Below are 57380 nucleotides of genomic sequence, written 5' to 3' on the forward strand. Positions count from 1 at the left end.
GGCCACGCGCACGATCTCGGCGCCTGCCGCGGCGGCGAGCCCCGCGAGCAGGGTCGAGTTGGACTCGGGGATCTGACCGCGGGCGAGGGGCTCGCCCGACGGCACGAGCTCGCTGCCGGTGGAGAGGACCACGACCCGAGGGCGGCGGTGCACCCGCACCGCACCGCCGATGCCGGCGGCGGCCGCGGCGCCGAGGGCATGGGGAGTGAGCACAACCCCGGCCGGGAGCACCTCGTCGCCCGCGCAGAGGTCCTCGCCCTGTCTCCGGATGTGAGCGCCCCGGCAGTGCGGCGCACGGAGCACCGCGATCTCGCCGAGCGACGCGGCGAGGCCGTCGCGCGTGTCCTCGAACGGCACGATCGCGTCGGCAGCCGTGGGCACGGACGCCCCGGTCATGATGCGGATGGCCTCCCCTGCGCCGAGCGCCGGGTCGGCAGGGTCGCCGGCGGGCAGATCGGCGACGACGCGCAGGGTGACGGCGTGCCCCGGGCTCGCCTCGGCGACGTCGTCGAAGCGGACCGCGAAGCCGTCCATCGCCGAGTTGTCGAACACCGGGATGTCGACGCGCGCCCGCAGCGCCTCGGCGAGCACGCGCCCGCCCGCTGCGGCGAGCGGGACCTCGACCGGGTCGAGGGCGCGGACCTCCGCGAGGATGGCCGCGAGATGCTCCTCCACGGTGCGCAGGCGGCCGCTCACCGCGCGTCCTCCCTCTCGCGCCATGCCGCGTAGCCGCCATCGAGCACCCTCGCTCGCGTGAAGGGGGCGAGGGCCGTCGCCGCCCGCCGCGCTCGGCCCCCGATCTGGCACACGATGAGCACGGGGCGGTCGCCGACCTCGCGGGCGACGCGCTCGGGCGCGTCGAGCAGGTCGGCGAGGGGGATGTGACGCGAGCCGGGCACGATGCCCGCCTCGAGCTCCTCGGCCTCGCGCACGTCGATCACGATCGGGGCGGCGGGGCTCGCGAGCTCGGCAGCCGCGGCGTCGACCGGCACGATCTCGACCGGGTGCGCGGGAGAGCCGGACGCGGTCACCGTGCGCGGTCGGCTGGTCGCCCCGCCCTCGCGCGACTGCGCCGCGCCGCGCAGCGGGATCTCGCGGAAGCGCGTGCCGAGCGCGTCGACGAGCAGCAGGCGGCCGACGAGCGGGTCGCCGACGCCCGCGAGGAGCGCGATCGCCTGCGTCGCCATGAGGGCTCCGAGCTGCAGGCAGAGGGGACCGAGCACGCCCACGGCGGCGCACGTGGGCGGCTCGCCGACGCGATCAGCCGGGTAGAGGTCGTCGAGCACGACGGGTGCGACGCCCGCGGGAGGGCGCGACCAGAAGACCGTGAGCTGCGCGTCGGTCTCCTGGACGGTGCCCCAGACGAGCGGCGTGCCCGATGTCGCGCAGGCCGCCGCGACGGCCGAGCGCGTCGAGAAGAGGTCGGAGCCGTCGAGCACGACGTCGGCGCCCTCGAGGAGGCGCGCCGCGCTGTCGTCCGTGAGGCGCTCCCGGACGGCCCGCACCCGCACCTCCGGTGCGATCTCGCCCGCGACGCGCACGGCGCTGTCGACCTTCGGCGCCCCGACGTCGGAGAGGCGGTGGATGACCTGCCGCTGCAGGTTGGTCAGCTCCACGTCGTCGTCGTCGATCACCGTGAGCGTCCCGACACCGGCGGCGGCGAGGGCGAGCACGGCCGGGGAGCCGAGCCCGCCCGCGCCGACGATCGCGACGTGCCCCGCAGCGAGCCGGCGCTGCCCGTCATCGCCGAGCGCAGCGAGCGAGCGGTGGCGGGCCGTGCGCCGCTGCTCGGCGGCGCTCAGCGCGGGGACGGGCTCGACGAGCGGCGGGAACGGCATGGGATCAGGGTACGGCGTCCGCGTCGCCCGCGATTCTCGGGCGATCCATTCCCTTCCGGGCATCGCCGAGGCAGGATCGGAAAGGGGAGGGGGCTCATGGGGGAATCGGTCCGGATGCGCAGGGGCGCGCACACCGTGCCGGTCGACACCGGCGCTCTGCGGCTGAGCCCGCCCGTGCTCCGCGCGGATGTGCGCGTCGACCGTAGCCGCGCGCTCGCGCTCAACGCGCGGATCGAGCTGCACCACGGCGAGATCGTCGCGGTGATGGGACCCCGCGGCTCGGGCGCCTCGACGCTCCTCGCCGCGCTCGCCGGGACCATCCGCCTGTCCGACGGCTCGATCGAGCTCGATGCGGGCATCCGGATCGACCGCCGTCGGCACCTCCGCCCCGCGCGGCGGGGCATCGCGCTCGTCGCCGGCGCGCCGGACCTGCCCGAGCACCTCCGCCTCCGGGACATCGTCGCCGACGGGCTGCGGCATCGGGGGGTCCCGCGCGGTCTCGCTCGCCAGGAGGCGGACGAGTGGCTGTGGCACGTCGGGCTCCCCGGAGCGGGCGACCATCACCCGCGCGAGCTCTCGCCCGGCGGCCGGGTGCGGGTCGCGGTGGCGCGCGCCCTTGCGGCGGCACCGCGGGTGCTCCTCCTCGATGACCCGCTCGCGCGGCTCGACGCGCGCGAGGCGGACGACGTGCGCCAGATGCTCCGCGAGCAGCTCGCGGCGACCCTGACGACCGCGCTCGTCGTCACGCGCGAACTCGTCGACGCCGTCGCGCTCGCGCAGCGGATGGTCGTCCTCGAGCGGGGGCGCGTGACGCAGTCGGACCGGATCCCCGCCGTGCTCGCGGCGCCCGCGACCGCCTACGTCGCGGAGATCGCGGGGCTCAACCGGCTCGAGGGCGTGTTCGCGGATGGCCACTGGACGCCGCGCGAATCCGGCCCCGGGCCGCGTCTCGCGTCGTCCCACCGCACGCATGTCGCCGAGGGCGCCCCGGCCGCGGCGATCTTCCCGATGCGGTCGGTCCGCGTCGAGCACACGGCAGAGAGCACCTGGACCGGTGCGGTGCGCGTGGCGGGGGACAGCCCGGCGTCGCCCGGCCGCTGGCTCTCGCGCGTCGCGCGCATCGAGCCCCTGCCCGCGGGCGGCCGCGTGCGCACGAGCGCTCCCGAGATCGCGGTCGACCTGACATCCGCTCGCCTCGCGGAGCTGCGCCTGCAGCGCGACGACCCGATCTGGCTCTCGGTCGACCCGTCCGACGTCCACGTCCGGCCGGCCTGACGGCTGCGGCGCGCCCCCGCGCGGCGCAGCGGGCCTACGCTGGACGGATGCGCAGCTCACCGCCTCTCGTCGACACGCACGGCCGTGTCCACCGGGACCTGCGCATCTCGCTGACCGACCGCTGCTCGCTGCGCTGCACGTACTGCATGCCCGAGCAGGGGAACGAGTGGCTCGCGCGCACGAGCATCCTCTCCCTCGACGAGATCGAGCGCGTGGCGGCGGTGGCCGCGGCCGCGGGCATCACCACGTTCCGCCTCACGGGCGGGGAGCCCCTGCTGCGCTCCGACATCGTCGAGGTCGTGCGGCGGCTCGCGCGGCTCGAAGGCCCGGATGGCCCCGTGCAGATCGCGATGACGACGAACGGCATCCGCCTCCTGGAGTTCCTGCCCGGTCTCGTCGCGGCGGGGCTGAGCCGCCTGAACATCTCGATCGACACGCTCGACCGCGAGCGGTTCCGGGAGCTCACGCGCCGGGATCGCCTCGGCGACGTGCTCGAGGGGATCGCGGCGGCCGCGGCGTCGCCGCTGCGTCCGCTCAAGCTCAACGCCGTCGCGATGCGCGACGTCAACGTCGACGAGCTCGTCGACCTCGTCGCGTTCGCGGTCGGCCACGGCGCGCAGATGCGGTTCATCGAGCAGATGCCGCTCGACGCGGGCCACACGTGGTCGCGCGAGCGGATGGTCACGCGCGAGGAGATCCTCGACGCGCTGTCCGCGCGGTGGGAGCTCACGCCCGTGCCCGGGCGCGGGGGCGCTCCGGCGGAGACCTGGCTCCTCGACGGCGGGCCGCACTCGGTCGGCGTCATCGCCTCGGTCACGGCGCCGTTCTGCGGCACCTGCGACCGGCTGCGGCTCACGGCCGACGGCCAGCTGCGCAACTGCCTCTTCTCGACGACCGAGTTCGACCTTCTGCCGATCCTGCGCGCAGGGCACGCGCCGGGCGTCGAGGAGCAGCACCTCGACGCGATGCTGCGCGGCTGCATCATCCGCAAGCTGCCCGGCCACGCGATCGACGATCCGTCGTTCCTGCAGCCCGCACGCGGGATGAACGCGATCGGCGGCTGAGTCCCGGTCGCCGAGCCGGAGCCCGGCGACCGGGAGCGGTCAGCCCGCTGCCGCGACGCGCTCCCACTCCGCGCGCCGCTGCGCCTGCAGGACGGGGTCGGGCACGGGCAGCGACGCGATGAGCCGGCGGGTGTACGCATCCTGCGGCGCGCCCAGCACGTCGGCGGTGCGGCCCTGCTCGGCGATGCGGCCCCTGTGGAGCACGACGACGCGATGCGCGAGCAGGTCGACCACGGCGAGGTCGTGCGTGATGAACAGGGCAGCGAAGCCGAATCGCTCCTGCAGCTCCGTGAAGAGCTCGAGCACGCGCGCCTGGACCGAGACGTCGAGCGCGCTCGTCGGCTCGTCGGCGATCACGAGCTTGGGCTCGAGCACGAGCGCCCGCGCGAGGCTCGCGCGCTGCCGCTGGCCGCCAGAGAGCTCGTGGGGGAACCGCCGTGCGACCTCGGGTGGCAGGTGCACCGCCTCGAGCAGCTCGGCGACGCGGTCGTCGGCCTCGCTCTGCCCGACGCCGTGCACGCGCAGCGGCTCGGCGACGCAGGCGCCGATCGTGAGCAGCGGGTTGAAGCTCGACGCCGGGTCCTGGAAGACGAAGCCGATCTCCCGCCGACGCGCCCGGAAGTCCCGTTCGCGGATGCCGTTGAGCTCCGCCCCGAGCACGCGCAGCGAGCCGCCCGTGACGGGAGCGAGCGCGGCCATCGCCCGGCCGATCGTCGTCTTGCCCGAGCCCGACTCCCCGACGAGCCCGAGGACCTCACCCGGGCGGATGTCGAAGCTCACGCCGTCGACCGCACGGAAGCCGCGCGCCCCGAAGCGTCCGGGGTACTCGATCTCGAGTCCCTCGGCGCGGACGACGGGCTCGGCGTCGGCGTCGCCCGTGTAGGGGCGATCGGCGATGGCGAGCCGCGGCACGGCCGCGAGCAGGCGCTGCGTGTACGCGTGCTGAGGTCGGGCGAACAGGTCGACCGCGCGCGCGGTCTCGACGATGTCGCCGCGGTACATGACGGCGACCCGGTCGGCGAGATCGGCCACGACCCCCATGTTGTGGGTGATGAGGACGATCGCGGTGCCGAACTCGTCGCGGGCCCGGCGCAGGAGGTCGAGGATCTCGGCCTGCACGGTCACGTCGAGAGCCGTCGTCGGCTCGTCGGCGATGATCACCTTCGGGCCCAGGACGAGGGCCTGCGCGATCACGATGCGCTGCTTCTGCCCGCCCGAGAACTGGTGAGGGTAGTCGTCGACGCGGCGCTCGGGGTCGGGGATGCCGACCTTGCGCAGGATCTCGACGGCTCGCTCGCGCGCCTCCTTCCGCCCGATGCGCTCGTGGGCCCTGATGCCCTCCGCGATCTGCCATCCCACCGTGAAGACGGGATTGAGCGCGGTCATCGGCTCCTGGAAGATCATCGCCGCCTCGGTGCCGCGCACCGCGCGCAGGCGATCGGGCGACAGCGCGACGACATCCTGCCCCGACAGCACGACGGCGCCGTCGACGCGCGCGGTCTCGGGCAGGAGCCCGAGGATCGCGCGCGCCGTGACGGTCTTGCCGCTGCCCGACTCGCCGACGACGGCGAGCACCTCGCCGGGGCGGACGTCGAGGTCGATGCCGTGCACCGCGTGGACGTCGCCGCCGTCGGTCGCGAACGTGACGTCGAGACCCTGGATGCGGACGGCGGACTGCTCCTGCGTCATGCGCTCACTCCTCCTTCGGCCGCCACGACGGCCCTCTTCGCGACCGCACGGCGCGTGCGCAGCCGCGGGTCCGCGAGGTCGTTGAGGCTCTCGCCGACGAGCGTGATGCCGAGCACCACGAGCACGATGGCGACGCCGGGGAAGATCGATGTCCACCACACGCCGCTCGTGACGTCCTCGATCGAGCGGTTGAGGTCGTAGCCCCACTCGGCCGCGGCTGTCGGCTCGATGCCGAACCCGAGGAAGCCCAGCCCCGCGAGCGTGAGGATGGCCTCCGACGCGTTGAGCGTGAAGATGAGCGGCAGCGTGCGGGTCGCGTTGCGCAGCACGTGGCGCATCATGATCCGCCAGGGCGACGCGCCGATGACCTTCGCCGACTCGACGAACGCCTCCGACTTGATGCGCACGGTCTCCGCTCGGACGACCCGGAAGTACTGCGGGATGAACACGACCGTGATCGAGATGGCGGCGGCGAAGACGCCGCCGACGAGGCTCGACTGACCGCCCGAGATGACGATCGCCGCGACGATCGCGAGCAGGAGCGTGGGGAACGCGTAGATCGCGTCGCAGATCACGACGAGCACGCGGTCGAGCCAGCCGCCGAGATAGCCGGAGACCACGCCGAGCAGGATGCCGATGAAGATCGACATCGCGACCGAGACGACGATCGCGAACAGTGCGGTCTGCGTGCCCCAGATGACGCGGGACAGCACATCGAAGCCGCCGGCGGTCGTTCCGAGGACGTGCTCCGCGCTCGGCGCCTGTCGCGCGCCGAAGGTGCCGCCGGCATCCGACAGCTGCGAGAAGCCGTACGGGGCGAGAACCGGCGCGAGGATCGCCGTGAGGAGGAACACCGCGCAGATCGCGAGGCCCGCGGTGAGCATGCCCCGCTGGAGACCCACCGACTGCCGGTACGAGCGGACGACGGGGAGACGCGCGAAGAGGGATGCCTTCGCCATGTCAGTACCTCACCCTCGGGTCGATGAACGCCGCGATGATGTCGACGATGAAGTTGGACAGCGCGACGATGACGGCCAGCAGGGCGACGATGCCCTGCACCGCGACGAAGTCGCGTGCCCGGAGGAACTCGGCGAGCTGGAAGCCCAGGCCCGTCCACTCGAACGTCGTCTCGGTGAGCACGGCGCCGCCGAGGAGCATCGCGATCTGGAGGCCGATGACCGTCACGATCGGGATGAGCGCAGGACGATACGCGTGCGTCGCGACGAGGCGCCGCTCGCGGACGCCGCGGGAGCGCGCCGCGTCGATGTACGGCATCGACAGCGTGCCGATGACGTTCGTCCGCACGAGGCGGAGGAACACGCCCGCGGTGAGGAGCCCGAGCGCGAGGCCCGGCAGCACCGCGTGCGAGAGCACGTCCGAGATGTAGGCGGGGTTGCCGCTGCGGATGGCGTCGATCGTGTAGATCCCCGTCGCGCCGTCGAGGCGGTTGAGCCCGATCTCCACGCGCGGGGACGCGCGACCCGAGGTCGGCAGGACGCCGAGCCAGACGGAGAAGACGAGCTTGAGCAGGATCCCCGCGAAGAACACGGGCGTCGCGTAGCAGAGGATCGCGAACACGCGCAGCACGGCGTCGCCCCAGCGGTCGCGGACGGCCGCCGCGATCATGCCGAGCGGGATGCCGACCGCGAACGCCACGATGAGCGCATAGACCGCGAGCTCGAGCGTCGCGCCGCCGTAGCGGAGCAGCATGTCGCCGACGGGCTGGTTGTCGAGCGTCGTGCCGAAGTCGCCTACCGCGATGCGGCCGAGGTACTCGAGGTACTGCACGAGGATGGGCCGGTCGTAGCCGGCCGCCTCGATGCGCTCCTGGAGCTGCGCGGGCGTGAGCTGACCGCCGAGCGCGGCCGTGATGGGATCGCCGGTCGCGCGCATGAGCACGAACACGGTCGTCACGAGGATGAGGACGGTCGGGAAGATGAGCAGGAAGCGGACGAGCACGTAGCGCCAGAGGCCGTGCCCTCCGCTCGCACGCCGGACGAGCGACGCTGTGGTCGCCTCCGGCGGGGTGAGGGTGTCGGTCACAGGAGGTTCTCCATCATGCCGGAGAGGGCGGGCCGGAGGTCGTCCGGCCCGCCCTCTCCTCGGCGGTCAGCGCGTCAGGGGTGCGAAGCGCAGCTTGAACGAGGCGTCGAGGAGCACGCCCTCGATGTCGGACGCGCTGACGAGGGTCTGCGCGCCCTGGAGGTACGGCACGGTCGAGAGATCCTCGGCGACCATCGCCTGGATCTGCTCGATGAGCGCCGTGCGCTCGCCCTCGTCGGGCGTGACGGCCTGCTGGAGGATGAGGTCGTTGACCTCGGGGTTCTCGTAGTGGTTCACGAGGAAGTTCTCCGTGAGGAAGAACGGCGTGAGGTAGTTGTCGGCGTCCGAGTAGTCGGGGAACCATCCCAGCTGGTATGCGGGGTACACGTCGGCGACGCGGTCCTCCGAGTACTGCGTCCACTCGGTCGAGTTCAGCGAGACGTCGAAGAGGCCGTCCGCTTCGAGCTGCTTCTCGATGAGGGCGTACTCGTCGCCCGAGTTCGGCCCGTAGTGATCGGGGCTGTACTGCAGGCTCAGCGCGACGGGCGTCTCCACCCCCGCGTCGGAGAGGATCTGCTCGGCGCTCGCCGCGTCGGGGCCGCCGTCGCCGTCGCCGTAGAGGTCCTTCAGGACCTCGGTCGCGCCGATGAATCCCTCGGGAACGTACGAGTAGAGGGGCGTGTACGTGCCGTTGTAGACCTGCTCGCTCAGCTCGTCGCGGTCGATGAGCGACGCGACCGCCTGCCGCACGGCGAGCGCCTTGGCCTCGTCGGCGTCCTCCGTCTCCGAGCCGTAGGGCTGCGTGTGGAAGTTGAACACGATGTAGCGGATCTCGCCGCCCGGGCCCTCGTGGACCGTGAGCGCGTCGTCGCCCGAGAGATCGGCGACGTCGGCGGGGGACAGGCTGCGATACGCGACATCGACATCGCCCTGCTGCACCGCGAGCTTGAGGTTCGACGACTCGGCGTAGTAGTTCAGGATGACGCCGTCGTTCGCGGGCGCGTCGATGAGGCCCTGGTAGGCCTCGTTCGGCGTGAACTCGATGATCTCGTTGAACGTGTAGGACGTGATCGAGTACGGTCCCGCGAACGCCTCGGCCTCGACGATGTCCTCGTCGGGCGTGAGCGCGTCGGCGGCGAAGACGTCCTCGTCGACGATCGCGCCGGGGAAGCTCGTGAGGATGTACGGGAACACCTGGTCGTTCTCGGTCTTCAGGTTGAAGACCACGGTCGTCTCGTCGGGGGTGTCGATCGAGTCGAGGTTGTAGAGCAGGGACCACGCACTGTTCGGGTCGGCGATCGCGATCTGGCGCTCGAACGAGAACTTCACGTCGCTCGAGGTGAGCGGGTTGCCGTTGGCGAACTCGAGGCCCTCGGGCAGGGTCACCGTGTACTGCGTCGGCGACGTGAACTCGGCGCTCTCGGCGAGGTCGGGCACGACCTCCGTGCTGCCGGGTGCGGTGTTCACGAGGTACGGGAACACCTGCGTCTGGACCGCAAGCGACCCGTTGTCGTAGGAGCCTGCCGGGTCGAGCGTGGTGACCTTGTCGGTCGTGCCGACGAGGATCTGGTTCTCGCCCGCTGCGGGCTCCGCGCCGCCGCCGCCCTGGCCGCCCGCGCAGCCCGCGAGGGCGATCGCCGCGACGGCGGGGACCGCCGTGATCCAGGCCCGACGTCGGACGCCGTTGTGGACAGTCGTCATGGAACTTCCCTCTTTCCTGATGCTTCGCACATCGAAAGGAGCGCCGAACGGGTTCGTCGGCGCTGACCCGAGAATCCTCGCACAGGGTTTTCACAGCGCCGGGACCTGGGAAGTGAGCCGCCGCGGGTGTTTACAAGACCGTCACAAACCGCGGCCCGGCTTAGCATTGCGCTATGGGGATGGCACACGGCGGGCGCGGCGGGATTCAGGGGCTCACGAGAGCGGCGGCCGCCATCGCCCTCACCGCGATCCTGCTCGGCGCGGCGCCCGCGACCGCAGCGCCCTCGGCCGCGCCGACGCCGACGGCGTCGCCGACCGGCACCGCGGCGCCGTCGGAAACCGACGCGCCCGCCGAGGAGGGCGCGACCCCCGCGCCCTCGGAGAGCCCGAGCGAGGCGCCCACCGAGGCGCCGGAGCCGCCCGCGGAGCAGACCGTCCGCGTCGAGGCGGCCGATGCCGACGCGTACACCCAGCGAGCGGCGCAGATCGTCGCGGACATGACCCCCGAGCAGCGCGCCGGCACGGTGGTGATGGGGCACATCCCCTCGCGCGACGCCGACACCGTGCGCGCCTATCTCGCCGACAGCAATCTCGGCGGGTTCCTGCTCATGGGCGCGAACGTCGGCTGGGAGGAGCAGGTGCGCTCGCTCACCGACGCCATGGTCGTCGACCCGGCGCTGCCGCCCCTTGTCGCCGTCGACCAGGAGGGCGGCTCCGTGTCGCGGCTCTACTGGGATCGCGCCGACTCCGCGCGTGCGCTGCGCGACGAGTCGCCGGGAGCGACCGAGGACGCGTTCGCGACGCGAGGCGCCCTCGTGGCGCGTGCCGGCATCGGCGTGAACTTCGGCATCGTCGCCGACACGACGTCCGACACGGGGTCGTTCATCTGGCGCCGTGTGCTCGGCGAGACGCCGAGCGACGCGACCTCGCGTGTGGCCGCCGCGGTAACGGGCGAGGCCCCGTATGCGCTCTCGGCGCTCAAGCACTTCCCGGGTCACGGGGCCGTCCGCGAGGACTCGCACTTCACCATCCCCACGACCGACACGCCGCTGTCGCAGTGGCGCTCGCGCGACGCGCGTCCGTTCTCGGCGGGCATCTCGGCGCAGGTGCCGCTCGTGATGACCGGGCACCTCGCCTACACGGCGGTCGACGCGGCGCCCGCGTCGCTCTCGCCGGAGTGGTACCGCATCCTCCGGGAGGAGCTCGGCTTCGAGGGCGTCGCGGTGACCGATGACCTGGGGATGCTCGTCCAGAGCCGCGTCCCCGCGTACCAGGACCCGGTGCAGAACGCGGTCACCGCGATCTCCGCCGGGGCCGACCTCGTCCTCAGCGTCGCGAGCTCGAACGCGCAGACCGCTCCGGACATGGCCGCGGGCATCGCCGCGGCGGTGGCGGCGGGAACGCTCCCCGAGGAGCGGCTCGCCGAGGCGGCCACGCGCGTCGTCGCGCTGCGCCTGCAGGTCGCCGGCTCCGGGCGGTCGTTCCTGCCGTGCGAGGGGGAGTGCGCGGCGCCTCAGAGCTGATCGGATGACGCAGGCGCGCCCTGCCACGCCTCCAGGATCCGGCGACGCAGCGCGTTCCCGCGCTCCGCGAACGCGCGCTGGCGCCGCACGTACTCCGCCTTGCCCTCGGGCGTCTCGATCGGCACGGGCTCGAAGCCCCAGTCCGCGAGGTCGTACGGTGACGCCTCCATGTCGAGACGTCGGATGTCTCTGGCGAGCTCGAAGGCGTCGAGCAGGAGCTCGCCGGGCACGAGCGGGCCGAGCTTGATCGCCCACTTGTAGACGTCCATCCCCGCGTGCAGGCAGCCGGGCTGCTCGCGCTCGGGCTGCCCGTCGCGCGTGAGGGCCTCGCGGTTGCGCGGAACGGCCTCGGGAGTGAAGAACCGGAACGCGTCGAAGTGCGTGCAGCGCAGCTCGTGCGCGTCGACGACGGCGTCGGTGCCGTCCTGGCCGAGCCGGAGGGGCTGCGGATGTCGGTGCGCACCCTGCCGATAGACCATCGCCCACTCGTGGAGGCCGAAGCAGCCGAACTGCCCGGGGCGCGCCGCGGTGCGGCGCAGGATCGCGTCGATGAGCCCGACGAGCTGGGGCTTGGCCGCCTCGAACCCTGCGCGGTCGACGACGAGCCCGCCCGGATGCGCCCCCGCGGCGTACCAGCGCCACTGCGAGCGCTCGTCGGCGGCCGCGTCGTCGAGCTCGACACCCGCGCCGGGGTGCCAGCGCCTCAGCACAGCGGGCTTGTACGAGTAGTACGTGAAGAGGAAGTCCCACACGGGGTGCTTCTCTCCGCGGACCGCGCGCTCGCGGTGCCCGGCGGTGAGGGCGTCGGCGCGCTCCCGATGCGCCGCCTCTCGCGCGCGCCACTGCGCGCGCGAGAGGCGCGCGGGAGCGGCGGTCGCGACGGCGGGCATGTCAGCGCGCGAGGACGGCGGCCATGCCGCGGGAGAGGTACCAGGGATCGACGACCGCGGTGAGCTCGCGGGCCGAGTGCATCGAGAGGATGGGCACGCCGACGTCGACCGTGCGGATGCCCAGTCGGGTCGCCGAGATGGGCCCGATGGTCGAGCCGCAGGGGATGGCGTTGTTCGAGACGAACTCCTGCGTCGGGATGCCCGCGGTGCGGCACGCGGCCGCCCAGGCCGCGGCGCCGTGCGCGTCGGTCGCGTAGCGCTGGTTCGCGTTGATCTTCAGGATGGGGCCGCCGCCGACCACGGGCTGGTTCGCGGGGTCGTGGCGCTCGGCGTAGTTGGGGTGCACGGCGTGACCCACGTCGCTCGACACGTGCAGCGACGCCGCGCAGGCGCGCGCCCTCTCCTCGGGGCCGGCCCCGAGCGCGGTCGAGATGCGCACGAGGACCTCCTCGTGGAACGGGCCGGCCGCTCCCGAGCGGGAGGCGCTGCCGATCTCCTCGTGGTCGAACGCGGCGAGCATCGCGATCGCGGAGACGGGGCGGGCGTCGCGGATGGCCGTGACGGCGGCGTGCGCCGAGAGCAGGTTGTCGAGACGGCCCGACGCGAACAGCCCGCCGTCGGCGCCGAACACGCGCGGCTCCTGGGTGTCGGCGACGACGAGATCGTACCCGTCGATGCGGTCGGGCGCCGTGCCGGCGAGCGACGCGAGCGCTGCGAGGATGTCGGCGCTCTCGCGGTCGCCGAAGCCCCACACGGGCTGGGTGTGGCGCTGCTTGTCGAGGGCGAGGCCCTCGTTCACCGAGCGGTCGAGGTGCACGGCCAGCTGGGGGATGCGCAGGAGCGCGCCGGTGCGCACGAGGTGCTCGTCGCCATCCGACGTCACGACCCGCCCCGCGAGCTCGAGCTCGCGGTCGAGCCAGGAGTTGAGGAGCGGCCCGCCGTAGACCTCGACGCCGAGCTGCCACCATCCGCCCGGTCCGAAGGTCGTGGGCTTCGGCTTGAGCTTGAAGCCGGGGGAGTCCGTGTGGGCGCCCACGATCGCGAACGGCGTCGTGGCGCCGGCGGCCTCGGGCACCGCGAACGCGATCGCGGAGCCGTCCCGCACGACGACATACCGCCCGCCGGGCGCGATGTCCCACGCATCCGTCTCCGCGAGTCGAGCGAACCCGCTTGCGACGAGGCGGCGGGCGATCTCCTCGGCCGCGTGATACGACGACGGCGAAGCCGTGACGAAGGCGGCGAGATCCTCGATGTGGGCGCGTGCGGCGGCGGGGACGGTCATCCCTCCAGGGTATCGACCGGTTCGACGACGGCGGTCGTCAGTCGACCGGCTCGATGAGCTCGGGCGAGTCGTTGCGCACGTTGCCCACGGCCGCGCTCACGCGGTGGAAGGAGAGCCCCTCTGCGACGCGCGGCGCGTCGTCGAGCGCCGCGTCGAGGATGTCGAGGGGGTAGTCCACGTCGGTGTCGAGCCACGCGTCGGCGTGGTCGGCGTCGAGGAAGACGGGCATCCGCTGGTGGACGGAGCCGAGCTGGCCGATCGCGTCGCGCGTAAGGATCGTGAAGCTCAGCATCCAGCGGGCGGGGTCGTCATCCGCCTTCGACGGATCCTTCCACCACTCGTAGAGGCCGGCGAGCAGCAGGGCCTCATCCTCCGACGGGTGGATGAAGAGCGGGATCTTGCCGTCCTCCGTGACCTGCCACTCGTAGTAGCCGCTCACCGGGACGACCGCGCGCCGCTTCTGGAGCGCGGGAGCGAACATCCGCTTCTCCTCGAGCTCCTCGGCGCGCGCGTTGAAGGCGCGCGAGCCGATCGACGGGTCCTTGGCCCAGGAGGGCACCAGGCCCCAGCGCGCCGGCTCGAGTCTCCGCGTCGGCGGGTCGGTCTTCGCGGAGTCGAGGACGATCGCGGCGCGCGCAGTGGGCGCCACGTTGAAGGAGGGCGCCGGCAGATCGTCGGACACGAGGTCCACGCGCAGCTGGCCGACCAGTTCCGAGCCCACCCGGGCCACCACGAAGCGTCCGCACACGCTGGCAGGCTACGCCTTCAGGATGCCGACGGCCTCGAGCCGCTCGGCGAGCCCCGCACCGTCGTCGGCCGTCACCCACGGCACGCCGGCCGCGCTGTGGTCGTCGACGACCGTGCGGCCGCCCGCGAGCACCGCCTGAGCGGGCGAGAGCCGGCGGATGGCCACGGCCGAGACCGACGAGGGATGCTCGCGCGTGAACTCGGTGTAGATCTCGTCGTCGTGCTGCCCGTCGTCGCCGATGAGCAGCCACGCGATGTCGGGGAACTCGTCGGCGAGCCGGCGCAGGTTCGTGCGCTTGTGGTCGGTGCCGCTGCGGAACCACCGGTCGTGCGTCGGCCCCCAGTCGGTGAGGAGCATCGCGCCGGGCGGGAAGAGATGACGCGACAGGAAGCCCGTCAGGGTCGGGGCGACGTTCCACGCGCCCGTCGAGAGGTAGAGCATGGGGGATCCCGGGTTCTCGCGCACGATGCGCTCGAGCAGCACCGCCATGCCGGGCACGGGCTGGCGCGCGTGCGTGTGCAGGACGAACGAGTTCCACGCCGCGAGCAGGGGGCGCGGCAGCGCCGTGACCATGACGGTGTCGTCGATGTCGGACACGATCCCGAAGCGGACAGCGGGGTCGACGACGAAGACCCTGCCCGGGGTGGGCGTGCCGCCCTCGACCGACATGTGGAAGGTCTGCCATCCCGACGGGAGGTCGGCGGGGATGACCGCGTCGACGACGCCGCCGCGGTCGGCGACCACCTCGTGCGTCTCGCCGCCCACGGTCACCGTCACCTGCGCGAACGCGATGGGGATGCCCGCGAACGAGCGCCACCCGCGCACGCTCGCCGCCTCGCCCTCGGGTGTGTGCTTGGGCGCGGGGACGATGAGCACGCGGCCGACGACCCGGATCCATCCCTCCCCGCCGTAGCCGGAGAAGGGGACAGCGGTCGGCGTGCGGCCCTTCCGGCGCGCGACGCGCTCGCGCCACGCATGGAAGCGGCGCTCGAGGCGGGCGACCCAGTGGATCTTGCCTGGGGCGGGCGTCGTGGAGGGCATCGCCCTCAGTCTTCCATGCGCCCGGGTGCTCCGTCGGCGCCGGGCCCGGCGTGGTCCCCGGATGGGTCGTCGTCGCCCGCGTGGAGGTGGCGGTGCTCGAGGCGCGCGATGATCCGCTTCCCGAGGAGCACGAGCAGGAGGAACACCGCGATCGCGCCGACGAAGAGGTAGCCCGCGTAGTGCGCCTGGTCGGCGATCTCGCGGAAGCCGGTCGCGGCGCCCGCCGCGATGGAGACGTAGAGCGACGACCACAGGACGCAGGCGGGCAGCGTCCACGCGATGAAGCGCCGGTAGCCGTAGCCGCTCATCCCGACCGTGAGGGGGACGAGGGAGTGCAGGACGGGCAGGAATCGCGAGAGGAAGATCGCGATCCCGCCGCGCCGGCGCAGATAGCGCTCCGACCGCTGCCAGTTGCGCTCGCCGATGCGCCGGCCGAGCCAGGAGTGCCGGATGCGCGGCCCGAGCCAGCGCCCGAGAGCGAAGCCGATGCTCTCGCCGACGAGCGCGCCGAGCACGACGGCGGCGCCGAGGACGACCCCCTCGACGGGCGAGGCGACCGCGGTCGCGGCGACGATGACGACGGTGTCGCCGGGGACGACGAGCCCGACGAGGACGCTCGTCTCGAGCATGATCGCGAGCCCCGCGAGCGCGGTTCTCAGGACGGGGTCGACCGACCCCACGACGTCCAGGATCCGCAGGAGGATCTCGTTGATCACGTGCCGAGCATACGAGACGACGGCGCGCGCTAACCTGGAGTCTCCCGATCTCCCGCCGCGCGGCTCCCCGCGCGGCGCGTTTCGATTCCGATTGGCTTCATCGCACCGTGTCGCAGAACCCCGCAGAGCATCCCGAGAACGACATCCACGCCGTCCAGGCGAAGTGGCAGCGCTACTGGAACGACCACGGGACGTTCCTCGCCGGCGGGGACGCCGACACCCGTCCGCGCAAGTACGTGCTCGCGATGTTCCCGTACCCCTCGGGCGACCTGCACATGGGGCACGCCGAGAACTACCTCTACAGTGACATCGTCGCGCGCTTCTGGCGTCACCGCGGCTACAACGTGCTGCAGCCGATCGGCTGGGACTCGTTCGGCCTGCCCGCCGAGAACGCGGCCATCCAGCGCGGGGCCGACCCGAGCCGCTGGACGTACGACAACATCGCGCAGCAGCGCGAGAGCCTGAAGGCGTACGGCGTCTCGTTCGACTGGAGCCGCGTGCTCCACACGAGCGACGAGGACTACTACCGCTGGAACCAGTGGCTGTTCCTGCAGCTGCACGAGCGCGGCCTGGCCTACCGCAAGGAGAGCCCGGTCAACTGGTGCCCCAACGACCAGACGGTGCTCGCGAACGAGCAGGTCGTCGACGGCCACTGCGAGCGCTGCGGCGCCGAGGTCGTGAAGAAGAAGCTCACGCAGTGGTACTTCAAGATCACGGAGTACGCCGATCGCCTGCTGGACGATCTGAACCAGCTCGAGGGATTCTGGCCGCACAAGGTGCTGCAGATGCAGCGCAACTGGATCGGCCGCTCGGTCGGCGCCGACATCGACTTCGAGATCGAGGGCCGTGACGAGAAGGTCACGGTCTTCTCGACGCGCCCCGACACGCTGCACGGCGCCACCTTCATGGTCGTCGCGCCCGACAGCGACCTCGCCGCCGAGCTCGCGGCCGGCTCGTCGCCCGACGTGCGGATGGCCTTCCAGGACTACCTCGACCAGGTGCGCAAGCAGACCGAGATCGAGCGTCAGAACACCGACCGGCCGAAGACGGGCGTGTTCCTCGACCGCTACGCGATCAACCCCGTCAACGGCGAGCGCCTGCCGATCTGGGCCGCCGACTACGTGCTGGCCGACTACGGGCACGGCGCCGTCATGGCCGTGCCCGCGCACGACCAGCGCGACCTCGACTTCGCGATCGCCTTCGACCTGCCCGTGCGCGTGGTCGTCGACACGACCGCCCCCGTGACCGGCGCCATCCCGGTGATCGAGGTCGACGAGGACGGCGTGCCGATCGACCCGATGCCGCTCGACGACCCGAAGGAGACGGGCGTCGCGCTCACGGGCGAGGGCCGGCTCATCAACTCGGGCGCGCTCGACGGACTGTCCAAGCGCAATGCGATCACGCGCGTCATCGAGCAGCTCGAGGCGGCCGGCACCGGCCGTGCGGCCAAGCAGTACCGCCTGCGCGACTGGCTGATCTCGCGTCAGCGCTACTGGGGCACGCCCATCCCGATGCTCCACACGGAGGACGGTCGCGTCGTGCCGGTCCCGGAGGACCAGCTGCCGGTGCGCCTGCCGAGCGCCGAGGGCCTCGACCTCAAGCCGAAGGGCAAGTCGCCGCTCGGCGCCGCGACCGAGTGGGTGACGACCACCGAGCCTGAGACCGGCGCGCCCGCGCTGCGCGACCCCGACACGATGGACACGTTCGTCGACAGCTCGTGGTACTTCCTGCGCTTCCTGTCGCCGGGGCTGAAGGACGCGCCGTTCGCGTCGAAGGACGCCGACCGCTGGGCGCCCGTCGACGCCTACATCGGCGGCGTCGAGCACGCGATCCTGCACCTGCTGTACGCGCGCTTCATCACGAAGGTGCTGTTCGACATGGGCAAGGTCGACTTCACCGAGCCGTTCTCGACGCTCATCAACCAGGGCATGGTCATCCTCGACGGCGCCAAGATGTCGAAGTCGAAGGGCAACCTCGTGCTCTTCAGCGACGAGCTCGCGGCGCACGGCGCCGACGTGCTGCGCGTCGCGCTGGCGTTCGCGGGCCCGGTCGAGGACGACAAGGACTGGAAGGACGTCTCGACGACGGGTGCGCACAAGTTCCTCCAGCGCGCGCTGCGCATCGCGCACGAGGTGTCGAGCCCGACCGATGTCGTGTGGGCCGAGGGCGACACGGCGCTGCGCCGCGTCACGCACCGCCTGCTGGCCGAGGCGCCGACCCTCGTCGAGCAGACGAAGTTCAACGTCGTCGTCGCGCGCCTCATGGAGCTCGTGAACGCCATCCGCAAGACGATCGACTCGGGGGCCGGCGCGGCCGACCCGGCCGTCCGCGAGGCGGCCGAGGTCACGGCGATGGTCCTGGACCTCTTCGCTCCGCACACGGCGGAGGAGATGTGGGAGATCCTCGGGTACGAGCCCTCGGTGGGACTCGTCACGTGGCGGAACGCCGACCCGACGCTCCTCGTCGAGGACAAGGTCACCGCGGTCGTGCAGATCGACGGCAAGGTGCGCGCGACGCTCGAGGTGCCGGCCAAGATCGACGGGCCGTCGCTCGAGCACCTCGCACGCTCGGACGAGCGCATCACGCGCGCCCTCGGCGACCGCGCCATCACGCGCGCGATCGTCCGTCCGCCGAAGGTCGTGAGCTTCTCGACGAAGTAGGTCGCACACGGCGAGGCCGGCATCCCAGGCGGGGTGCCGGCCTCGCCGTGTGCACAGGGTCGTGCGTGCGGCGCGTCGCGGCAGGAGGCGGCCGTCGCCCCGCGAACGCCGAATCGGCCGCCGTAGCGTGGCGGAGTGACGGCAGAGACGGGCTTCCGCTCGCCGCGCGCCCGTCTCGGCGCCGGCGCGGTCGTCCTGCTGGTGCTGGGCGCTCTCGGGGTGACGGTCGCGCTCGGCGTGTGGCGCGGCGCGGCCTCGCCCGTCGAGGAGGTCGTCGTCACCCCCGCTCCGAGCGCGAGCGTGGGCGCGGTCGAGCCCGGGCAGCTGTACGTGCATGTGCACGGCGCGGTCGCCGAACCCGGCCTGTACGTGCTCGAGGCGGGGGCGCGCGTCGTCGATGCGATCTCCGCCGCGGGCGGCTTCGCCGACGATGCGGACTCGGGGGCGGTGAACCTCGCGCGTCCGCTCGCCGACGGCGAGCAGCTCGCGGTGCCCGTCGTGGGCGAGGCCCCTCCCGCGCCGCCGCCCGGAGGCACGGCCGCCCCAGGCGGCACAGGCGCGCTCGTGTCGCTCAACAGCGCGGACCAGGCCGCGCTCGAGACGCTGCCGCGCATCGGCCCGGCACTCGCCGAGCGCATCATCGCGTGGCGCGACGAGAACGGCCCGTTCACGGCGATCGAGGACCTGCTCGCGGTGCCGGGGATCGGCGACAAGATGCTCGAGACGCTGCGGCCGCTGGTGACGCTGTGACCGGCGTGCGCGGCGTGCGGCTCCTCGCGATCGCCGGGGCCGTGTGGGGTGCGGCGTTCGCGAGCGCGCTGTGGCCCCACGCCGCGACCGCGATCGCGGTCGGGCTCTGGTGCGCGTCGGCCACGGCATGCGGATGGCTGTGCGCGGCTCGCGGACGAAGGGCGCGTCGCGCGGCGGTGCCCCTGCTCGCGATCGCTCTCGCCCTGGGAGCCGCCGTCTCGACGCACGTCGGGTTCGCGGCCCCCGCACGCGGCGAGCTGACCGCTCTCGTCGCGCGAGCGGGCCGCGTCGTGGAGATCGACGGTGTCGTGTCGAGCAAGGTCCGGCCCCTGCCGGACGCGCTCTGGTTCGAGGTCGAGACCACCGCCATCCGCGTGGGCAGGGAGCAGCGCGCGGCGGCCGCCACCGTGACGGTCTCGGTCGAGCGCGACGCGCTCGCGGGTGCTGCGCTCGACCTGGGGTCGACCGTCGCGCTGCGGGGAGGCGCTCGGGCCGCCGACCCGGGCGACCGGGCCGTGCTCGTCCTCTTCGCCGACCGCGGCTCCGTCGTGCGCGGCCCGCCGCACGTGCTCGGAGTGATGAGCGACCTGCGCGACGGCTTCGTCCACGACCTCGCGGCGGGGCTTCCCGAGCCGGGCGCCGGGCTGCTCCCCGGCCTCGCGGTCGGTGACACCAGCGCGGTGTCGGCCGACCTCGACGCCGCGATGAAGGCCTCGTCGCTCACGCATCTGACCGCGGTCAGCGGGGCGAACTGCGCGATCGTGACCGGGCTGGCGTTCGCACTCGCTGCGCTGATCCGACTGCCCCGGTGGGCTCGGGTCGGGGCGGCCCTCGCCGCGCTCGGCGGGTTCGTGCTGCTCGTGACGCCCGAGCCGAGCGTGGTGCGGGCGGCGACGATGGCCGTGATCGCGATGCTCGGGCTGCTCCTGGGCCGCGCGGGCGCGGGGGCGGCGGCGCTGGGAGGCGCTGCGATCATCCTGCTGCTTCTCGACCCGTGGCTCGCGACGTCGTTCGGGTTCGTGCTCTCGGCGCTCGCGACGGGCGCGCTGCTGCTGCTCGCGGGGCCGCTCGCACGCGGGCTCGAGCGCTGGCTGCCTCGCGCGCTCGCCCTGGGGATCGCGGTGCCGCTCGCCGCGCAGATCGCATGCGCACCCGTCATCGTCCTGCTCGCGCCCGCGGTGCCCGTGTACGGCGTCGTGGCGAACATGATCGCGGCGCCAGCGGCCCCGCTTGCGACGGTGGTCGGGATGCTCGCGTGCGTCCTGCAGGATGTGCCGGTGGTCGCCGACGGGCTCGCCGCGATCGCCTGGGTGCCTTCCGCCTGGATCGCGCAGACCGCGGTGCTGTTCTCGGGCCTGCCGACGGCCTCCGTGCCATGGTGGGGCGGCGCTGCCGGCTTCGCCTCGCTCGCGCTGGTCGGCGTGTGCGTGGTCATCGTGCTCGTGCGTCCCGAGACTGTTCCCGCGCGACTGCGGCGCGCTGCCGGCGCATCGCTCGCGGTCGTCGTGGGCGTCGTGTCCGGCTCGACGGCGCTCACGGGCGTCGCCGGGCCGCTCACAGCGCCGACGAGCTGGAGTGTCGCACTGTGCGACATCGGCCAGGGCGACGCCGTGCTGCTGCGCTCGGAGGGGGCCGTTGCGCTCGTCGACACCGGGCCCGAACCCGAGCGTCTCGCCTCATGCCTGAACCGTCTGGGCGTCGGGCGGATCGACCTGCTCGTCGTCACGCACTTCGATCTTGATCACGTCGGCGGGATCGCGGCCGTGAGCGGGCGCGTGGACACGGCTCTTCACGGCCCGCTCGGAGCGGATGGGGCGCAGTGGCTCGCGCACGTGGATGAAGCGCGCCTCGTCGACGCATCGAACGGGATGAGCGGCGTGCTCGGCGGCGCCGCATGGCGGGTGCTCTGGCCTCAGCCCGAGAGCCGCGCGTTCCCCGAGGGGAACGATGCGAGCGTGGTGCTCGAGATCGCGGGAGGCGGCATCCCGCGATCGCTTCTGCTCGGCGATCTCGGCGCGTCGTCGCAGTCGGCGCTGCGGGCGACCGGCGGCGTGTCGGGGAGGTACGACGTCGTGAAGGTCGCGCACCACGGCAGCGCGGATCAGGACGCCGAGCTCTATCGGATCGCGCGTCCCGCGCTCGCGCTCATCGGCGTGGGCGCGGACAACGACTACGGCCATCCGGCCGCGAGCATCCTCGCGGAGCTGCGGGCCGTCGGCGCCACCGTGGCTCGCACCGACGAGGACGGTCTGGTTCTCGTCGGCCAGGGCGAGGACGGCGTGCCCTGGGTATGGCGGGAACGGCCGCGCGAGTCGGAGCCGACGGGGGAAGGAGGCGAGACTCCTGCGACCAGCATCACTGCGCGAGGAATCGCACGGGCAGGTCGGCGATGGCCAGGCCCGAGGCGCGGAGGGCCCTTTCGATCTCTCCCCGGTCGTCAGTGGGAGCTGCGATCTGCACTCGCTCGACGCCGTCGACCCGCGTGCCGCTGTCGTCCGCCCAGAAGCTCGTGACCGAATGGTCCTCGACGAGCTCTCTCAGGAGCGCGACGTACTCGTCGCTCTCCCCGTCGGCGATCGTCAGGGCCAGGAAGGGGGAGTTGACCTCGACGCTCTCGGCGCGGTCACGTCCGGCGGCCTCTGCGATCTCGTCGGCGTGTCCGAGCAGGGGGAGCAGGTCGGCGAGCCCCGAGGCCGTCCCGTCGTCCAACGAGACGAGCGCGAACTGGCCGTCCTCCCAGACCGAGGGCTGGAGCGCGAGGCCCGGTGCGACGCGGTCGAGCACGTCGACGACGCGCACGGCGTCGAATCCGAAGTCGGGGCAGGGCGCAGCGCTCCCCGACTGATTCGCGCCGCCCTCCGCCGAATGCATCGAGACCTCGGCCGCGGACGGCGTCGTGACCGTGACCGACCACGACACCGGGTCAGGGTAGTCGCTCGAGCACGCGGCATCGAGAAGCCCGCGCAGACCGCTCTGCTCGACCTCGACCCGCATCCACGACGTCGGCTGGGAGAAGGTCTGCGCCTCGACCCAGCGCTCCTTCTCGACGGCGACGACGCCCGGCAGCGATCCGATCCGGTCTTCGAGCGCGTCGAAGGCCGCGCTCGGGCGGGCGAAGTGCTCCTCGTTGACGATCCACGAGTACAGGGTGACGCCCGCGACGACAACGGCGATGGCCGACAGGAGGAGGGCCGACACGCGGATGGCCCTGGCGGCCGATGACCGCTGGGTCGTGGGCTGGGTGCGCGGTTCCACGTCGGCTCGCAGGGCGCAGGGCGCAGGGCGCAGGGCGCACGGCCAGGTCCGGGCGCTCGCTCAGATCCGCATCGAGCCGAGCGTCGCGAAGGCCTGGTCGCTCGGCACGATGCGCTTGCCGAGAGGCGTGAGCGTCACGGGGATGATCTTGATCTCCGCGATCGCGAGCGGGATGCCGATGATCGTCACGGCGAGCGCTGCGGCGCTCAGGATGTGCCCGATGACGAGCCAGATGCCCGCGACGAGGATCCAGATCACGTTGCCGATCGTCGACGCGACACCGGCCGTGGGGCGATCGATGACCGTGCGCCCGAACGGCCACAGCACGTAGTTCGCGATGCGGAACGAGGCGATGCCCCACGGGATGGTCACGATGAGGATGCAGCAGAGGATGCCCGCGAGGAAGTAGCCGATCGCGAGCGGCAGGCCCGCGAGCACGAGCCAGATGACGTTGAGGATCACGCGAAGCAGGGCCATGGCCCCATCATGACAGAGCCGCCCCCGGCCGCGGCCATCCGGCACAATGGCTCCATGCCCGCGGACTCCGACGCGACCCTCAACGCGATCGCGGCCGAGCTCTCGGTCGTCCCGCCGCGGGATTTCGTCTCCGCGCGCGCGGCCCGGGCGAAGCAGATCGACGACCGGGCGCTCGCGTCCGAGGTGAAGGCGCTGCGCAAGCCCGTTCTCGCTGCGTGGGCGGTCAACGTGCTCGCTCAGGAGCGGCGTGCGGAGCTCGACCGGCTTCTCGAGGTGGCTTCAGCGCTCCGCGACGCGCAATCGGCTCTGGACGCCCGCCGGCTCGCGGAGCTCGGACGGGAGCGCCGGAGCGTCGTCGAGAAGCTGACGGCGCTCGTGGCGCAGTTGGCGGAGGCCCGCGGGGAGCGGCTCTCACCGAGCACGATCGAGGCCGTGCGCGAGACGCTCAACGCCGCGGTGTTCGACGCGGATGCCGCGGCCGCCGTCGCGTCGGGACGGCTGACGCGCCCGCTTGAGGCCTCGGGTGGGTTCTCCGTCGACCTCGAGGGAGCGATCGCGGGTGGGGCAGCGGACGCGCCCGTCTCGCCGCCGCGGAAGGACTCGCCGCGCTCCGCGAAGGAGAGCGCCGCCGTCGCGCGGTCGCGGGCGAAGGCCGAGCGGGCCGTCCGTGCGGCCGAGAAGGATGCCGCGGCGTCGGCTCGCTCGCTCGCCGAGGTCACCGAGCGACGCGAGCGCGCGCACGCGAAGGCAGACGCGCTCGAGGAGCGCGTGGAGAAGCTGCGCCGCGATCTCGCAGCGGCCGAGCGGGATCTGGCCGAGGTGCTCGAGCGGATCGACGACCTCGACGCCCAGGTGGCGGACGCCGAGAAGCGCGACGCAGTGGCTCAGGCCGCGGTCGACGCGGCCCGTGCTGACCTCCCCGAGTAGCGGTCGCTCCCGGGTCGGTGTCGGCACGCGCCGGTAGGCTGGATGAATGGCCGCTGCACCCCGCAAGACCCCCGCGAAGGCGACGAAGGCGGCCATCCCGCAGCTGCCGTGGCGGCGTCCGGAGCCCGCGCCGATCGTGCTCGTGTCCGGCCCCGAGGAGGTCTGCGCCGAGCGCGCGATCGCAGGTGTGCGCGACTACCTCAAGGCCGAGGATCCGTCACTCGAGATCACCGACATCGTCGCGTCGGACTACACGTCCGGCATGCTGCTCGCGGTCACCTCGCCCTCGCTCTTCGGCGAGCCGCGCCTCGTGCGGGTGTCCGGCGTCGAGAAGTGCAGCGACGCGTTCCTCACCGAGGCGCTCGCGTACATCGAGGCGCCGCAGGAGGGCGCGACGCTCATCCTGCGCCACAACGGCGCGACCGTCCGCGGCAAGAAGCTGCTCGACGCCATCCGCTCGGGCGTCGGGGGCGGGGTCGAGGTTCCGTGCCCGGCCGTCAAGCGCGACGCCGACCGGTTCGACTTCGCGGCGGGGGAGTTCAAGGCCGCCGAACGGCGCATCGCCCCGAAGGCCCTCCAGGCGCTGACGCAGGCGTTCACGGGCGAGCTGGCCGAGCTCGCGGCCGCGTGCCAGCAGCTCATCTCGGACGTCGAGGGCGACATCACCGAGGACGTCGTGTCGCGCTACTACGGCGGACGCGTCGAGACGAACGCCTTCACGGTCGCCGACACCGCGATCGCCGGGCGCTACGGAGAGGCGCTCGTCGCGCTGCGGCACGCCCTCGACTCCGGGGCGGATCCCGTGCCGCTCGTCGCCGCGTTCGCGATGAAGGTGCGCACGATGGCGCGCGTCGCGGGCTCGCGCGAGCCGTCGCGACAGCTCGCGAACCGGCTCGGGATGAAGGACTGGCAGGTCGACCGCGCGCGCCGCGATCTCCAGTCGGGCTGGAACGACCGCGCGCTCGCGCTGGCCATCCAGGCGATCGCGCGGGCCGATGCCGAGGTCAAGGGCGCGTCGCGCGACCCCGTCTTCGCCCTCGAGCGGATGGTCACGGTCGTGGCGACGCGCGCTCCGTTCGGGCGCTGAGGCAGGACGCCGCGTACAGCAGAAGGCCCGTCCCGCTGATGCGGGACGGGCCTTCGACATGCACGCGGCTCAGAGCGACGAGACCTGCTTCGCGATGCCCGACTTGCGGTTCGCGGCCTGGTTCTTGTGGATGACGCCCTTGCTCACGGCCTTGTCGAGCTTCTTCGACGCCTTGGCGAGGGCGGCCTCGGCGGCGGCCTTGTCGCCGGCGGCGATGGCCTCGCGCGTCTTGCGGACGAGCGACTTCAGCTCGCTCTTGACGGCCTTGTTGCGCTCGCGCGCCTTCTCGTTGGTCTTGATGCGCTTGATCTGCGACTTGATGTTTGCCACGTCGAATGACTTTCGTTCGGAGTGATTCGGATGGTCGTATGACGGCCATCCGAGTGTGCTTCTTCAGTTGCCGCGTGACGAGAGAGGGGCGTCGTACGGCTGTGTGGGTGGCCCCACACGCAAGCCAAGGGTCAATGCTACCAGGTCACGCCTGGGCGGCTGTGCTCTCGACGACCGCGATCGCGAGATCCAGCACGGCCGAGAATGCCGCGGGGCGCATCGTCGTCACGAGGTGCGTCGACCGCGGGACGACGATGAGCTCCGCGTGGGGCACCAGGCGCGTGAAGAGGCGCTCGTGCAGGCGGAGCTGATCCCATTCGCCGTTGACGAACCACACGGGCATCGTCAGACGCGTGAGCGCGGTGCGGATGTCCAGGGTCGCGAGGCTCGCGAGGGCCGCGTCCTCGGAGCGAAGGGCATAGCCGCCCGCGCCGAGGTCGGTTCGCGTCTCCTCGGGGAGCGTCGCGCGGAGGATCCGCTGCACGAGCCACATGCCGTTGCCGGGCATCCGCTGCATGCCGCGCAGGAGCATCCGGTACAGCGCGAGCCCGGCGCCGCGGGGGAGCGCGGTCGCGCCCACGGCGACGAAGGCGGCGACGGGAGCGGCGTCGTCTCGCGCGAGATACGCCGTCGAGAGGATGCCGCCCATGGAATGCCCGACGAGCAGGACCGGGCCCGCCTCGCCGGCCGACCGGAGAGCGCGATCCAGCGTCGCGAAGGCCTCCTCGAGCGACCATTCCTCGTCCATGCGCGAGCCGTGGCCGGGCAGGTCCAGCGCGTGCACGTCGACGCCGCGTCGCTGCAGATGGAGGACCTGCGTGCGCCACATGGTGGCGGATGTCCGGATGCCGTGAACGAGGACGACCTGGACACCGCTCATGCGCGCCATCGTATCCGGACAGGCGAAGGGGCCGACGGCTTCGAAAGCCGCCGGCCCCTTCGGGTCAGAGAGGGAGGATCACTCCTTCTCCCAGCCCACGTTCTCCACCGGCTGGAGGCCGAAGAGGTCGAGGCCCGTGTAGGTCTCGGGGGTCAGGTTCGCCAGCCCCTCCTTGGCCGTCACGATCCACGGACCGGCGTAGAGCGGGAAGATGCCCCACGTCTCGGCCATGATCTCGGCCTCGAGCTTCATGCCCGCCTCGGTCTGCTCCTCCGCCGTCGGCAGCGCCGAGACCTCGTTCGCGATGCGCTCGTCGATCTCGGGCGTGCCCGTGGACGAGAGGTTGAGGCCGCTGTCCGAGCAGTACAGCTGGCACATGTAGGCCACGCCGTACGGGTCGCTCGACGAGAAGCCGAGCATGACGAGGTCCCAGTTCTTCGTCGTGAGGTCGTTCGAGAAGTCGGACGACGGACGCACCTCGGGGGTGATGTCGGCACCCACCTCGGCGAGCTGCGTCTGGATGATGCGGCCGCGCGCCTCGACGATCGGGTCGTCGCCGAAGAGCGGGAGCACGCCCTCGAGCCGGACACCGTCCTTCTCGCGGATGCCGTCCTCGCCGCGCACCCAGCCGGCCTCGTCGAGGATCGCGTTGGCCTCCTCGACGTTGAACTCCCAGCCCGCCTCACGGAGTGCGTCGACATAGCCCTCCTGGAACGGGAAGAGGTTGAACGACCCCGCGTCGGGCTCGGTGTAGTCGAGGCCGTTCCAGACGACCTCCTTGATCTGCTCGCGGTCGATCGCCATGAGGAGCGCCTTGCGCACCTCGAGGTCGGCGAACTGCGGGCGCTCCGCGTTGATCTCGAGCAGGTTCGTGGACGTCCGCTGCGCGCGGTACGTGACGACACCCTCCATGTCGGCGACCTGGGCGAGGCGGTCCTCCGTGCCCGTCACCGCCATGTCGATCTCGCCATTGCGGAACGCGTTGATCTCGGCCGTGTCGTCGAGCACGCGGAAGGTCACCTTGTCGAGGAGGGGCTCGTCGCCCCACCAGTTCTCGTTCGGGACGAACGTGATCGTGCCGCCGTTCGCGTCGTACTCGTCGACCGTGTACGGACCCGCGCCCCACTCGGGGTGCACCTGGTTGACGTACGCCTCGTTGAAGAGCTCGGGCGTGTTGATCGCCGGGTTCACGAGGTGCCAGAAGAGGCCGTTGGTCCACGGGTAGACCTGCTTGAACGTGACGACCGCCTGGCGCTCGTCCTCACCCTGCTCGACGGACTCGATGAGGGAGTAGCCGTCGGTGGTGTTCGGGATGTAGCCCTCGTCGAGCGAGCGGTTGGCGATCCACGTCTGGTTGTAGGCCTCCCACGTGATCGGGGTGCCGTCGTTCCAGACCGCGTCGGGGTTGATCGTGTAGGTGACGACCGTCTTGCCGTCGACCTCCTCGGTCGTCCAGTCGGTGAGGTAGTTGGGGTTGGCGTACGCCTCGCCCTCGGGCGTCATGAGGATCGTCTGGGGGTTGTACCACTCCCAGATGGTCGCCGTGTCGACCGAGCCGTCCGAGTGGTTCACGTTCAGCTGCTCGGGGATCTCCGTGATGGGGAAGACCGCCTCGCCGCCCTGCTGGAGGTTCTCGCGGGGCTGCGGGTTGTAGTCGGCACCGGTGATCTCGGTGGCGCCCTCGTTGCCTCCGCCGGACCCGCCGCCGTTGCCGCCGTCGTTGCCGCCACCGGCACAGCCCGCGAGGACGAGGGCGAGCGCGCCGGCTGCGGCCGCCGCCCCGATCCACTTCTGCTGCTTCTTCATGGTGCTCCTTTCGCGCCTTGTAGGCGTCGGGATATGGGAGAGATGAGATCGAGGCTAACCGCGGGCCGCGCGCGCTTGTGAGAACGTGAGCGAGCCGTGACCTGCGGGTCTCGTCCCGAGAGCGGGGCGCGGCGCGCCGTCGTCTTCGCACGACGCGCCGTGACCCCACGATGGATCAGCCGGTGGACATCTGCCCGCGGCTGAGGAGGTCGTGGTCGAGCTCGACGCGCGTCCGGCCGCGCTCCACCTTCGGATCGGGGATCGGGATGGCCGACAGCAGCGCCTGCGTGTACGGGTGCTGCGGGGTGTCGAACACGTCGTCGACGTCGCCGAACTCGACGAAGTCGCCGCGGTACATGACCGCCACGCGGTCGGCGAGGTGCCGGACCACCGAGAGATCGTGCGCGACGAACAGATAGCTGATGCCGAGTCGCATCTTCAGCTCGTCGAGCAGGTTCAGCACACCGGCCTGGATCGACACGTCGAGGGCCGAGACCGGCTCATCCAGCACCACGAGCTTCGGCTCGGTCGCGAGCGCGCGGGCGATGCCGATGCGCTGGCGCTGACCGCCCGAGAACGCCTGCGGGAAGCGATCGCTGTGCGCGGGGTTCAGGCCGACGAGCCCCATGAGCTCGTCGACGCGCTCGTGCGTGCGCTCCTTCGAGGTGCCGATCGTCTGCAGCGGCTCCGCGATGATGTCGAACACCGTCATGCGCGGGTCGAGGGCGCCCATCGGGTCCTGGAAGACGATCTGGATGTCGCGGCGGGCCGCGCGCTCACGATGGCGCCCCTTGAGCTCGCGTACGCTCGTTCCGTTGATCCGGATGTCGCCGCCCTCGGGCGCCGCGAACTCCATGATCTCGAGGAGCGTCGTGGTCTTGCCCGAGCCCGACTCGCCGACGATCGCGAGGGTCTCGCCCTCCTTGATGTCGAACGAGATGTCCTTGACGGCCTGCACCTCGCCGACCTTGCGCTTGAGGATGCCCTTGAGGATCGGGAACGTCTTCGACAGGTGCGACACCTCGAGGACCGTCTTGCGCTCCTCTCGGGGCGTGCGCACCAGGTCGCTCTCGGGGATCACCGGCACGGGGTACACGGGGCGACCGCCGATCAGCCCCGCATGGATCTCGTCGGCACGGATGCACGCGGCGCGGTGGTCCGCGTCGCCGCTGACCTGGAGAAGCTCGGGCTCGCCGACGCGGCACGCATCGAGCACGATCGGGCAGCGGTCGGCGAAGGGGCACGCATCCGGCAGGTCGATGAGCAGCGGCGGATTGCCCTTGATCGCGACGAGCGGCTGCTTCTCCTTCTTGTCGACGCGCGGGATCGCGCCGAGGAGGCCGATCGTGTACGGCATGCGCGTGTCGTCGAAGAGGTCGACGGCCGACGCCTGCTCGATCGGCTTGCCCGCGTACATGACGAGCACGTCGTCGGCGATGTTCGCGACGACGCCCATGTCGTGGGTGATCATGATCACAGCGGCCCCGGTCTCGCGCTGCGCCGTGCGGATCAGATCGAGGATCTGCGCCTGGATCGTCACATCGAGAGCCGTCGTGGGCTCGTCGGCGATGATGAGCTTCGGGTTGTTCGCCATGGCGATCGCGATGACGACGCGCTGGCGCATGCCGCCCGAGAACTCGTGGGGGAAGGCCTTCATGCGGCGCTCGGGATCGGTGATCCCGACGAGCGTGAGGAGCTCGATGCCGCGCTCCCACGCGCGCTTGCGACCCATCCCCGCGTTGTGCACGACGAGCGCCTCGACGAGCTGGTCGCCGATCGTGTAGACGGGCGTGAGCGACGTGAGCGGGTCCTGGAAGATCATCGCCAGGCCGTTGCCGCGGATGGCGGACATCTGCTTGTCGGTCTTGCCGATGAGCTCATCGCCCTGGAAGACGATCGATCCGGTGACGTGAGCGGTCTCGGCGAGGAGGCCCATGATCGCGAGCGAGGTCACGGACTTGCCCGAGCCGGACTCGCCGACGATGCCGAGGGTCTGGCCGGGGAGGAGGTCGAAGGAGACGCCGCGCACGGCGTCGACCCTTCCCGCCTCGGAGGCGAAGCTGACCCGGAGGTCGCGGACGGAGAGAACGGGTTCGGTCATGCGCGGCCTCCAGCCGCCGAAGTCGGGTCGAGGGCGTCGCGCAGTCCGTCGGCGACGAGCGCCATGGAGACGGTGAGCAGCGTGAGGGCGCCGGCAGGGAAGTAGAACATCCAGGGTGCGCTCGTGATGATCCCCGAGCCGGTTCCGATGAGGGAGCCGAGCGAGACATCGGGGAGCTTCACGCCGAAGCCGAGGAACGACAGGCCGGTCTCGAGCATCACGGCGCTCACGACGCCGAGGGTGAAGTTGATGACGAGGAGCGAGCCGATGTTCGGGATCATGTGACGCAGCACGATGCGGAATCCGCTGACGCCCATGTAGCGGGCCGCCTGGATGTACTCGCGCTCGCGCAGCGAGAGGGAGAGCGTCCAGATCGTGCGAGCCGCGATGAACCAGTTCGTCAGGATGAGGATGATCGTGATCATCCTCCAGTCGCCACCCGAGTCGTTCGAGATCATCGCGATGATGAGGAACGTGGGCACGGCCATGAGGAAGTGAATGACGGCGAGCGCCCCGCGCTCGTACCAGCCGCCGAAGTAGGCCGCGGTGGCGCCGACGAGCGCCGAGATGACCGTCGTGCCGATCGACACGAGCACGGCGATCATCAGCGAGCGCTGGAGGCCGACGACGACCATCGCGTAGAGATCGTTGCCCGAGTTGTTCGTGCCGAACCAGTGCTCGGCGCTCGGCGGATCGGACAGCGCCAGGAAGTCGAGCTCGATGTGGTCGTACTGCTGGAACACCGGCCCGACGACCGCGAACAGCGCGAGGAGCACGAAGATCACGAGGCCGCCGACGGCGGGCTTGTTGCGCATGAAGCGCCGCGTGTAGAGCGCGGACTTCCGCATCGGCTTGCTGCGGCCTGCGGTCAGCACCGTCTCGCTCGGCGGCGGGTTGTCGCCGTGCTCGAGCGGGTCGCGCATATCGGTCTGCATCGTCATGTCAGCTCACCCGCACTCGAGGGTCGAGGGCGACGACCGCGACATCCGCGAGCATCGCGCCGATGAAGGTCATGAAGGCGCCGAACGCGGCCGTCGCCACGGTCCCGTGGATGTCGTTCGTCGCGATCGTCTGGGAGAAGTACTGCCCCATGCCGCTCCAGCCGAAGATCGTCTCGGTGAGGATCGCGCCCGTGAAGGCGGCGGGGATGTTGAACGCGACCTGCGTCGTCACGGGGATGAGCGACGTCCGCAGCGCGTGCCGGCGGATGGCCTGCGACTTCGTCAGGCCCTTCGCGCGCGCCGTGCGGACGTAGTCGGCGCTGATGTTGTCGAGCAGCAGGGAGCGCTGCAGGAAGTGGTAGCCCGCGTAGCCGGTCAGCACGAGGCCGAGGGTCGGCAGCGTGAGGTGCTGGACGACGTCGACGAGCATCGGGAAGAAGCCCTCGACGCCGAGGCTCGCCGAGCCGGTGACATAGAACACGCGCGTGCCGACGGCCTGGTTGATCGAGATCGCGAGGAGCACGATGCCGAGCGCCGCGACGACCACGGGGATGTTCATCGTGATGATCGACGTCGCCTGGCCGATCCGGTCCGCGAGCTTGTACTGCCGGGATGCCGTGTAGACGCCGATCGCGATGCCGACGACCGCGGTGAGGATCGTCGCACCGAGCACGAGCTCCGCGGAGATCCACATCCGATACGCGACCTGCTCGTTCACCGAGCCGCCCGTCGGGCTCACGCCCCAGTCCCAGCGCGTGATGATCGCGGAGAGCCAGGTCCACCACCTCTCGACGAGCGGGACGGTGTCGCTGAGGTTGCGCGGCTCGAGCAGGGCGACGATCTGCTGCTCGGACAGCGGCGGGCGGCGGCCGACGTAGTTGCTGCGCGGGTCGAGGTAGAGCCACGCGAGGAAGTACGTCAGGTTCGTCGCCACGGCGATGATGAGCAGCCACCCCAGGATGCGGCGGAGCAGGTATCGGATCAAGGTCGTGGATTTCCTTCTTCGGACTGCGATCGCGCGCTTCTGGCGCGGTCATCGCACACGTTGAGCGTCGACTCTACCCCCGGTTGACTCAAGTCGACCATCCCGGGCGCACCGTGCCGAAAAGCGTTATCGATCTGTGCTGGTCTTGGCGGAAGTTGCGTCGGGATTTCTGGACGATGGGCAGAATGCCAAGGAGGGGCGGACCACGGTCCGCCCCTCCTGGCCATCCTGCGCAGTCGCGTCAGCGCAGGACGAGCGTGCGCTCCCCGCTCTCCGAGGGAAGCATGCTCGCGGAATCCGGCGCGAAGACGGCGACGACACGGTGGTTGCCGCGGGCCAGGTCGGCGGGCACCTCGAGCACGGCAGAGCCGCCGTCGAGCACAGCCGCACCCGCGGAAGCGCCGTCGATGAGGAACTCGACCTCGCCGGTCGCCGCAGCGCCGTCGACCGTCCGGACGGTGGCGGTGAGCAGGTTCGGCGCGCCCTTCTTCGCCTGGCCGGGAGGCGTCGTGCGCAGCGTCGTGACGGTCTCCGCCGCGGGGGCGTCGGCCACGGCATCGAGCCCGACGATGACCGGGTCGTGGTCGCTCGAGCGGTAGGCGTCGGGAGCGTAGAAGAGCGTGCCGTGGCTGTTGTAGCGGCTGTACTCGAGCGCGACGGCCTCGCCGCTGTTGATCGACCAGATGTCCGCACCGGTCGCGAGCTCGGCGGCCGCCGGGTTGAGGAGCACATGGTCCAGGGAGCCCGAGAGCGCCTGGTACACGTAGCTGCTCTCGGTCGACCCGAACGCGCTCTCGGCGTCGACGTAGCCCGCCTCGTAGAGCACCTGCATCGGGTCCTCCTGCGTGTAGGAGTTGAAGTCGCCCACGAGCAGCGCGGCCTCGGCGCCCGTTCCCGTCGGGTCGCCGGCCATCCAGTCCGCGAGGGCCTGCGCCTGATAGACGCGCGACTGCGTGGATGCGCCCTGTCCGTCGCCCTGGTCTGCGTCCCCTGGCCAGGGCCCTGCAGACCCCTTCGACTTGAAGTGGTTCACGACGACCGTGAAGGGCTCGCCGCCCGCGGCCGGAGCGAAGGTCTGCGCGATGGGCTCGCGCGCGTTCTGGAACGCGTCGATCTCGTCGTCGCTCGTGTCGAGCGCGGCGGAGGCGCCGACCGGGGAGACGAGGGCAGGCTGGTAGATGATCGCCGACGTGATCACGTCCTGCTCGCTCGCGTCGGGCAGGTTCGCGGGCGAGGGCACGAACGCCCACTTCTCGGTGCCCGCGGCCTCGTTCAGTGCGGCGACGAGCGTGGCGAGCGCCTCATCGGCGGGCTCGCCCAGACGCGCGGAGTTCTCGATCTCCATGAGCCCGACGACGCTCGCGTCGAGCCCTTCGATCGCGGCGACGATGCGCGCCTCCTGGCGGCCGAAGTCCTCCGCGTCCCACGCGCCGCGCTGATCGCAGCCCTCGTCGACGGTGACGCCGTCTCCCGCGCGGTCGCGGTACGGCACGCACGACGGGTCCTCGATCCCGAGGGTCGTGAAGTAGTTCAGGACGTTGAACGAGGCCACCGACACGTCGCCGCCCACCGGCTCGGGGGCCGCGGTCCGGGTGTTCTCGAACACGACGCCGTCGACACCCGATCCGTCGGCGACGATCGGCTCCGTGGGGTTCAGCTTCCATGCGTCGTTGCGGAAGTCGACGATGTGGGGCTCCGCGAACGCGACGGACGCACCGACCCGGATGGGCTCGACGAGCGAGATGTACGCGGGCGTGAGGTCGCGGTTGCGCGAGAAGCTCGCGGTCGATCCATCGTCGAGGGCGATGCGCCGCGCGGCGTTGTCGGCCGCGACGGCCTCTGCCTCGGGCGAGCCGGGGCGCGCGACGTCGGTCGGCTGGCGCAGGGGATCCGGGCCCGCGGCGAGCACGACCTCCCCGAACGTGTTCGTCGCGTAGGTGTCGGAGACGGTGAACTCGCCCGCGGGCGCGACGAGCATCGACTCCAGGCGCTCGCGCTCCGCGTCGGTCGCGGGCCAGCCCACGACGGCGGGCTCGACCGGCGCGGCGTCGGCGACGATCTCGGCGCCTCCCGCGCCGACGACGAGCTCGGTCAGACCGTAGTGCTCCTTGACCTCGCCGGTGACCCGCACGGTGTCGCCGATCGCGACCGCGCCCACGGTGGCGGCCGAGTAGACGAAGATCGCGTCCGACGCGACATGCGCGGCCGGGTCGAGCTCGCCGCCGGTGCCGGGGGTCTGGAGGACGTATCCGTCGAACCCGCCCGTCGGGTAGTGGGCCGTGACGACGCCCGTCGTCGTCACCGTCTGGCCGACGACGGGCGAGGCGTCGTCGGTGCCCTGGATCTCCGCGATCTCGACGGGCTCCCCGGGCGTCGGAGTGGGCGTGGGCGTGGGAGTGGGCGTCGTGTCGCCGCCGAGCGGCTCGGGCGTGGGCGCACCCGTGACGAAGTCCGCGCCGTTGTCGGCCGTGTTCGCGCCTCCCGTGCGGGCGATCGCCGTCGCGTTCGTCGTGGCAGGCGCTGCGGAGCCGGCGAAGTCGGTCGCGCCGCCCCAGCCCACGTAGTCCACGACGGGCGCCGCCGTCGCGAGGCCGGTCGCGCCCGACAGCGGCGTCACCTGCGAGACGAGCGCCACCTTGCCCTGGGATCCGCTCATCGCGATGCCGCCGTCGACATCCGCCTCCACGTCCGGGAGGGCGGTGTTCGAGCCGTAGGCCTGCCCGACCACGAGCGTCTCGTCGGGCGGCAGCACGACATCGCCGAGCGGCGTGACCTGCCACGTCGCGCCCGTCGCCGAGGCGTACTGGACGCTCCAGCCGGCGAGGCTCTGCGGGGCGTCGGTCGTGTTCACGATCTCGACGAAGTCCCGGCTGAATGCGGCGCCGCTGTTGCCGCCGCCGCCGTACACCTCGTTGATGAGGACGCCGTCGCCGGGAGAGACGGCGGCATGAGCCGCGACGGGAGCGAGCAGCGCGGCCGCGACCGATGCGGTCGCTGCCGCGGCGCACAGGCGCCGGGTGCGGCGCGGGGGAGAGGACTGCTGCACGATGGTCTCCTTCGGATGTGCAGGAGGGCGCGGCGGTCGCCGCACGGGAGGATGTCAGGCAATCGTCGTCGCATGAACGGCCGGTTACCGGGATCTCGCGCGGAAGCGGCGGCGCGTCGCGCGGCGACCCGGGCACGCGCGACGGCGCGCGGCCCGTAGAATCAGACGGATATGTCCCCTCGTGCCACGACTCCGCTCCCGCCTGCCGCGACACCGCCTGAGCGCATCCGCAACTTCTGCATCATCGCTCACATCGATCACGGCAAGTCGACGCTCGCCGACCGCATGCTGCAGCTCACCGGCGTCGTGTCCGACCGCGACATGCGCGCGCAGTACCTCGACCGGATGGACATCGAGCGCGAGCGCGGCATCACCGTCAAGAGCCAGGCGGTGCGTCTTCCGTGGCAGCTCGAGGGCGACACCTATGCGCTGAACATGATCGACACGCCGGGGCACGTCGACTTCACCTACGAGGTCTCGCGCTCGCTCGCGGCGTGCGAGGGCGCCGTGCTGCTCGTCGACGCCGCCCAGGGGATCGAGGCGCAGACGCTCGCGAACCTCTACCTCGCGCTCGAGAACGACCTCACGATCATCCCCGTGCTCAACAAGATCGATCTCCCCGCGGCCGACCCCGACCGCTTCGCCAAGGAGCTCGCAGACCTCATCGGCGGCGACCCGGCCGATGTCCTGCGCGTGTCGGGCAAGACCGGTCAGGGCGTGGAGGACCTGCTGGACCGCCTCGTCGCCGAGATCCCGGCACCCCGGGGCGACGCCGATGCACCCGCCCGCGCGATGATCTTCGACTCGGTCTACGACGCCTACCGCGGCGTCGTCACCTACGTGCGGATGGTCGACGGGCGCCTCTCTCCGCGCGAGCGCATCCAGATGATGTCGACGCGCGCGACGCACGAGCTCCTCGAGATCGGCGTCTCCAGCCCCGAGCCGACGCCCTCGAAGGGCCTCTCCGTCGGCGAGGTCGGGTACCTCATCACCGGCGTGAAGGACGTCCGCCAGTCGAAGGTCGGCGACACGGTGACCAACCAGCGCACGCCCGCGACCGAGCCGCTCCCCGGCTACACCGACCCGAAGCCGATGGTGTTCTCGGGGCTCTACCCGATCGACGCGAGCGACTACCCCGACCTCCGCGAGGCGCTCGACAAGCTCAAGCTCTCGGATGCCTCGCTCGCGTACGAGCCCGAGACATCCGTCGCCCTGGGCTTCGGCTTCCGGTGCGGCTTCCTGGGGCTCCTGCACCTCGAGATCGTCACCGAGCGGCTCTCGCGCGAGTTCGGGCTCGACCTCATCACGACGGCGCCCAGCGTCGTCTACGAGGTCACGACCGAGACCGGCGAGAAGATCGTCGTCACGAACCCCAGCGAGTACCCCGACGGCAAGATCGGGGCGGTGTCCGAGCCGATCGTCAAGGCCTCGATCCTCGCGCCCAAGGAGTACGTCGGCACCGTGATGGAGCTGTGCCAGCAGCGCCGCGGCACGATGCTCGGCATGGACTACCTCTCCGAGGAGCGCGTCGAGCTGAAGTACACGATGCCGCTCGGCGAGATCGTGTTCGACTTCTTCGACCAGCTCAAGAGCCGCACGCAGGGCTACGCGAGCTTCGACTACGAGCCCGAGGGCCAGCAGGAGGCCGACCTCGTGAAGGTCGACATCCTGCTCCAGGGCGAGCGCGTGGACGCGTTCAGCGCGATCGTCCACCGCGAGAAGGCCTACTCCTACGGCACGACGATGACCGAGCGCCTGCGCAAGCTCATCCCGCGCCAGCAGTTCGAGGTGCCCATCCAGGCCGCCATCGGCGCGCGCGTGATCGCGCGCGAGAACATCCGCGCGATGCGCAAGGACGTCCTCGCGAAGTGCTACGGCGGCGACATCTCGCGCAAGCGGAAGCTGCTCGAGAAGCAGAAGGAGGGCAAGAAGCGCATGAAGATGGTCGGCCGGGTCGAGGTGCCCCAGGAGGCCTTCATCGCCGCGCTCTCCGGAGACGTCGAGTCGAAGGCCGGGAAGTAGCCAGGGGCTGCGGTTAGGGTGGAAACCATGCGCCGGGAGACCTTCCGAGACGAGACGGTCGACTATGCCGCCGTCGGGGCGACGCAGGCTCCTGACCTGCTCCAGTACCCGCCGGAGCACAGCATCCCCGCCGCGTCCGCCTGGCGGATCGGCAGCGGCGAGGAGCGCTTCCGCACCGCGGTCGACGCCCTTCTGTCGTGGGGCGCGCTGAAGGGCGCGGGGCTCACGCTGAGCGATGTCCGGCCCGCTCCCGGCCCGACCTACACGGGCGTCAGCTTCGACGAGGCGGGCAACGCCGTCGCGCCGAGCCGATCCGATGCGGACCAGCGGTTCGACGCGGACGGAACGCCGTACGTCGGGGCGGGCACGACCGTCACCGTGCACGGCAAGGTGGGCGGCTCGCGGGCTGACGCCGAGCTGCGGGTCATCTTCGTGATCGAGGAGGCGCGTCGCGTGGGCTTCGCGCTCGGCACCGTCGGCAACTCGGTCGTGAGCGGCGAGGAGTCGTTCATGATCGAGTGGCGCGAGAACGACGAGGTGTGGTTCGAGGTGCGCGCGTTCGACCGCCCCATGACCTTCTGGAACCGCCTGTTCAAGACGCTCGTGCGCCGTCGTCGCAAGGCGCTCTTCGCGGGGTACCTCCGCGCGATCTCGCCGCTGTTCCACACCGGCTCCTGATGGCCGGCGCCCTCCCCGTCGGCGATCCCGCTCCCGCCGACGGCCGCCTCCCGCGCGATCTCCCGATCGATCCGGCGACGGATCTCGGCGTCTACCTGCACGTGCCGTTCTGCCGGGTGCGCTGCGGGTACTGCGACTTCAACACCTACACCTCCGATGAGCTGCGCGGGGCCCGACAGGACGAGTACGCCGACGTCCTCCTGCGCGAGGTCGCGCTCGCGCGCGACGTGCTCGCCGAGGCGGGCGCGCTGCGTCCCGCGCAGACGGTGTTCTTCGGCGGAGGCACGCCGACGCTGCTGCCCGCCGGCGACCTCACGCGCATGCTCGAGGGCGTCCGCGGCGCGTTCGGCATCGCGGACGGCGCGGAGATCACCGTCGAGGCGAACCCCGACACGGTGACTCCCGCGGTCGCGGAGGAGCTCGCGCGGGCGGGGGTCACCCGCATGTCGGTGGGCATGCAGTCGGCCGTGCCGCACGTGCTCGCGGCGCTCGATCGCACGCACACGCCGTCGAACGTGCGGACGGCGGTCGAGGCAGGGCGCTCGGTCGGGCTCGACGTGAGCGTCGACCTCATCTACGGCGCCCCCGGCGAGTCGATCGACGACTGGCGCGCGTCGCTCGAGGCCGCGCTCGCGCTCGAACCCGACCACATCTCGGCCTACGCGCTCATCATCGAGGACGGGACGAAGCTCGCGCGGCAGATCCGCCGCGGCGAGGTGCCCGCGCCCGACGACGACCTCCAGGCCGACATGTACGAGCTCGCCGACCGCATGCTCGCCGACGCGGGCTTCGCGTGGTACGAGGTGTCGAACTGGGCGCGCGGCGACGGCCGTCGCTCGCGCCACAACCTCGCGTACTGGCGCGGCGCCGACTGGTGGGGCTTCGGTCCGGGTGCGCACAGCCACGTCGCGGGTCTGCGCTGGTGGAACGTCAAGCATCCCGCCGCGTACGCGCAGCGGCTCGCCGCAGGGGAGTCGCCGGCCGCCGGTCGGGAGCGCCCCGACGCGGCCGCGCAGCAGCTCGAGCGCGTGCTGCTGCACAGCCGCATCCGCGAGGGGCTCGCGATCGACGCGCTGCCGGATGACGCGCGGCGTGCGGTGGCCGGCCTCATCGCCGACGGCCTCATCGAGCCGGGGGCGGCGCTCCGCGGGCGGATCGTGCTCACCCTCCGCGGCCGCCTTCTCGCGGACGCCGTGGTGCGGGCACTCACGGACTGAGGTCGGCCGAGCCGCGCAGGCGGCCGGCGCGCATGCCGTTCCCGGCCTCGGGTCGGTAGACTGGCACTCCGAGACATCGAGTGCCAGGAGAGGAGCGCGCACATGGTCAGCGACCGCGGACTGCAGGTGCTCCGGGCCATCGTGCAGGACTACGTCGACACGCACGAGCCGGTCGGCAGCCGCTCCATCGTCGAGCGGCACTCCTTCGGCGTCTCGGCGGCGACCATCCGCAACGACATGGCGCTCCTCGAGGACGAGGAGCTCATCGCCCAGCCGCATACGTCGTCGGGCCGCGTCCCGACGGACAAGGGCTACCGCGTCTTCGTCGACCACCTCGCCGAGCTGCGCCCGCTGTCATCGGCCCAGCGGTCGGCGATCGCGTCGTTCCTGGGCGACCCGGCCGACCTCGACGACCTCCTCGCGCGCACCGTCCGCCTCCTCACGCAGCTCACCGGACAGGTCGCGCTCGTGCAGTACCCGTCCTTCGCCCGGGCGAGCGTGACGCACGTGCAGCTCGTGCCGCTCGACGGCCGCCGCGTGCTCGTCATCATCGTGACCGACACCGGCCGCGTGTCGCAGCGCATCACGGGCCTTGCCGACGAGCTCGACGCGGAGTCGATCGAGCGGGTCGCCGCGCGCCTCGTGCCCCTCCTCGCCGGCCGCTCCGTGGCCGACGCGGCCGAGCAGCTGCAGCGCGGCACCGAGCTCGCTGCCGCTCCCGTCAGCGCCGTCGATCGCGCGCTGCACAGGATCGCGCAGGCGGCAGCCGAGGAGCTCGACGAGTTCCGCCAGAACCGCCTCGTGCTGGCGGGCTCGGCGACCCTCGCGAAGCGCGAGCAGGACTTCCGCGGCAGCATCCATCCGCTCCTCGAGGCGATCGAGGAGCAGGTGACGCTGCTGCGGCTCATGAGCGAGATGGTCGCCGACGAGCAGGGTCTCTCGGCGAGCATCGGCCGCGAGAACGCGGCCTTCGGGCTCTCCGAGGCGTCGATCGTCGCGAGCGAGTACGACTCGGCCGTCGGCGCGGCGCGCATCGGCATCATGGGGCCCACGCGCATGGACTACCCCCGCAACCTCGCTGCGGCGCGGGCGGTCGCCCGCTACCTGACGAGGCTGCTGGACGAGGACGAGGGCCGGCGCTGACGCGTCGCCCGACGGATCGGAGCACGGGCGCACGACGCCCGCAGGAAGGCTGATGTGGCTGATCACTACGAGACCCTCGGCGTGTCGAAGGACGCGTCGCAGGAGGACATCAAGAAGGCGTACCGCAAGCTCGCGCGTCGCCTGCACCCGGATGTGAACCCCGCGCCCGAGGCCGCGGAGGAGTTCAAGTCGGTCACGCACGCGTACGACGTGCTCAGCGACCCCGAGCAGCGCCGCCGCTACGACATGGGCGGCGACGAGTCGCCGTTCGGCGGCGCGGGCTTCGGCGGATTCGGCGACATCTTCGAGACGTTCTTCGGCGCCTCGGGCGGCGGTCGCGGCGGTCGGCCGCGCTCGCGCCGAGAGCGCGGACAGGACGCGCTCGTCCGCGTGACGCTCGAGCTCGGCGATGTCGTGTTCGGCACGCACCGCGACATCGAGGTCGACACCGCTGTGCTCTGCGAGACCTGCCAGGGGTCCTGCTGCCAGCCGGGGACGAGCCCCGCGACGTGCGACATCTGCGGCGGCACGGGCCACGTGCAGCGCCAGGTGCGCAGCCTCCTCGGCAACATGGTGACGTCGCAGCCCTGCGGCGCGTGCCAGGGCTACGGCACCGTCATCCCGCACCCGTGCGCGACCTGCGGCGGCCAGGGCCGCGTGCGCTCGCGCCGCACCGTGTCGCTCGACATCCCCGCGGGCGTCGAGACGGGCCTGCGTCTGCAGCTGCCGGGCTCGGGCGAGGTGGGCCCCGCCGGCGGCCCGAACGGCGACCTGTACGTCGAGGTCACGGTCGCCCCGCACCGGGTGTTCAGCCGCGACGGCGACGACCTGCTCGCAACCCTCGAGGTGTCGATGACCGACGCCATCCTCGGCACGACGACGACCATCGCCGGGCTCGACGGCGAGGTCGAGGTCGAGGTGCGCCCTGGCATCCAGTCAGGCGAGGTGCTGACGATCAAGGAGCGCGGGATCACGGGGCTGCGCACCTCGCGTCGCGGCGACCTGCGCGTGGGCGTCCAGGTCGTCACGCCGACGAAGGTCGATCACCGCACGCGTCAGCTCCTCGAGGAGCTCGCGCGGCGCACGAAGGCGCCCGCGCCGCGCCTGGCCGAGTTCCACCAGGGGCTGTTCTCGAAGCTCCGCGACCGGTTCCGCGGCTAGGGCCCATGGCGCTGCACTTCCACGACGAGCGCGCGGGGGCGGTCTCGCCCGGCGGCGAGCTCGAGCTCACGGGTGCGGAGGCGCACCACGCCGCATCCGTGCGCCGCGTGCGCGTCGGCGAGGAGGTCACGGTCACGGATGGCCGCGGCGCGTGGCTCGCGGGCACGTGCGAGAGCGTCTCGCCGCAGCGCGTCGTCGTGCGGATCGCCTCGCGCCAGGATCTGCCGCCCCAGTCCCCGCGGCTCGTGCTCGTGCAGGCGCTCGCGAAGGGCGACCGCGACGAGCTCGCGGTGCAGGCGGCGACCGAGCTCGGCATCGACGAGGTCGTGCCGTGGCAGGCGGCGCGCAGCGTCTCGCGCTGGCACGGGCCAAAGGCGGAGAAGGGCCGCGCCCGCTGGGCCTCGATCGTCCGCGAGGCCGCGAAGCAGGCGCACCGGGCGTGGATCGCGGAGGTCTCCCCGATCGCGACGACCGCGCAGGTCGCAGAGCGCGCCGCGTCGGCGCGCGTGCTCGTGCTCGACCCGACCGCGCAGGCCGCCCTGACCTCGATCGACGTCGACGACGCCCGCGATCTCGTCCTCGTCGTCGGCCCCGAGGGCGGCATCGCGCCCGACGAGCTGGAGCGCCTCGCGGCCGCCGGCGCCGAGCGCGTGCGCCTCGGCGACACCATCCTGAGGACCTCGACCGCGGGGCCGGCGGCCCTCGCCGTCCTCAACGCGAAGCTCGGGCGCTGGTGACCGCGGTGGATAGACTCGACGGCATGAGCGAGCCGTCGATCTTCACGCGCATCCTGCAGGGCGAGATCCCGGGAACCATCGTCGCCGAGACCGAGCGCGTGTTCGTGCTGCAGGACATCAGCCCGCAGGCGCCCGTCCATCTCCTCGTCATCCCGAAGACGCAGGAGTACCGCGACGTCGTCGAACTCGCGGCGGGCGACCCCTCGCTCCTCGCCGAGATGGTCCAGACCGCGAAGGCGGTCGCCGAGGACCACGCCGGCGGGCAGTTCCGTCTGATCTTCAACACCGGCGCAGACGCGGGCCAGACCGTGTTCCACGTGCACGCGCACGTGCTCGCCGGAGAACTCCAGGAGAAGAGCCTCGTTGGCCACTGACCCCATGGGCGCCGCCCAGCCGGACGACGACGTCGTCACCCAGACCATCCACGCCGACGGCGTCGCGATGGTGCAGCTCCTCGGACCGCAGGACCGCCTCCTGCGCATGGTCGAGCGCGAGCACCCCGCCGTCGACGTCCTCGTGCGCGGCAACGAGATCACCCTGCGCGGGTCGGCCTCCGCCGTGCGCGCCGCGCGCGTCCTCGTCGACGAGCTGCTGCAGCTCACGCGCGAGGGGCACGACCTCGGCCCCGCCGACATCGCGACGTCGAACCGCATCCTCGAGCAGGGCGGGCCGCGCCCGAGCGAGGTGCTCGGCGAGGCGATCCTGTCGACCCGCGGCAAGGTCATCCGCCCGAAGACCCTCGGCCAGAAGAAGTACGTCGACGCGATCGACGAGAACACGATCGTCTTCGGCATCGGCCCCGCTGGCACGGGGAAGACCTACCTCGCGATGGCGAAGGCCGTGCAGGCCCTGCAGCGCCGCGAGGTGAACCGCATCATCCTCACGCGCCCCGCGGTCGAGGCGGGGGAGCGGCTCGGCTTCCTGCCGGGAACGCTGACCGACAAGATCGACCCGTACCTCCGGCCGCTGTACGACGCGCTCAACGAGATGATGGACCCCGAGCTCGTGCCGAAGCTCATGGCGAGCGGGACGATCGAGGTCGCGCCGCTCGCGTACATGCGCGGGCGCACGCTCAACGACTCGTTCGTCGTCCTCGACGAGGCCCAGAACACGACCCCCGAGCAGATGAAGATGTTCCTCACGCGCCTCGGGTTCGGCACCCGGATGGTCGTCACGGGCGACATCACGCAGGTCGACCTGCCGGGTGGGACGTCGGGGCTGCGGCTCGTGACGCGCATCCTCGACGGCGTCGACGACATCCACTTCGCACGGCTCTCGAGCGATGACGTCGTGCGCCACACGCTCGTGGGCCGCATCGTCGACGCCTACAGCGAGTACGACGAGAAGCGCGCCGCGCACCGAGCAGAGCTGGACGAGGCGCGCGAGTTCGCGAACCGCGCCGAGCGGCGCGGTGCGTCGCGCACGGGCGGTCCGCGCGACCGCAAGCCGAAGCGGGGGATCCGATGATCGACATCAACAACGAGTCCGCCATCGCGGTCGACGAGAGCGTCCTGCTGCGTCTGACGCAGCACAACCTCGCGCAGCTGCACGTCAGCCCCGACGCCGAGGTCGCGATCGTCCTCGTCGACGAGGGCGCCATGGAGGCGCTGCACGTGCAGTGGATGGACGAGCCCGGCCCGACCGACGTCCTGAGCTTCCCGATGGACGAGCTGCGACCGGGCACCGACGACATGCCGACGCCCGCGGGACTCCTGGGCGACATCGTGCTGTGCCCGCAGGTCGCGGAAGGCCAGGCCGAGAAGGCCGGCCACTCGCTCATGGACGAGCTCATCCTGCTCACGACCCACGGGCTGCTCCACCTGCTCGGGTACGACCACGCCGAGCCGGAGGAGCACCGCGTCATGTTCGGGCTCCAGGATCGGCTCATCGCGAGCTTCGCCGCCGAGGAACGCAGACGCCCGCGCACATGATCGAGACGCTGCTGCTGATCGGGGCCGTCGTGCTCGTCGCGGTCGGGGGCCTCATGTCCGCACTGGACGCCGCGCTGTCGGTCAGCTCGCGGGCCGACCTCGTCGACCTCGCGACCGAGGGCCGCAACGCGCGGTCGCTCGCCCACATCGCCGACGATCCCGACAGCCACGCGAACGCGATCGGCTTCCTGAGGGTGCTCGCGGAGACCGGCGCCGCCGTGTTCGCGACGGTCGCGTTCATCCTCCTCTTCGACAGCGTCTGGTGGGCCGTGCTCGCGACGGTCGTCGTCATGACGGGCTTCTCGTTCGTCGCGGTCGCCTCGAGTCCACGCTCCGCGGGGCGCCGGCATGCGGAGGCGCTGCTGTCCTGGTTCGCACCGCTCGTGCGCGGTGTGCGCATCGTGCTCGGCCCCCTCGTGAAGGCGCTCGTCGTGGTCGGCAACGCGATCACGCCGGGCGGCGGCCGGCGCAGCTTCGAGTCGGAGGACCAGCTGCTGAGCATGGTCGACGAAGCCGCGTCGAACGACCTCATCGAGGCCGACGATCGCGACCTCATCCACTCGGTGTTCGACTTCACCGACCAGGTCGTGCGCGTCGTCATGGTGCCGCGCACCGAGATGGTCACGGTCGAGGCCGACGCCACCGCGCGCGAGGCCATGACGATCTTCCTCCAGCGCGGCATGTCACGCCTGCCGGTGGTCGACGGGGAGATCGACGACGTCGTCGGGGTCCTGTATCTGAAGGACCTCGTCCTGCATGCGTTCCGCGAGGGCGCCGCGTGGCACGAGGGCACGACCGCCCGGGCCCTCGCGCGACCTGCCGTGTTCGTCCCGGAGCAGATGCGCGCCGAGACGCTCCTGCAGCAGATGAAGCGCGACGCCGTGCACGTCTGCATCGTCGTCGACGAGTACGGCGGCGTCGCGGGCCTCGTGACCCTCGAGGACCTCATCGAGGAGCTCGTCGGCGACATCTCCGACGAGTACGACCAGCCGTCGAAGGAGATCGTCGATCTCCCGGACGGCACCTTCCGGGTGAGCGCGAGCCTCGGGCTCGACGAGGTGGGCGAGCTGTTCGGCATCGAGCTCGAGGACGACGACGTGGATTCGATCGGCGGGCTCCTCGGCAAGCACATCGGCCGCGTGCCGCAGCCGGGCGACATGGCCGAGGTCGAGGGCCTCATCCTCACCGGCGGCACCTCGCGCGGCCGCGGACGGGGGATCGCGACCGTGTTCGTCGACCGGAGCTCTGCTCTGCGCGCCGTCGACGAGGTGCGCGGCCGTCACCCGCGCACGGGCGAGCTCGCGCTGCCGGTGACGGTGGAGGTGCCGACCGTGCGCGAGCCGGCGAAGAAGAGCGGCGGCCGGAAGTCCGCGGCGAAGAGGAACGGCGGCCGCTCGGACGACGCCGCGAGGAAGGACGAACCCCATGACTGATTCCCCGGAGCACACGAGCCGGAGCGGGTTCGTGACCTTCGTCGGCCGGCCGAACGTGGGCAAGTCGACGCTCATGAACGCGCTCGTCGGCGAGAAGGTCGCGATCACGAGCGAGAAGCCGCAGACCACGCGCCGTGCCATCCGCGGCATCCTGAACCGCCCCGGCGGTCAGCTCATCGTGGTCGACACGCCGGGCATCCACCGACCGCGCACGCTCCTCGGCCAGCGTCTGAACGACCTCGTCGAGTCGGTGCTCGGCGACGTCGACGTCATCGCCTTCTGCGTGCCCGCGCAGGAGAAGGTCGGACCGGGCGACCGCCGGATCGCCGAATCGCTCGACGGCTATCCTCGCGCGAAGAAGGTCGCGATCGTCACGAAGACCGACGCGTCGTCGCACGAGCAGATCATGGAGCGCCTCCTCGAGGTCGACGCCCTCCGCGAGGACTGGGCCGCGGTCATCCCCCTGTCGTCGATCACCGGAGAGCGCCTCGACGTGCTGACGGATGAGCTGCTCGCCCTCATGCCCGAGGGCCCTGCGCTCTATCCCGATGGAGTCGTCACCGACGAGTCGACCGAGGACCGCGTCGCCGAGATCATCCGGGAGGCCGCGCTTGAGGGCGTGCGCGACGAGCTGCCGCATTCGATCGCCGTGACGATCTCCGACATCGCGCCGCGGGAGGACAATCCCGAGCTGACCGACGTCTGGGCCGACCTCGTGGTCGAGCGAGACAGTCAGAAGGCCATCATCATCGGCCGGAAGGGCACGCGCCTCAAGGAGGTGGGCTCGCGCGCGCGAGCGCAGCTCGAGCCGCTGCTCGGCACGCGGGTGTTCCTCTCGCTTCACGTGCGCGTCGCGAAGGAGTGGCAGCGCGACCCCAAGCAGCTGAGGCGCCTCGGCTTCTGAGGCGACCGCTACGCGAGCCCGGCGTCGCGCGCGATCACGGCCGCGGCCATCCGGCTCGCGACGCCCAGCTTCGCGAGTACGTGCGAGACATGGCTCTTTACGGTCGTCTCCGATACGTGGAGCTCGCGCGCGATCTCGGCGTTGGACCGGCCGGCGCCGAGCCCGACGAGCACCTCGCGCTCGCGCGGCGTGAGCAGGTCGAGCGCGGCGGGAGGCTCTGGCCGCTCCGGTGCGCGTCCGACGCTACGGATGACCCGCAGTGTCACCTCGGGCGCGAGGACGCCCTCGCCGGCCGCCACGCGGCGGACGCCCGCGATGATCTCGTCCGCCTCCGCGGTCTTCAGAAGGTAGCCGGAGGCGCCTGCCGCGAGGGCGCCGTCGACGTAGGCGTCCACCGCGAACGTCGTGAGCACGAGCACGGGGAACCCGCGTGCGGTCAGGGCGGCGGTCGCCTCGATGCCGTCGACGCGCGGCATCCGCACGTCCATCAGCACGACGTCGGGCTCGAGCGCCGCAGCCTGCCGGATGGCCACCTGACCGTCGGCGGCCTCGCCGACGACCTCGATGTCGGAGGCGGCGGACAGGACGGCCGCGATGCCGGCGCGCACCGCTGCATGATCGTCGGCGACGAGGACGCGGATGGTCATGCGGGCGCCCCCGTCGTCCCGGCTGTCGCCGACAGCGGCGCCTCCACCCGCACCCGCCAGCGCGCGTCGACGGGGCCGGCCGAGCCGCGCGCGCCGATCGCCGACCAGCGCCTCTCCATCAGGTCGAGCCCGAGTCCGCGAGCAACCGTCGACGGCGCGCCGACGAGAGGGTTGTCGATCTCCAGCACGGCGACGGACCCGTCTGCGTGCAGCGACGCGTCGACGGCAGCGCCCGGCGCATGGCGAGCGGCGTTGACGATCGCCTCTCGCCCGATCTGCGCGAGCGCGGCCGAGACGTCGGGCGCGAGCGGCGGGCGGTCGGAGGCGACGCGGAGCGCGACGCCGAAGGCGTCGGCGGTGCGCTGAAGGGCGCTCACGGGGTCGTCGGCGGGCGGCAGCGCCGGTTCCTCGCGATCGGCGGCGAGCAGGGAGATCAGCGCACGGAGCTCGGCGAGCGCCTCGCGGCTCGCGGTGCGCACCGCCTCGACGGATGCCCCGGTGCGCGCGTCGAGGCCTCCCCGCGCGCCGAGCGCGCTCGTCTGGAGCGAGATCGCGCTGAGGCGCGCGGCGATCTCGTCATGCAGCGCGGCCGCGAGTCGGGCGCGCTCGGCGCGCACGGCCGCGGTCCGGTCGAGCTCGGCGGCGTGGGCGACGGCGTCGGCGCGCTCGCGCTCGAGGCGGACCAGCGCGTCGCGCTGGCGCACCGATGTGCCCCACGCGATCGGGAGGCCGAGCAGCGCGCCGTAGGTGAGGATGACCGCGACGAGGCCCTCGATCGGCGCGGCGATCGCCAGCGCGGCGAGGACGGCGACGGCGATCGCGAGGACGACGCGCATGCGACGCGCATCGAGCAGGAGCGCGGCCGCGTAGAGCGCGTCGAACATGGCGACGGTCGGCACGAAGGCGATCGAGCCCGACACGAGGTGCACGCTGACGACGAGGATCGCGCCCGCCGTGGCGACAGAGACCGTCGGCAGACGCCGCTTGAGCAGGAGCGGGACGAGGCACGCGACGGCGAGCACCCACGGCATCCAGGGCTGGCCGAGCGGGCGGCCGCCGTCGCCGCCGGGAACGACGCCCGCCCAGGAGGCGACGGCGCCGAGCAGGAGGACGATGCCCGCGTTCGCGAGGTCGCCCGCCGTCGAGCGGTAGCGGACGAAGGGGAGGACCCACTCGTCGAAGGGAGCGCGCGCCATGCTCCCATCCCAGCATCGATCCGGCGGCTCGCCCTCCTCCGAAAGACGGAGACGGCGGCGCGGAGACCGCCACCTTCGGCCGATGCGCGCCTGCGGGCGTCACGCGACGCTGTCGACATGGACATCACGACGATCGGCACCCTCGCGCTGCTCGCCCTCGCCGACTCGACGAGCTTCGGCACGCTGCTCATCCCCCTCTGGCTGCTGCTCGCGAGCTCGCGGCCCCGCCCCTCGCGCATGCTCGCCTATCTCGCGACGGTGGCGGGGTTCTACCTGGCGATGGGCGTCCTGCTGTCGATCGGGGCCCGCCTCCTCCTCGACGGGATCCGGGACTGGCTCGCGTCGGACGGCGGCGCGATCGCGATGCTCGTCGTGGGCGGCGTGCTGCTCGCCGGCGCGATCCTCACCGGGACGAGGAAGGACGCCGGTCCGTCGCCGCGCCTGCTCGCCTGGCGCGAGCGCGCCGTCGGAGCGGAGGACGGGCCCATCCGCCCGCTCATCCTGCTCGCTCTCGCCGCGACGGCGATCGAGATCGCCACCCTGCTGCCGTACCTCATGGCGATCGGGATCATGGACGCCGCCCGGCTGCCGCCCGCCGCGCACCTCGGCCTGCTCGCCTCCTACTGCCTCGTCATGGTGGCCCCCGCGCTCGCGCTCCTCGTGCTGCGCATGGTCGCGCATGCCGCGGTGGAGCCGCTCCTGCGTCGCGTGAACGCCTGGCTCACCCGGCAGGCAGGCGAGATGACCGCCTGGATCATCGGGATCATCGGCTTCCTCCTCGTGCGCGCGGGCACGAGCCACTTCGGGGGCGTGAGCGACGTGTTCGAGCGCCTGCCCGACATCGTCGCGGGCTGAGTTCAGCAGCCTGCTCAGCAACGCGCGTCGCGGTAGACCAGAGTGCTCAGGCAAGAGGGGAAACCCGCGGATCCGACTGTGCACTCTGCGTGTTACGGTAGATGCATGCGCTGTGGCGGTCTGCTTCTTCTTAGCTGCCGCGACGAGATCTCGATCTAGGGCCCCTCGTCGCGGAGCTTTCTGTCGGCCCGATCTCGTCTGCAGAACCCGGAAGAAGCATCGATCATGAAGAACAACCAGAAGCCCAGCGCCATGCCGATCCACCGCTATCGGCCCTTCCACGAGCAGATCGCCGTGGACCTCCCCGACCGCACGTGGCCGGGCAAGCGCATCGAGAAGGCGCCCCGGTGGTGCGCCGTCGACCTGCGCGACGGCAACCAGGCGCTCATCGATCCCATGAGCCCCGAGCGCAAGCGCGTGATGTTCGACCTCCTCGTCAAGATGGGATACAAGGAGATCGAGGTCGGCTTCCCGTCGGCCAGCCAGACCGACTTCGACTTCGTGCGCCAGCTCATCGAAGAGGACCTCATCCCCGACGATGTGACGATCCAGGTCCTCACGCAGGCGCGCGAGCACCTCATCGCCCGCACCTACGAGGCGATCAAGGGCGCGAAGCAGGCGATCGTGCACCTCTACAACTCGACGAGCGTGCTCCAGCGCGAGGTCGTGTTCCGCACCGACAAGCAGGGCATCATCGACATCGCCCTGGCCGGCGCGCGCTGGTGCAAGCAGTACGAGGAGACCGTTCCCGAGACGACGGTCTACTACGAGTACTCGCCCGAGTCGTACACCGGCACCGAGCTCGAGTTCGCTGTCGAGATCTGCAACGAGGTCATGAAGGTGCTCGTGCCGACGCCCGAGCGCAAGATCATCCTCAACCTGCCGGCGACGGTCGAGATGACGACGCCGAACGTGTACGCCGACTCGATCGAGTGGATGAGCCGCCACCTCGACAACCGCGAGAACGTCATCCTGTCGCTGCACCCGCACAACGACCGCGGGACGGCCGTCGCCGCGGCGGAGCTGGGCTACCTGGCGGGCGCCGACCGCATCGAGGGCTGCCTGTTCGGCAACGGCGAGCGCACGGGCAACGTCGACCTCGTCGCACTGGGCATCAACATGTTCACGCAGGGGATCGACCCGCAGATCGACTTCAGCGACATCGACCAGGTCAAGCGCACGGTCGAGTACTGCAACCAGCTGCCGGTTCCCGAGCGCAGCCCGTGGGCCGGCGACCTCGTGTTCACCGCCTTCAGCGGATCGCACCAGGATGCGATCAAGAAGGGCTTCGAGGCCATGGACGCGCAGGCGAAGGCCCAGGGCGTCTCGGTCGACGAGATCGAGTGGGCCGTCCCGTACCTGCCGGTGGACCCGAAGGACCTGGGGCGCTCCTACGAGGCCGTCATCCGCGTCAACTCGCAGTCCGGCAAGGGCGGCGTCGCGTACCTCCTGAAGGCCGACCACGCGCTCGACCTGCCGCGCAAGCTGCAGATCGAGTTCTCCGGCGTCGTCCAGGCGAAGACCGATCAGGAGGGCGGCGAGGTCACGAGCGACCAGATCTGGGCGATCTTCCAGGACGAGTACCTGCCGTCGCCCGTCGACGAGCAGCGCTGGGGCCGGTTCGAGCTGCTCGGAACCCGCTCGAACCGCGACGCGTCGGGTGAGGGCACGCTCTCGGTGACGCTCCGCGACGGCGACGCGACGGTCGAGGCGTCTGCCGCAGGCAACGGACCCATCGCCGCGTTCCTCGAGATCGTGCGCGAGCAGGGCATCGACGTCACGCTCTACGACTACGTCGAGCACGCGATGAGCGCCTCGGCCGACGCGCAGGCGGCCGCCTACGTCGAGCTGCAGGTCGACGGCGAGCGCCTGTGGGGCGTCGGCATCGACGGCGACATCTCGACGGCATCGCTCAAGGCGATCATCTCGGCCGTCAACCGCTCGATCCGCGCCCGCGAGGGCGAGCTCGTCGGCGCCTGATCCGGCGACATCGGAGCGGGTCGGGTCCTTCGGGGCCCGGCCCGCTCCGCATGTGCGGGATCAGTCGTCCTCGCGCGGCCTGGTGATGTCGTCGGGCAGGATGATCGCGCCGGTGTGCCCGAGATCGGCCGCCGCGGGGATGTCGCCGGCGGAGATGACGGGGATCTCGCGCGTCTCGAGAGCGACCCGGCGGCGGTTGAGGCGCCGCTGCTCCGGCAGCGACAGGTCGAACACCACCGCGAGCACGCGGATGATCGTCGTGAGCACGATGCCGAGGATCGCGGCGGCGACGATCGGCAGGCCGAGCGCGTACGAGACCGCGAGCGCGGCGTTGCCGACGACCGCGGCGACCGCGTAGAGCGACCCGACGTGCATGATCGCGACCGGGAGTCCCATCGCGATGTCGCGGATCACGCTGCCGCCGACCGCGGCGCACGCGCCGATGAAGATCGCGGGGATGAGCGGGATGCCGTTCGCGATCGCCTTCGCCGTGCCGAACGCGCCGAACATCCCGATCACGACCGCGTCGAGCATGACGATCACCTTGTTCAGGCGGTCGAAGATGCCCGCGAGCAGCATGCCCACGAGCGACGCGCCCACGGCCGTCACGAGGTACCAGTTGTTCTGGAGGGTCGCGGGGGCGAGTCCGAGCAGGATGTCGCGGATGATCCCTCCGCCCATCCCGATCATCGTGCCGATGATCGCGACGCCGAGGAGGTCCAGTCGCGCGCGCCCGCGGAAGCCCGACGCGAACAGCGCGCCCTGGATGCCGCCGAGGCCGACGGCGAGGAGGTCGGCCCAGAGCGGGATGACGAAGAGCGGCTCGGTCACGCGTCCATCCTCGCGCACAGGCTCGATAATCGAACGGTGCCCACCTATCGAGACGAAGCCGTCGTGCTCCGCACCCACAAGCTGGGCGAGGCCGACCGCATCGTCACGCTGCTGACGAAGCAGCACGGGCGGGTGCGCGCCGTCGCGAAGGGCGTGCGCCGCACCTCGTCGAAGTTCGGTGCGCGCCTCGAGCCGTTCATGGTGGTCGACGCGCAGTTCTACATCGGCCGCAGCCTCGACATCGTGCAGCAGGCCGACTCGCTGGGCGCCTACGGTGCCGACATCGTCGCCGACTACGAGCGCTACACGGCCGCGAGCGCCATGGTCGAGGCGGCCGACCGCGTGAACGAGGCGGAGTCGACGCCGCAGCAGTTCTTCCTGCTCGTGGGCGCGCTGCGCTCGCTGTCGCGCGGCGAGCACGCTCCGAACGCGATCATGGACTCGTACCTGCTGCGCACGATGGCGCTCTCCGGATGGGCCCCCTCGTTCGAGGACTGCGCGCGCTGCGGCGCCGCGGGGCCGCACGACCGGTTCGTCGCGCAGCTGGGCGGCGTCGTGTGCGAGGCGTGCGCGCCGGCCGGCAGCCCCCGCGTGAGCCGGGCCACCCTGAGCCTCCTCGCGGCGCTTCTCGAGGGCGACTGGGAGCGCGTGGACGCCACGCCCGCGGGCGAGCTGTCCGCGGCCTCCGGTCTCGTCGCGGCGTACGCGCAGTTCCACCTCGAGCGCGCCATCCGCTCGTTCAGCCACGTCGAGAAGCACCGTTGACGACCCCGCGAGAGAGCACATGAGCCCCAAGCCCTACACCCACCCCGACGCCGAGCCGTACAAGCCCCTCGACTGGACGGGGCTCCAGCCGCCGGCGTTCGCCGGTCCCGTGCCGCACCATGTCGCGATCGTCATGGACGGCAACGGCCGCTGGGCGAACCGGCAGGGCCTGCCGCGCGTCGAGGGTCACCGACAGGGCATCGAGCAGCTGCTCGACGTCGTCGCGGGCGCGGTGCAGGCGGGGGTGAAGCACCTGTCGGTCTACGCGTTCTCCACCGAGAACTGGAAGCGCTCGCCCGAGGAGGTGCGCTTCCTCATGAACTTCAGCCGGATCGTGCTGCACCGCTACCGCGACCAGCTCAACGAGTGGGGTGTGCGCATCCGCTGGGCCGGGCGCAAGCCGCGACTGTGGGGCTCCGTCATCAAGGATCTGCAGGAAGCCGAGAAGCTCACGGCCTCCAACAAGACGATGACCTTCACGATGTGCGTGAACTACGGCGGCCGGTACGAGATCGTCGACGCCGTGCGCGAGCTCGCGGAGGAGGTCAGGGCCGGGCGGCTCAAGCCGTCGGCGATCTCGGAGAAGTCGATCGCGAAGCGGCTCTACGTGCCCGACATGCCGGACGTCGACCTCTTCGTGCGCTCGAGCGGAGAGCAGCGCACGTCGAACTTCATGCTCTGGGAGGCCGCGTACGCCGAGATGGTCTTCCTCGACCGCCTCTGGCCGGACTTCACGCGCGAGGACCTGTGGGAGGCCATCCGCATCTTCCACAGTCGCGACCGGCGGTACGGCGGGGCGGTCGACGCGCCGAAGGCGTGAGGGGAATGCCGACGCGTCGCGGCCCGTTGCATCCGGTGTGACGGATGCGATCAAGATCGACGTGTGGAGCGACATCGCCTGCCCCTGGTGCTACATCGGCAAGCGGAACCTGGAGACCGGGCTCGCGGAGGTGGCCGGCGACGACGACGCGCCGCGCGTCGAGGTGACGTTCCACTCGTTCGAGCTCGCGCCCGACACCCCCGTGGACTTCGACGGCTCCGAGCTCGACTTCCTCGTCGGCCACAAGGGCATGGCGCGAGAGCAGGTCGAGCAGATGCTCCAGCGCGTGACGGATGTCGCGGCGGGGGCGGGGCTCGCGTACCGGTTCGACATCCTCCAGCACACGAACACGGTCAAGGCGCACGAGCTCATCCACCACGCGAAGGCGAACGGACGGCAGCTCGAGGTGACCGAGCGCCTCATGCAGGCCTACTTCACCGAGGGGCGCCACGTCGGGCGCATCGACGACCTCGTCGACATCGCGGCGGAGGCGGGGCTCGATCCGGATGGCGCGCGCGAGGCCCTCGAGTCGGGTCGCCACCTGCCCGACGTCCGTCGGGACCAGGAGCAGGCCCGCGCATACGGCATCAACGGCGTGCCGTTCTTCGTGATCGACGGGAAGTACGGCGTGAGCGGCGCTCAGCCGCCGCAGGCGTTCGCGCAGGTCGCGCGCCAGGTGTGGGCCGAGCGCCGTGCGGCGGGAGAGCCCGCCGCCTGATCAGCGGGGGAGCGCGGCCTCGATCGCCTCGACGATCTCGGGCGCGTCCGGCTTGACCGGCGGCCGGAACCGGCGCACCTCTCCCGAGGGGAGCACGAGGAACTTCTCGAAGTTCCAGGCGACCGGCCCGGCCAGGCCCACGCCGTCGCGGGTCTTCTTGAGCGCCCTGTAGAGCGCAGCGGCATGCGCGCCGTTGACGTTCACCTTCTCGTGGATCGGGAAGCTGACGCCCCACGTCGTGGCGCAGTAGTCGAGGATCTCCTCGAGCGACCCCGGCTCCTGGCCGAGGAACTGATTGCACGGGAAGCCGAGCACCGTCAGGCCCCGGTCGCCGTAGGTCCGCTGGAGCGCCTCGAGCTGCTCGTACTGCGGCGTGAGGCCGCACTTCGACGCGACGTTGACGACGAGCAGGACACCGTCGCCGTAGTCGGCGAGCGTCTTCTCGACGCCGTCCGCGTCGCGGAACGGGATACGGCGGAGATCATCGGGGGCGGTCATGGCCCCAGCCTAAGACGGCTGTGCACACTCGGCTCCGCCTCGGCTGGGGTCTGGAAGAATCGAGGGGTGACCACCGTCCTCACCCCTGCGCGCACGCTGCGGATCGGCCCGCTCGACATCGGCGTGCCCGTCGTGCTCGCCCCCATGGCCGGCATCACCAACACGGCGTTCCGCCGGCTGTGCCGCGAGTACGGCGGCGGCCTCTACGTCAGCGAGATGATCACGTCGCGCGCGCTCGTCGAGCGCAACGCCGCGACGATGCGCCTCATCCGGCACCACGAGTCCGAGAAGCCGCGCTCGATCCAGCTGTACGGCGTCGACCCCCAGACGATCGCGGCCGCCGCGCGGATCATCGCCGAGGAGGACAGGGCCGACCACATCGACCTGAACTTCGGCTGCCCGGTGCCCAAGGTCACGCGCAAGGGCGGCGGGTCCGCTCTGCCCTGGAAGCTCGGCCTTTTCCGCGACATCGTCGAGCAGGCGGTCGAGGCCGCCGGCCACATCCCGCTCACGGTGAAGATGCGCAAGGGCATCGACGCCGATCACCTCACGTATCTCGATGCGGGCCGCATCGCGGAGGACGCGGGCGCCGCCGCCGTGGCGCTGCACGCGCGGACGGCGTCGGAGTTCTACTCGGGCCACGCCGACTGGTCGGCGATCGCGAAGCTCAAGGAGGCCGTGACGAGCATCCCCGTGCTCGGCAACGGCGACATCTGGTCGGCCGACGACGCCGTGCGGATGATGGACGAGACCGGGTGCGACGGGGTCGTCGTCGGGCGAGGGTGCCTCGGGCGTCCGTGGCTGTTCGGCGACCTCGCGCGCGCGTTCGGGGCGCGAGGATACTCGGCGAGCGGAGCGAGCGGCCTCCGGTCGTTGAGCGAGCGCAGCGAGGCGAAGCACTCGGCGAGCGGAGCGAGCGGCCTCCGGTCGTTGAGCGAGCGCAGCGAGACGAAACGCGAGGTCGACGCGACCCTCGGGTTCGTCGCACAGGCCTTCCGCCGCCACGCGGAGCTGCTCGTCGAGTTCTTCGACGACGAGGATCGCGGATGCCGCGACATCCGAAAGCACGTCGCCTGGTACTTCAAGGGATACCCCGTGGGCGGCGACCTGCGTGCGCGACTGGCGACGGCGTCGAGTCTCGCCGAGATCGACGACCTGCTCGCCGAGCTCGACCACGACGCACCGTATCCGGGCGAGGCCGCGGAGGGCCAGCGCGGTCGCGCGGGCACGCCCAAACGCCCCGTGCTGCCCGAGGGATGGCTCGACTCGCGCGAGCTGGGCGAGGCCGCGAGCTGCGAGCTGCGCGAAGCGGAGCTGGACACCAGTGGCGGCTGAGGGCACGGGCGCCGCGCCCCGCCCCGCCGGCTACACGGACGCCGATGCCGAGCGCTTCCACCGCGAAACGCATCGCTCGCAGCGCGATGACTTCGCGCGCGACCGTGCGCGCGTGCTGCACTCCGCTGCGCTGCGGCAGCTCGCCGCGAAGACGCAGGTGCTGAGTCCCGCGAGTCCCGCGGACTTCGCGCGCAACCGCCTCACCCACTCGCTCGAGGTCGCGCAGGTCGGGCGCGAGCTCGGCACCGCGCTCGGGCTCGCGGAGGACGTCGTGGACGCGGCATGCCTCAGCCACGACCTGGGTCATCCGCCCTTCGGGCACAACGGCGAGAAGGCGCTCAACGAATGGGCGTCCGAGATCGGCGGGTTCGAGGGCAACGCGCAGAGCCTGCGCATCCTCACCCGGCTCGAGTCGAAGGTGCTCGACGACGAGCGCTCCTACGGGCTCAACCTGACCCGCGCGACGCTCGACGCCGCCTGCAAGTACCCGTGGACGGTCGCCGACCCGGTGGCCGATCCGGGCGGGCGCCTGAAGTTCGGCGTGTACCCCGAGGACGAGGACGTGTTCCGCTGGCTGCGCGAGGGCGCCCCGGCCAAGGAGCGCTGCATCGAGGCGGAGGTGATGGACCTCTCCGACGACATCGCGTACTCCGTGCACGACTTCGAGGACGCGGTGGTGAACGGGTACCTCGATCTCGCCCACGTCAGCGATCCGGTCGCGCACCATCCGCTCATCGGCCAGGTGCAGCAGTGGGTCGGATACGACTACCCGCGTGACGAGCTCGCCGACGCCCTCTACCGCCTCACGCGCATCCCGATGTGGATGCGCGCCTTCGATCGCTCACGGCGCGACCTGGCCCGCCTGAAGAACCTCACGAGCGATCTCATCGGCCGGTTCGCCCGCGCCGCGGTGGACGCGACGCGTGCGGCCTACCCCGCGGCGTCGCTCACGCGATACGGCGGCCACGTCGTGGTTCCGCGCGAGATCGAGGTCGAGATCGCCGTGCTCAAGGGCCTCATGGGCGCGACGATCGTGACGATCGACGAGCGCCGGCACATCTACGCCGAGCAGCGGCGCGTGCTCAAGCGCATCGCAGACGCCCTGGTCTCGACGGACGCGCTGTGGTCGACCGGCGCCGACGCCCTCGAGCCGGCGTTCGCGGCCGACTTCCTCGCCGCCGACAGCGACGCCGCGCGCACCCGCGTGGTCGTGGACCAGGTCGCCTCCCTGACCGATCAGACCGCCGTCGCGTGGCACAACCGGCTCGTCGGCGAGGTCGACCCCGCCGAGGTCGGCATCTGGGCCCCTCGTCACGCGCGCCGCGGGGCGCCGTCGAAGGCCGCGCGCGCGTCGCAGGTGGCCTGATGCCGCGCATCCGGCAGGCCGACGTCGACGAGGTCAAGGCCCGGACGAACATCGCCGACATCATCGGGGAGCGGGTCGCGCTGAAGTC

50 protein-coding genes (2 of these 50 only partly in view) are annotated in these 57380 nt (G+C 71.7%); 27 read left to right on the forward strand and 23 right to left on the reverse strand.

The genetic code is table 11. The features are described from left to right. Both ACWXWW_RS01825 and ACWXWW_RS01830 read right to left on the reverse strand, forming a co-directional pair. A protein-coding gene (locus ACWXWW_RS01825; protein ID WP_455968408.1) for a molybdopterin molybdotransferase MoeA crosses the window boundary here: on the reverse strand, positions 1 to 696 show its 5' portion. Its footprint begins 543 nt before the window's first position; 696 of the gene's 1239 nt are visible here — the first part of the coding sequence; its start codon is at positions 694 to 696; the stop codon falls past the left edge of the window. Further along, the gene (locus ACWXWW_RS01830; protein ID WP_455968410.1) at positions 693 to 1838 is read right to left on the reverse strand and encodes a ThiF family adenylyltransferase; all 1146 of its coding nucleotides are present in this window, start codon (positions 1836 to 1838) and stop codon (positions 693 to 695) included. The genes ACWXWW_RS01825 and ACWXWW_RS01830 overlap by 4 nt, the downstream gene beginning before the upstream one ends. Positions 1839 to 1934: 96 nt before the next feature. On the opposite strand from ACWXWW_RS01830, the gene ACWXWW_RS01835 reads away from it, so the two are divergent. Together ACWXWW_RS01835 and moaA are read left to right on the forward strand one after the other, a co-directional pair. Then, the gene (locus ACWXWW_RS01835) at positions 1935 to 3113 is read left to right on the forward strand and encodes an ATP-binding cassette domain-containing protein (protein WP_455968412.1); all 1179 of its coding nucleotides are present in this window, start codon (positions 1935 to 1937) and stop codon (positions 3111 to 3113) included. A 47-nt stretch (positions 3114 to 3160) separates the two neighbouring features. Further along, positions 3161 to 4177 (forward strand): GTP 3',8-cyclase MoaA, encoded by a 1017-nt coding sequence (gene moaA, locus ACWXWW_RS01840; RefSeq protein WP_455968414.1) that lies wholly within the window; start codon positions 3161 to 3163, stop codon positions 4175 to 4177. Positions 4178 to 4216: 39 nt separating this feature from the next. Here moaA and ACWXWW_RS01845 read toward each other — a convergent pair whose 3' ends face one another. The 4 genes from ACWXWW_RS01845 to ACWXWW_RS01860 form a co-directional block, all read right to left on the reverse strand. Further along, positions 4217 to 5866, reverse strand: coding sequence for an ABC transporter ATP-binding protein (locus tag ACWXWW_RS01845; protein ID WP_455968415.1), 1650 nt, complete (start codon positions 5864 to 5866; stop codon positions 4217 to 4219). Continuing rightward, positions 5863 to 6825: an ABC transporter permease gene (locus tag ACWXWW_RS01850; RefSeq protein ID WP_455968416.1), complete on the reverse strand. Its 963-nt coding sequence runs from the start codon at positions 6823 to 6825 to the stop codon at positions 5863 to 5865. Before ACWXWW_RS01850 ends, ACWXWW_RS01845 begins: the two co-directional genes overlap by 4 nt. Position 6826: 1 nt before the next feature. After that, positions 6827 to 7909, reverse strand: a complete 1083-nt coding sequence (locus ACWXWW_RS01855; RefSeq protein ID WP_455968417.1) for an ABC transporter permease — start codon at positions 7907 to 7909, stop codon at positions 6827 to 6829. 66 nt (positions 7910 to 7975) lie between these two features. Then, entirely contained in the window at positions 7976 to 9610 is a 1635-nt protein-coding gene (locus ACWXWW_RS01860; protein ID WP_455968418.1) for an ABC transporter substrate-binding protein, read from the reverse strand. Positions 9611 to 9783: 173 nt separating this feature from the next. Here ACWXWW_RS01860 and ACWXWW_RS01865 point away from each other — a divergent pair, with 173 nt between their 5' ends. Continuing rightward, complete coding sequence (locus ACWXWW_RS01865; RefSeq protein WP_455968420.1) at positions 9784 to 11133, forward strand: glycoside hydrolase family 3 N-terminal domain-containing protein; 1350 nt, start codon at positions 9784 to 9786, stop codon at positions 11131 to 11133. Here the strand turns inward: ACWXWW_RS01865 and ACWXWW_RS01870 are convergent. Genes ACWXWW_RS01870 through ACWXWW_RS01890 form a run of 5 tightly spaced genes read right to left on the reverse strand, consistent with a single transcriptional unit; the run spans position 11124 to position 15807 of the window. Next, the gene (locus ACWXWW_RS01870) at positions 11124 to 12023 is read right to left on the reverse strand and encodes a 3-methyladenine DNA glycosylase (protein WP_455968422.1); all 900 of its coding nucleotides are present in this window, start codon (positions 12021 to 12023) and stop codon (positions 11124 to 11126) included. The two genes, ACWXWW_RS01865 and ACWXWW_RS01870, sit on opposite strands and share 10 nt — an antisense overlap. A gap of 1 nt (position 12024) precedes the next feature. Then, positions 12025 to 13305, reverse strand: a complete 1281-nt coding sequence (locus ACWXWW_RS01875) for a M18 family aminopeptidase (protein WP_455968424.1) — start codon at positions 13303 to 13305, stop codon at positions 12025 to 12027. Positions 13306 to 13342: 37 nt separating this feature from the next. Beyond that, complete coding sequence (locus ACWXWW_RS01880; RefSeq protein WP_271171926.1) at positions 13343 to 14053, reverse strand: SOS response-associated peptidase; 711 nt, start codon at positions 14051 to 14053, stop codon at positions 13343 to 13345. A 9-nt stretch (positions 14054 to 14062) separates the two neighbouring features. Next, entirely contained in the window at positions 14063 to 15094 is a 1032-nt protein-coding gene (locus tag ACWXWW_RS01885) for an App1 family protein (protein WP_271171925.1), read from the reverse strand. 5 nt (positions 15095 to 15099) lie between these two features. Next, on the reverse strand, positions 15100 to 15807 hold the full coding sequence (locus ACWXWW_RS01890) for a DedA family protein (protein WP_455968546.1): 708 nt from the start codon (positions 15805 to 15807) through the stop codon (positions 15100 to 15102). A gap of 110 nt (positions 15808 to 15917) precedes the next feature. Here ACWXWW_RS01890 and leuS point away from each other — a divergent pair, with 110 nt between their 5' ends. The 3 genes from leuS to ACWXWW_RS01905 all read left to right on the forward strand — a co-directional run bounded on the left by leuS (position 15918) and on the right by ACWXWW_RS01905 (position 21733). Then, on the forward strand, positions 15918 to 18470 hold the full coding sequence (leuS, locus tag ACWXWW_RS01895) for a leucine--tRNA ligase (RefSeq protein WP_455968426.1): 2553 nt from the start codon (positions 15918 to 15920) through the stop codon (positions 18468 to 18470). Between the two features lie 135 nt (positions 18471 to 18605). Continuing rightward, positions 18606 to 19220, forward strand: a complete 615-nt coding sequence (locus ACWXWW_RS01900) for a helix-hairpin-helix domain-containing protein (RefSeq protein ID WP_455968428.1) — start codon at positions 18606 to 18608, stop codon at positions 19218 to 19220. Continuing rightward, a complete protein-coding gene (locus ACWXWW_RS01905) occupies positions 19217 to 21733 on the forward strand; it encodes a ComEC/Rec2 family competence protein (protein WP_455968430.1) in 2517 nt (838 codons plus the stop codon). The genes ACWXWW_RS01900 and ACWXWW_RS01905 overlap by 4 nt, the downstream gene beginning before the upstream one ends. An 802-nt stretch (positions 21734 to 22535) precedes the next feature. On the opposite strand, the gene ACWXWW_RS01910 is transcribed toward ACWXWW_RS01905, so the two are convergent. Continuing rightward, a complete protein-coding gene (locus ACWXWW_RS01910) occupies positions 22536 to 22952 on the reverse strand; it encodes a YccF domain-containing protein (protein ID WP_271171919.1) in 417 nt (138 codons plus the stop codon). A gap of 54 nt (positions 22953 to 23006) precedes the next feature. Between ACWXWW_RS01910 and ACWXWW_RS01915 the strand changes: the two genes are divergently transcribed. Next, on the forward strand, positions 23007 to 23879 hold the full coding sequence (locus tag ACWXWW_RS01915) for a transposase (protein ID WP_455968432.1): 873 nt from the start codon (positions 23007 to 23009) through the stop codon (positions 23877 to 23879). Between the two features lie 46 nt (positions 23880 to 23925). Next, positions 23926 to 24966 carry a DNA polymerase III subunit delta gene (gene holA / locus ACWXWW_RS01920; RefSeq protein ID WP_421075836.1) on the forward strand — a complete coding sequence of 347 codons (1041 nt, stop codon included), beginning with the start codon at positions 23926 to 23928 and terminating at the stop codon, positions 24964 to 24966. 69 nt (positions 24967 to 25035) lie between these two features. Here holA and rpsT read toward each other — a convergent pair whose 3' ends face one another. The 7 genes from rpsT to ACWXWW_RS01955 form a co-directional block, all read right to left on the reverse strand. Continuing rightward, positions 25036 to 25296, reverse strand: a complete 261-nt coding sequence (gene rpsT, locus ACWXWW_RS01925; RefSeq protein ID WP_271171916.1) for a 30S ribosomal protein S20 — start codon at positions 25294 to 25296, stop codon at positions 25036 to 25038. 145 nt (positions 25297 to 25441) lie between these two features. Beyond that, entirely contained in the window at positions 25442 to 26176 is a 735-nt protein-coding gene (locus tag ACWXWW_RS01930; protein ID WP_421075835.1) for an alpha/beta fold hydrolase, read from the reverse strand. A gap of 78 nt (positions 26177 to 26254) precedes the next feature. Further along, entirely contained in the window at positions 26255 to 27982 is a 1728-nt protein-coding gene (locus tag ACWXWW_RS01935; RefSeq protein WP_282977785.1) for an ABC transporter family substrate-binding protein, read from the reverse strand. 175 nt (positions 27983 to 28157) lie between these two features. Further along, positions 28158 to 30083 (reverse strand): ABC transporter ATP-binding protein, encoded by a 1926-nt coding sequence (locus ACWXWW_RS01940; protein ID WP_271171913.1) that lies wholly within the window; start codon positions 30081 to 30083, stop codon positions 28158 to 28160. Then, complete coding sequence (locus ACWXWW_RS01945; RefSeq protein WP_271171912.1) at positions 30080 to 31024, reverse strand: ABC transporter permease; 945 nt, start codon at positions 31022 to 31024, stop codon at positions 30080 to 30082. Before ACWXWW_RS01945 ends, ACWXWW_RS01940 begins: the two co-directional genes overlap by 4 nt. 1 nt (position 31025) lies before the next feature. After that, positions 31026 to 32009 (reverse strand): ABC transporter permease, encoded by a 984-nt coding sequence (locus ACWXWW_RS01950; RefSeq protein ID WP_271171911.1) that lies wholly within the window; start codon positions 32007 to 32009, stop codon positions 31026 to 31028. A 241-nt stretch (positions 32010 to 32250) separates the two neighbouring features. Next, the gene (locus ACWXWW_RS01955) at positions 32251 to 35055 is read right to left on the reverse strand and encodes an ExeM/NucH family extracellular endonuclease (protein ID WP_455968434.1); all 2805 of its coding nucleotides are present in this window, start codon (positions 35053 to 35055) and stop codon (positions 32251 to 32253) included. Between the two features lie 171 nt (positions 35056 to 35226). Between ACWXWW_RS01955 and lepA the strand changes: the two genes are divergently transcribed. The 11 genes from lepA to era all read left to right on the forward strand — a co-directional run bounded on the left by lepA (position 35227) and on the right by era (position 46281). Beyond that, complete coding sequence (gene lepA, locus ACWXWW_RS01960) at positions 35227 to 37077, forward strand: translation elongation factor 4 (protein WP_455968435.1); 1851 nt, start codon at positions 35227 to 35229, stop codon at positions 37075 to 37077. Between the two features lie 27 nt (positions 37078 to 37104). Continuing rightward, a complete protein-coding gene (locus tag ACWXWW_RS01965) occupies positions 37105 to 37755 on the forward strand; it encodes a DUF1990 family protein (RefSeq protein ID WP_271171908.1) in 651 nt (216 codons plus the stop codon). Then, positions 37755 to 38972: a radical SAM family heme chaperone HemW gene (gene hemW, locus ACWXWW_RS01970; RefSeq protein WP_455968437.1), complete on the forward strand. Its 1218-nt coding sequence runs from the start codon at positions 37755 to 37757 to the stop codon at positions 38970 to 38972. The genes ACWXWW_RS01965 and hemW overlap by 1 nt, the downstream gene beginning before the upstream one ends. Before the next feature lie 102 nt (positions 38973 to 39074). Beyond that, entirely contained in the window at positions 39075 to 40115 is a 1041-nt protein-coding gene (gene hrcA, locus ACWXWW_RS01975; RefSeq protein WP_455968439.1) for a heat-inducible transcriptional repressor HrcA, read from the forward strand. A gap of 54 nt (positions 40116 to 40169) precedes the next feature. Further along, the gene (dnaJ, locus tag ACWXWW_RS01980; RefSeq protein ID WP_324014794.1) at positions 40170 to 41276 is read left to right on the forward strand and encodes a molecular chaperone DnaJ; all 1107 of its coding nucleotides are present in this window, start codon (positions 40170 to 40172) and stop codon (positions 41274 to 41276) included. Between the two features lie 5 nt (positions 41277 to 41281). Then, entirely contained in the window at positions 41282 to 42013 is a 732-nt protein-coding gene (locus tag ACWXWW_RS01985; RefSeq protein WP_455968440.1) for a 16S rRNA (uracil(1498)-N(3))-methyltransferase, read from the forward strand. A 23-nt stretch (positions 42014 to 42036) separates the two neighbouring features. Next, positions 42037 to 42387, forward strand: a complete 351-nt coding sequence (locus ACWXWW_RS01990) for an HIT domain-containing protein (protein ID WP_271171903.1) — start codon at positions 42037 to 42039, stop codon at positions 42385 to 42387. A 4-nt stretch (positions 42388 to 42391) separates the two neighbouring features. Beyond that, positions 42392 to 43480, forward strand: a complete 1089-nt coding sequence (locus ACWXWW_RS01995; RefSeq protein ID WP_455968548.1) for a PhoH family protein — start codon at positions 42392 to 42394, stop codon at positions 43478 to 43480. Next, a complete protein-coding gene (gene ybeY / locus ACWXWW_RS02000; RefSeq protein ID WP_271171902.1) occupies positions 43477 to 43944 on the forward strand; it encodes an rRNA maturation RNase YbeY in 468 nt (155 codons plus the stop codon). The genes ACWXWW_RS01995 and ybeY overlap by 4 nt, the downstream gene beginning before the upstream one ends. Continuing rightward, a complete protein-coding gene (locus ACWXWW_RS02005) occupies positions 43941 to 45377 on the forward strand; it encodes a hemolysin family protein (RefSeq protein WP_271171901.1) in 1437 nt (478 codons plus the stop codon). The genes ybeY and ACWXWW_RS02005 overlap by 4 nt, the downstream gene beginning before the upstream one ends. Further along, on the forward strand, positions 45370 to 46281 hold the full coding sequence (era, locus tag ACWXWW_RS02010) for a GTPase Era (protein WP_271171900.1): 912 nt from the start codon (positions 45370 to 45372) through the stop codon (positions 46279 to 46281). The genes ACWXWW_RS02005 and era overlap by 8 nt, the downstream gene beginning before the upstream one ends. 8 nt (positions 46282 to 46289) lie before the next feature. Here the strand turns inward: era and ACWXWW_RS02015 are convergent, their stop codons facing one another. Then, positions 46290 to 46928 (reverse strand): response regulator, encoded by a 639-nt coding sequence (locus ACWXWW_RS02015; protein ID WP_271171899.1) that lies wholly within the window; start codon positions 46926 to 46928, stop codon positions 46290 to 46292. Beyond that, entirely contained in the window at positions 46925 to 48124 is a 1200-nt protein-coding gene (locus ACWXWW_RS02020) for a sensor histidine kinase (RefSeq protein WP_455968441.1), read from the reverse strand. Before ACWXWW_RS02020 ends, ACWXWW_RS02015 begins: the two co-directional genes overlap by 4 nt. A 117-nt stretch (positions 48125 to 48241) precedes the next feature. Between ACWXWW_RS02020 and ACWXWW_RS02025 the strand changes: the two genes are divergently transcribed. Next, entirely contained in the window at positions 48242 to 48979 is a 738-nt protein-coding gene (locus tag ACWXWW_RS02025) for a GAP family protein (RefSeq protein WP_455968442.1), read from the forward strand. A gap of 225 nt (positions 48980 to 49204) precedes the next feature. Continuing rightward, a complete protein-coding gene (gene leuA, locus ACWXWW_RS02030; RefSeq protein ID WP_421075828.1) occupies positions 49205 to 50959 on the forward strand; it encodes a 2-isopropylmalate synthase in 1755 nt (584 codons plus the stop codon). A gap of 60 nt (positions 50960 to 51019) precedes the next feature. On the opposite strand, the gene ACWXWW_RS02035 is transcribed toward leuA, so the two are convergent. Then, positions 51020 to 51790: a trimeric intracellular cation channel family protein gene (locus ACWXWW_RS02035; RefSeq protein WP_271171895.1), complete on the reverse strand. Its 771-nt coding sequence runs from the start codon at positions 51788 to 51790 to the stop codon at positions 51020 to 51022. Between the two features lie 36 nt (positions 51791 to 51826). Between ACWXWW_RS02035 and recO the strand changes: the two genes are divergently transcribed. Genes recO through ACWXWW_RS02050 form a run of 3 tightly spaced genes read left to right on the forward strand, consistent with a single transcriptional unit; the run spans position 51827 to position 54093 of the window. Further along, on the forward strand, positions 51827 to 52555 hold the full coding sequence (gene recO / locus ACWXWW_RS02040) for a DNA repair protein RecO (RefSeq protein WP_282977771.1): 729 nt from the start codon (positions 51827 to 51829) through the stop codon (positions 52553 to 52555). Between the two features lie 19 nt (positions 52556 to 52574). Next, positions 52575 to 53375 carry an isoprenyl transferase gene (locus tag ACWXWW_RS02045; protein ID WP_282977770.1) on the forward strand — a complete coding sequence of 267 codons (801 nt, stop codon included), beginning with the start codon at positions 52575 to 52577 and terminating at the stop codon, positions 53373 to 53375. Positions 53376 to 53412: 37 nt separating this feature from the next. Continuing rightward, positions 53413 to 54093: a DsbA family oxidoreductase gene (locus tag ACWXWW_RS02050; protein ID WP_271171892.1), complete on the forward strand. Its 681-nt coding sequence runs from the start codon at positions 53413 to 53415 to the stop codon at positions 54091 to 54093. On the opposite strand, the gene ACWXWW_RS02055 is transcribed toward ACWXWW_RS02050, so the two are convergent. After that, positions 54094 to 54591, reverse strand: coding sequence for a glutathione peroxidase (locus ACWXWW_RS02055; protein ID WP_271171891.1), 498 nt, complete (start codon positions 54589 to 54591; stop codon positions 54094 to 54096). It lies immediately after the preceding gene. A gap of 66 nt (positions 54592 to 54657) precedes the next feature. Between ACWXWW_RS02055 and dusB the strand changes: the two genes are divergently transcribed. The 3 genes in view from dusB to dnaG are tightly spaced (each overlapping or abutting the next) and all read left to right on the forward strand, a layout consistent with a single transcriptional unit that may run on beyond the window. Continuing rightward, the gene (dusB, locus tag ACWXWW_RS02060; RefSeq protein WP_455968444.1) at positions 54658 to 55926 is read left to right on the forward strand and encodes a tRNA dihydrouridine synthase DusB; all 1269 of its coding nucleotides are present in this window, start codon (positions 54658 to 54660) and stop codon (positions 55924 to 55926) included. Next, positions 55916 to 57292, forward strand: coding sequence for a deoxyguanosinetriphosphate triphosphohydrolase (locus tag ACWXWW_RS02065; RefSeq protein WP_271171889.1), 1377 nt, complete (start codon positions 55916 to 55918; stop codon positions 57290 to 57292). Before dusB ends, ACWXWW_RS02065 begins: the two co-directional genes overlap by 11 nt. Beyond that, a protein-coding gene (gene dnaG / locus ACWXWW_RS02070) for a DNA primase (RefSeq protein WP_421075825.1) crosses the window boundary here: on the forward strand, positions 57292 to 57380 show its beginning. The gene runs 1777 nt beyond the window's last position; only the first 89 of its 1866 coding nucleotides appear in the window; the start codon lies at positions 57292 to 57294; its stop codon lies beyond the right edge, outside the window. Before ACWXWW_RS02065 ends, dnaG begins: the two co-directional genes overlap by 1 nt.

The sequence above is a fragment of the Microbacterium sp. KNMS genome (assembly GCF_053851835.1).

Excerpts from the sequence above, each read along its gene's own strand:
- ACWXWW_RS01845 (WP_455968415.1), bottom strand. The coding sequence starts at position 5,866 with ATGACGCAGGAGCAGTCCGCCGTCCGCATCCAGGGTCTCGACGTCACG.
- era (WP_271171900.1), top strand. The coding sequence starts at position 45,370 with ATGACTGATTCCCCGGAGCACACGAGCCGGAGCGGGTTCGTGACCTTC.
- leuA (WP_421075828.1), top strand. The coding sequence starts at position 49,205 with ATGAAGAACAACCAGAAGCCCAGCGCCATGCCGATCCACCGCTATCGG.
- ACWXWW_RS01965 (WP_271171908.1), top strand. The coding sequence starts at position 37,105 with ATGCGCCGGGAGACCTTCCGAGACGAGACGGTCGACTATGCCGCCGTC.
- ACWXWW_RS01995 (WP_455968548.1), top strand. The coding sequence starts at position 42,392 with ATGGGCGCCGCCCAGCCGGACGACGACGTCGTCACCCAGACCATCCAC.
- ACWXWW_RS02020 (WP_455968441.1), bottom strand. The coding sequence starts at position 48,124 with ATGGCGCGCGCTCCCTTCGACGAGTGGGTCCTCCCCTTCGTCCGCTAC.
- ACWXWW_RS01915 (WP_455968432.1), top strand. The coding sequence starts at position 23,007 with ATGCCCGCGGACTCCGACGCGACCCTCAACGCGATCGCGGCCGAGCTC.
- ACWXWW_RS01930 (WP_421075835.1), bottom strand. The coding sequence starts at position 26,176 with ATGAGCGGTGTCCAGGTCGTCCTCGTTCACGGCATCCGGACATCCGCC.
- ACWXWW_RS01945 (WP_271171912.1), bottom strand. The coding sequence starts at position 31,024 with ATGACGATGCAGACCGATATGCGCGACCCGCTCGAGCACGGCGACAAC.
- ACWXWW_RS01835 (WP_455968412.1), top strand. The coding sequence starts at position 1,935 with ATGGGGGAATCGGTCCGGATGCGCAGGGGCGCGCACACCGTGCCGGTC.
- moaA (WP_455968414.1), top strand. The coding sequence starts at position 3,161 with ATGCGCAGCTCACCGCCTCTCGTCGACACGCACGGCCGTGTCCACCGG.
- ACWXWW_RS02015 (WP_271171899.1), bottom strand. The coding sequence starts at position 46,928 with ATGACCATCCGCGTCCTCGTCGCCGACGATCATGCAGCGGTGCGCGCC.
- ACWXWW_RS01830 (WP_455968410.1), bottom strand. The coding sequence starts at position 1,838 with ATGCCGTTCCCGCCGCTCGTCGAGCCCGTCCCCGCGCTGAGCGCCGCC.
- ACWXWW_RS01875 (WP_455968424.1), bottom strand. The coding sequence starts at position 13,305 with ATGACCGTCCCCGCCGCCGCACGCGCCCACATCGAGGATCTCGCCGCC.
- ACWXWW_RS01885 (WP_271171925.1), bottom strand. The coding sequence starts at position 15,094 with ATGCCCTCCACGACGCCCGCCCCAGGCAAGATCCACTGGGTCGCCCGC.
- ACWXWW_RS02025 (WP_455968442.1), top strand. The coding sequence starts at position 48,242 with ATGGACATCACGACGATCGGCACCCTCGCGCTGCTCGCCCTCGCCGAC.
- ACWXWW_RS01990 (WP_271171903.1), top strand. The coding sequence starts at position 42,037 with ATGAGCGAGCCGTCGATCTTCACGCGCATCCTGCAGGGCGAGATCCCG.
- ACWXWW_RS02055 (WP_271171891.1), bottom strand. The coding sequence starts at position 54,591 with ATGACCGCCCCCGATGATCTCCGCCGTATCCCGTTCCGCGACGCGGAC.
- ACWXWW_RS01865 (WP_455968420.1), top strand. The coding sequence starts at position 9,784 with ATGGGGATGGCACACGGCGGGCGCGGCGGGATTCAGGGGCTCACGAGA.
- ACWXWW_RS01910 (WP_271171919.1), bottom strand. The coding sequence starts at position 22,952 with ATGGCCCTGCTTCGCGTGATCCTCAACGTCATCTGGCTCGTGCTCGCG.
- holA (WP_421075836.1), top strand. The coding sequence starts at position 23,926 with ATGGCCGCTGCACCCCGCAAGACCCCCGCGAAGGCGACGAAGGCGGCC.
- ACWXWW_RS01860 (WP_455968418.1), bottom strand. The coding sequence starts at position 9,610 with ATGACGACTGTCCACAACGGCGTCCGACGTCGGGCCTGGATCACGGCG.
- hemW (WP_455968437.1), top strand. The coding sequence starts at position 37,755 with ATGGCCGGCGCCCTCCCCGTCGGCGATCCCGCTCCCGCCGACGGCCGC.
- ACWXWW_RS01850 (WP_455968416.1), bottom strand. The coding sequence starts at position 6,825 with ATGGCGAAGGCATCCCTCTTCGCGCGTCTCCCCGTCGTCCGCTCGTAC.
- ACWXWW_RS01935 (WP_282977785.1), bottom strand. The coding sequence starts at position 27,982 with ATGAAGAAGCAGCAGAAGTGGATCGGGGCGGCGGCCGCAGCCGGCGCG.
- ACWXWW_RS01870 (WP_455968422.1), bottom strand. The coding sequence starts at position 12,023 with ATGCCCGCCGTCGCGACCGCCGCTCCCGCGCGCCTCTCGCGCGCGCAG.
- ACWXWW_RS02005 (WP_271171901.1), top strand. The coding sequence starts at position 43,941 with ATGATCGAGACGCTGCTGCTGATCGGGGCCGTCGTGCTCGTCGCGGTC.
- ACWXWW_RS01940 (WP_271171913.1), bottom strand. The coding sequence starts at position 30,083 with ATGACCGAACCCGTTCTCTCCGTCCGCGACCTCCGGGTCAGCTTCGCC.
- ACWXWW_RS01985 (WP_455968440.1), top strand. The coding sequence starts at position 41,282 with ATGGCGCTGCACTTCCACGACGAGCGCGCGGGGGCGGTCTCGCCCGGC.
- lepA (WP_455968435.1), top strand. The coding sequence starts at position 35,227 with ATGTCCCCTCGTGCCACGACTCCGCTCCCGCCTGCCGCGACACCGCCT.
- ACWXWW_RS02045 (WP_282977770.1), top strand. The coding sequence starts at position 52,575 with ATGAGCCCCAAGCCCTACACCCACCCCGACGCCGAGCCGTACAAGCCC.
- hrcA (WP_455968439.1), top strand. The coding sequence starts at position 39,075 with ATGGTCAGCGACCGCGGACTGCAGGTGCTCCGGGCCATCGTGCAGGAC.
- ybeY (WP_271171902.1), top strand. The coding sequence starts at position 43,477 with ATGATCGACATCAACAACGAGTCCGCCATCGCGGTCGACGAGAGCGTC.